56 protein-coding genes (2 of these 56 cut by a window edge) are annotated in these 57,671 nt (G+C 54.8%); 40 read left to right on the top strand and 16 right to left on the bottom strand.

Annotated features, from left to right (window positions below; translation table 11 throughout):
• Positions 1–799, bottom strand: partial view of an MFS transporter gene (locus EXY20_RS30080; RefSeq protein WP_135556120.1) — the 5' portion only. The gene continues 359 nt to the left of window position 1, outside the view; 799 of the gene's 1,158 nt are visible here — the first part of the coding sequence; it begins with the start codon at positions 797–799; the stop codon falls past the left edge of the window.
• A 170-nt stretch (positions 800–969) separates the two neighbouring features.
• Between EXY20_RS30080 and EXY20_RS30075 the strand changes: the two genes are divergently transcribed.
• From EXY20_RS30075 to EXY20_RS30060, 4 genes are all read left to right on the top strand, one after another.
• Positions 970–1,398, top strand: a complete 429-nt coding sequence (locus tag EXY20_RS30075) for a hypothetical protein (protein WP_135556119.1) — start codon at positions 970–972, stop codon at positions 1,396–1,398.
• 50 nt (positions 1,399–1,448) lie between these two features.
• On the top strand, positions 1,449–2,609 hold the full coding sequence (locus EXY20_RS30070) for a transglutaminase domain-containing protein (protein WP_235886267.1): 1,161 nt from the start codon (positions 1,449–1,451) through the stop codon (positions 2,607–2,609).
• 108 nt (positions 2,610–2,717) lie between these two features.
• Positions 2,718–3,428, top strand: coding sequence for an HAD-IA family hydrolase (locus EXY20_RS30065; RefSeq protein ID WP_135556118.1), 711 nt, complete (start codon positions 2,718–2,720; stop codon positions 3,426–3,428).
• A gap of 4 nt (positions 3,429–3,432) precedes the next feature.
• Complete coding sequence (locus EXY20_RS30060; protein ID WP_135556117.1) at positions 3,433–5,463, top strand: peptidoglycan D,D-transpeptidase FtsI family protein; 2,031 nt, start codon at positions 3,433–3,435, stop codon at positions 5,461–5,463.
• A 428-nt stretch (positions 5,464–5,891) separates the two neighbouring features.
• Here the strand turns inward: EXY20_RS30060 and EXY20_RS40130 are convergent, their stop codons facing one another.
• Positions 5,892–6,110 (bottom strand): hypothetical protein, encoded by a 219-nt coding sequence (locus EXY20_RS40130; protein ID WP_235886266.1) that lies wholly within the window; start codon positions 6,108–6,110, stop codon positions 5,892–5,894.
• 15 nt (positions 6,111–6,125) lie between these two features.
• Positions 6,126–6,443 carry a hypothetical protein gene (locus tag EXY20_RS40125; protein ID WP_235886265.1) on the bottom strand — a complete coding sequence of 106 codons (318 nt, stop codon included), beginning with the start codon at positions 6,441–6,443 and terminating at the stop codon, positions 6,126–6,128.
• Positions 6,444–6,584: 141 nt separating this feature from the next.
• Here EXY20_RS40125 and EXY20_RS30050 point away from each other — a divergent pair, with 141 nt between their 5' ends.
• From EXY20_RS30050 to EXY20_RS29960, 19 genes are all read left to right on the top strand, one after another.
• Complete coding sequence (locus tag EXY20_RS30050) at positions 6,585–7,301, top strand: metal-dependent hydrolase (protein ID WP_135556116.1); 717 nt, start codon at positions 6,585–6,587, stop codon at positions 7,299–7,301.
• A gap of 238 nt (positions 7,302–7,539) precedes the next feature.
• Complete coding sequence (locus EXY20_RS30045; protein WP_135556131.1) at positions 7,540–8,454, top strand: metal ABC transporter solute-binding protein, Zn/Mn family; 915 nt, start codon at positions 7,540–7,542, stop codon at positions 8,452–8,454.
• 20 nt (positions 8,455–8,474) lie between these two features.
• Positions 8,475–9,245, top strand: a complete 771-nt coding sequence (locus tag EXY20_RS30040; protein ID WP_135556115.1) for a metal ABC transporter ATP-binding protein — start codon at positions 8,475–8,477, stop codon at positions 9,243–9,245.
• Between the two features lie 5 nt (positions 9,246–9,250).
• Positions 9,251–10,198, top strand: coding sequence for a metal ABC transporter permease (locus tag EXY20_RS30035; protein WP_235886263.1), 948 nt, complete (start codon positions 9,251–9,253; stop codon positions 10,196–10,198).
• Complete coding sequence (locus EXY20_RS30030; protein WP_135556114.1) at positions 10,195–11,070, top strand: metal ABC transporter permease; 876 nt, start codon at positions 10,195–10,197, stop codon at positions 11,068–11,070. Before EXY20_RS30035 ends, EXY20_RS30030 begins: the two co-directional genes overlap by 4 nt.
• 485 nt (positions 11,071–11,555) lie before the next feature.
• On the top strand, positions 11,556–13,046 hold the full coding sequence (locus tag EXY20_RS30025; protein ID WP_135556113.1) for a hypothetical protein: 1,491 nt from the start codon (positions 11,556–11,558) through the stop codon (positions 13,044–13,046).
• Positions 13,047–13,215: 169 nt separating this feature from the next.
• Positions 13,216–15,090, top strand: coding sequence for an asparagine synthase (glutamine-hydrolyzing) (gene asnB / locus EXY20_RS30020; protein WP_135556112.1), 1,875 nt, complete (start codon positions 13,216–13,218; stop codon positions 15,088–15,090).
• A 31-nt stretch (positions 15,091–15,121) separates the two neighbouring features.
• Positions 15,122–15,889, top strand: a complete 768-nt coding sequence (locus tag EXY20_RS30015) for a Cof-type HAD-IIB family hydrolase (RefSeq protein WP_268966440.1) — start codon at positions 15,122–15,124, stop codon at positions 15,887–15,889.
• A gap of 12 nt (positions 15,890–15,901) precedes the next feature.
• Positions 15,902–16,381, top strand: a complete 480-nt coding sequence (locus EXY20_RS30010) for a DUF456 domain-containing protein (protein ID WP_135556111.1) — start codon at positions 15,902–15,904, stop codon at positions 16,379–16,381.
• 59 nt (positions 16,382–16,440) lie between these two features.
• On the top strand, positions 16,441–17,166 hold the full coding sequence (locus tag EXY20_RS30005; RefSeq protein WP_135556110.1) for a ThuA domain-containing protein: 726 nt from the start codon (positions 16,441–16,443) through the stop codon (positions 17,164–17,166).
• 28 nt (positions 17,167–17,194) lie between these two features.
• On the top strand, positions 17,195–18,826 hold the full coding sequence (locus EXY20_RS30000) for a putative polysaccharide biosynthesis protein (protein WP_135556109.1): 1,632 nt from the start codon (positions 17,195–17,197) through the stop codon (positions 18,824–18,826).
• Between the two features lie 975 nt (positions 18,827–19,801).
• Positions 19,802–21,238 (top strand): copper amine oxidase N-terminal domain-containing protein, encoded by a 1,437-nt coding sequence (locus EXY20_RS29995; RefSeq protein WP_167859633.1) that lies wholly within the window; start codon positions 19,802–19,804, stop codon positions 21,236–21,238.
• Between the two features lie 246 nt (positions 21,239–21,484).
• Positions 21,485–22,702 (top strand): formaldehyde dehydrogenase, glutathione-independent, encoded by a 1,218-nt coding sequence (gene fdhA, locus EXY20_RS29990; protein WP_135556107.1) that lies wholly within the window; start codon positions 21,485–21,487, stop codon positions 22,700–22,702.
• A 126-nt stretch (positions 22,703–22,828) separates the two neighbouring features.
• Entirely contained in the window at positions 22,829–23,173 is a 345-nt protein-coding gene (locus tag EXY20_RS29985; protein WP_135556106.1) for a thioredoxin family protein, read from the top strand.
• Between the two features lie 184 nt (positions 23,174–23,357).
• The gene (locus tag EXY20_RS29980; protein WP_167859632.1) at positions 23,358–24,296 is read left to right on the top strand and encodes a glycerophosphodiester phosphodiesterase; all 939 of its coding nucleotides are present in this window, start codon (positions 23,358–23,360) and stop codon (positions 24,294–24,296) included.
• Positions 24,297–24,481: 185 nt separating this feature from the next.
• Positions 24,482–25,387, top strand: a complete 906-nt coding sequence (locus EXY20_RS29975; protein WP_167859631.1) for a COX15/CtaA family protein — start codon at positions 24,482–24,484, stop codon at positions 25,385–25,387.
• Positions 25,384–27,159 carry a UbiD family decarboxylase gene (locus EXY20_RS29970; protein ID WP_135556104.1) on the top strand — a complete coding sequence of 592 codons (1,776 nt, stop codon included), beginning with the start codon at positions 25,384–25,386 and terminating at the stop codon, positions 27,157–27,159. Before EXY20_RS29975 ends, EXY20_RS29970 begins: the two co-directional genes overlap by 4 nt.
• A complete protein-coding gene (locus tag EXY20_RS29965) occupies positions 27,156–28,157 on the top strand; it encodes a DMT family transporter (RefSeq protein WP_135556103.1) in 1,002 nt (333 codons plus the stop codon). The genes EXY20_RS29970 and EXY20_RS29965 overlap by 4 nt, the downstream gene beginning before the upstream one ends.
• Entirely contained in the window at positions 28,120–28,809 is a 690-nt protein-coding gene (locus EXY20_RS29960; protein ID WP_135556102.1) for a Cthe_2314 family HEPN domain-containing protein, read from the top strand. Before EXY20_RS29965 ends, EXY20_RS29960 begins: the two co-directional genes overlap by 38 nt.
• Before the next feature lie 89 nt (positions 28,810–28,898).
• Here EXY20_RS29960 and EXY20_RS29955 read toward each other — a convergent pair whose 3' ends face one another.
• A complete protein-coding gene (locus EXY20_RS29955) occupies positions 28,899–29,144 on the bottom strand; it encodes a NifU family protein (protein ID WP_135556101.1) in 246 nt (81 codons plus the stop codon).
• 73 nt (positions 29,145–29,217) lie between these two features.
• Between EXY20_RS29955 and EXY20_RS29950 the strand changes: the two genes are divergently transcribed.
• Positions 29,218–29,472, top strand: a complete 255-nt coding sequence (locus tag EXY20_RS29950) for a YuzB family protein (protein WP_135556100.1) — start codon at positions 29,218–29,220, stop codon at positions 29,470–29,472.
• 23 nt (positions 29,473–29,495) lie between these two features.
• Here EXY20_RS29950 and EXY20_RS29945 read toward each other — a convergent pair whose 3' ends face one another.
• Entirely contained in the window at positions 29,496–30,593 is a 1,098-nt protein-coding gene (locus EXY20_RS29945; RefSeq protein WP_135556099.1) for an NAD(P)/FAD-dependent oxidoreductase, read from the bottom strand.
• Positions 30,590–31,663, bottom strand: coding sequence for an aminofutalosine synthase MqnE (mqnE, locus tag EXY20_RS29940; protein ID WP_235886270.1), 1,074 nt, complete (start codon positions 31,661–31,663; stop codon positions 30,590–30,592). Before mqnE ends, EXY20_RS29945 begins: the two co-directional genes overlap by 4 nt.
• Positions 31,664–31,902: 239 nt before the next feature.
• Between mqnE and EXY20_RS29935 the strand changes: the two genes are divergently transcribed.
• From EXY20_RS29935 to EXY20_RS29890, 10 genes are all read left to right on the top strand, one after another.
• Positions 31,903–32,109 (top strand): aspartyl-phosphate phosphatase Spo0E family protein, encoded by a 207-nt coding sequence (locus EXY20_RS29935; protein ID WP_235886262.1) that lies wholly within the window; start codon positions 31,903–31,905, stop codon positions 32,107–32,109.
• Positions 32,110–32,260: 151 nt separating this feature from the next.
• Entirely contained in the window at positions 32,261–32,632 is a 372-nt protein-coding gene (gene erpA, locus EXY20_RS29930) for an iron-sulfur cluster insertion protein ErpA (protein ID WP_135556127.1), read from the top strand.
• Between the two features lie 335 nt (positions 32,633–32,967).
• Positions 32,968–34,746 (top strand): sensor histidine kinase, encoded by a 1,779-nt coding sequence (locus tag EXY20_RS29925; protein WP_135556096.1) that lies wholly within the window; start codon positions 32,968–32,970, stop codon positions 34,744–34,746.
• Entirely contained in the window at positions 34,743–35,528 is a 786-nt protein-coding gene (locus tag EXY20_RS29920; RefSeq protein WP_167859629.1) for a response regulator transcription factor, read from the top strand. Before EXY20_RS29925 ends, EXY20_RS29920 begins: the two co-directional genes overlap by 4 nt.
• A gap of 72 nt (positions 35,529–35,600) precedes the next feature.
• Entirely contained in the window at positions 35,601–36,518 is a 918-nt protein-coding gene (locus tag EXY20_RS29915; RefSeq protein WP_135556094.1) for an ABC transporter permease, read from the top strand.
• Positions 36,519–36,608: 90 nt separating this feature from the next.
• Positions 36,609–37,478, top strand: coding sequence for a carbohydrate ABC transporter permease (locus tag EXY20_RS29910; protein WP_135556093.1), 870 nt, complete (start codon positions 36,609–36,611; stop codon positions 37,476–37,478).
• A 200-nt stretch (positions 37,479–37,678) separates the two neighbouring features.
• Complete coding sequence (locus EXY20_RS29905; RefSeq protein WP_167859628.1) at positions 37,679–39,226, top strand: extracellular solute-binding protein; 1,548 nt, start codon at positions 37,679–37,681, stop codon at positions 39,224–39,226.
• 240 nt (positions 39,227–39,466) lie between these two features.
• Complete coding sequence (locus EXY20_RS29900; protein WP_135556090.1) at positions 39,467–40,276, top strand: M55 family metallopeptidase; 810 nt, start codon at positions 39,467–39,469, stop codon at positions 40,274–40,276.
• Positions 40,277–40,338: 62 nt separating this feature from the next.
• Positions 40,339–41,166, top strand: coding sequence for a phytanoyl-CoA dioxygenase family protein (locus EXY20_RS29895; protein ID WP_135556089.1), 828 nt, complete (start codon positions 40,339–40,341; stop codon positions 41,164–41,166).
• 59 nt (positions 41,167–41,225) lie between these two features.
• On the top strand, positions 41,226–42,644 hold the full coding sequence (locus EXY20_RS29890; protein WP_135556087.1) for a serine hydrolase domain-containing protein: 1,419 nt from the start codon (positions 41,226–41,228) through the stop codon (positions 42,642–42,644).
• Between the two features lie 127 nt (positions 42,645–42,771).
• Here the strand turns inward: EXY20_RS29890 and EXY20_RS29885 are convergent, their stop codons facing one another.
• From EXY20_RS29885 to EXY20_RS29865, 5 genes are read right to left on the bottom strand one after another with little or no spacing between them, the layout of a single operon-like run.
• Positions 42,772–43,986, bottom strand: coding sequence for a M20 metallopeptidase family protein (locus EXY20_RS29885; protein ID WP_135556085.1), 1,215 nt, complete (start codon positions 43,984–43,986; stop codon positions 42,772–42,774).
• Positions 43,987–44,044: 58 nt separating this feature from the next.
• Positions 44,045–44,893 carry an SDR family oxidoreductase gene (locus tag EXY20_RS29880; RefSeq protein WP_135556083.1) on the bottom strand — a complete coding sequence of 283 codons (849 nt, stop codon included), beginning with the start codon at positions 44,891–44,893 and terminating at the stop codon, positions 44,045–44,047.
• Positions 44,890–45,966, bottom strand: a complete 1,077-nt coding sequence (gene uxuA, locus EXY20_RS29875; RefSeq protein ID WP_135556082.1) for a mannonate dehydratase — start codon at positions 45,964–45,966, stop codon at positions 44,890–44,892. Before uxuA ends, EXY20_RS29880 begins: the two co-directional genes overlap by 4 nt.
• Positions 45,967–45,993: 27 nt before the next feature.
• Complete coding sequence (locus tag EXY20_RS29870) at positions 45,994–47,067, bottom strand: Gfo/Idh/MocA family protein (RefSeq protein WP_135556080.1); 1,074 nt, start codon at positions 47,065–47,067, stop codon at positions 45,994–45,996.
• A gap of 45 nt (positions 47,068–47,112) precedes the next feature.
• Positions 47,113–48,267: a Gfo/Idh/MocA family protein gene (locus EXY20_RS29865; RefSeq protein WP_135556078.1), complete on the bottom strand. Its 1,155-nt coding sequence runs from the start codon at positions 48,265–48,267 to the stop codon at positions 47,113–47,115.
• A 324-nt stretch (positions 48,268–48,591) separates the two neighbouring features.
• On the opposite strand from EXY20_RS29865, the gene EXY20_RS29860 reads away from it, so the two are divergent.
• The 4 genes from EXY20_RS29860 (at position 48,592) to EXY20_RS29845 (ending at position 52,449) form a co-directional block, all read left to right on the top strand.
• Positions 48,592–49,425, top strand: a complete 834-nt coding sequence (locus tag EXY20_RS29860) for an AraC family transcriptional regulator (protein WP_235886261.1) — start codon at positions 48,592–48,594, stop codon at positions 49,423–49,425.
• Positions 49,426–49,556: 131 nt separating this feature from the next.
• Entirely contained in the window at positions 49,557–49,910 is a 354-nt protein-coding gene (locus EXY20_RS29855; protein ID WP_135556073.1) for a MurR/RpiR family transcriptional regulator, read from the top strand.
• A gap of 14 nt (positions 49,911–49,924) precedes the next feature.
• Positions 49,925–51,391 (top strand): M81 family metallopeptidase, encoded by a 1,467-nt coding sequence (locus EXY20_RS29850; protein ID WP_135556071.1) that lies wholly within the window; start codon positions 49,925–49,927, stop codon positions 51,389–51,391.
• Positions 51,392–51,528: 137 nt separating this feature from the next.
• A complete protein-coding gene (locus tag EXY20_RS29845) occupies positions 51,529–52,449 on the top strand; it encodes a D-alanine--D-alanine ligase (RefSeq protein WP_135556068.1) in 921 nt (306 codons plus the stop codon).
• Positions 52,450–52,680: 231 nt separating this feature from the next.
• On the opposite strand, the gene EXY20_RS29840 is transcribed toward EXY20_RS29845, so the two are convergent.
• The 4 genes from EXY20_RS29840 to EXY20_RS29825 form a co-directional block, all read right to left on the bottom strand.
• On the bottom strand, positions 52,681–53,469 hold the full coding sequence (locus EXY20_RS29840; protein WP_135556067.1) for a GGDEF domain-containing protein: 789 nt from the start codon (positions 53,467–53,469) through the stop codon (positions 52,681–52,683).
• The gene (locus tag EXY20_RS29835) at positions 53,469–53,816 is read right to left on the bottom strand and encodes a hypothetical protein (protein ID WP_135556065.1); all 348 of its coding nucleotides are present in this window, start codon (positions 53,814–53,816) and stop codon (positions 53,469–53,471) included. The genes EXY20_RS29840 and EXY20_RS29835 overlap by 1 nt, the downstream gene beginning before the upstream one ends.
• A 119-nt stretch (positions 53,817–53,935) precedes the next feature.
• Entirely contained in the window at positions 53,936–54,382 is a 447-nt protein-coding gene (locus tag EXY20_RS29830) for a PilZ domain-containing protein (protein ID WP_167859627.1), read from the bottom strand.
• 241 nt (positions 54,383–54,623) lie between these two features.
• A complete protein-coding gene (locus tag EXY20_RS29825) occupies positions 54,624–55,598 on the bottom strand; it encodes an NAD(P)/FAD-dependent oxidoreductase (protein WP_135556126.1) in 975 nt (324 codons plus the stop codon).
• 440 nt (positions 55,599–56,038) lie between these two features.
• On the opposite strand from EXY20_RS29825, the gene EXY20_RS29820 reads away from it, so the two are divergent.
• Complete coding sequence (locus EXY20_RS29820) at positions 56,039–57,235, top strand: NAD(P)/FAD-dependent oxidoreductase (RefSeq protein ID WP_135556061.1); 1,197 nt, start codon at positions 56,039–56,041, stop codon at positions 57,233–57,235.
• 77 nt (positions 57,236–57,312) lie between these two features.
• The gene (locus tag EXY20_RS29815) at positions 57,313–57,573 is read left to right on the top strand and encodes a hypothetical protein (protein ID WP_135556059.1); all 261 of its coding nucleotides are present in this window, start codon (positions 57,313–57,315) and stop codon (positions 57,571–57,573) included.
• Positions 57,574–57,632: 59 nt separating this feature from the next.
• Here EXY20_RS29815 and hemQ read toward each other — a convergent pair whose 3' ends face one another.
• Positions 57,633–57,671: the final stretch of a hydrogen peroxide-dependent heme synthase gene (hemQ, locus tag EXY20_RS29810; protein ID WP_135556057.1), read on the bottom strand. 708 nt of this gene lie beyond the right edge of the window; the window shows 39 of its 747 coding nt (coding positions 709–747); the start codon falls outside the window, past its right edge; the stop codon is at positions 57,633–57,635.

The raw sequence follows: 57,671 nt of genomic DNA, 5'->3' as shown, positions 1-57,671 counted from the left end.
TCAGGAACAGCATCGCCAGCGTAACGAGCGCACCCAGGCTGACCATGGAGAAGAGCAGGCCGGATGTGAGGACGGAATGGCGTGCGGCGTCGGACAGGGGCAGTTCGAAGAACAGAATGCCTTGCGAGCACGAAAGGGCGATCGGAATGCCGAAAAACAGCCACGGAATAGCGGGAGAACCATTCGAATCGGCGCTTCGCCCGTTAGTCGGTACCGGCAAGTCGTCTCCGGCGTTCCCCGCCATCGCCGGCGTGCGCGCTTCCCTGACGCCAAAGATGGCGATGACGCCGGTGGCGATCAGCCCCCAGCCGAGGGCGGTGAACGAAGCCTGGAAGCCGAGTTTGGCGACAAGGTACGCCCCGGCGGCAGGCGAAACGACGGACGCGAGCGTGTGCACGAGCCCGTTGCCGGACATCAGCTTGCCTTGATGGATGCGGTCTTTCGCCAGTTTGGCGAGCAGCGCCAGACAGGAAGGGGACAGGAAAGCGAGCACGAAGCCGCTGATCGAACGAATGGCCAGCAGCTGCCACGGATCGGTCACACGCGATTGGAAAATGAGCACCGTACCCGCGGCGATCAGCGACAGGACGATGAACGGTTTGCTGCCGTACCGGTCGACGCCGTAGCCGGCGAGCAGGTTGCCGGGCAGATGGGTGATCGAATAGACGCCCATGATGAGGCCGATGAACGACGGCGCCGCCCCCAGCGACAACGCGAACGGCGACAAAATCGGATACTGCGCGTGCAAATCGAAAAACGCCACGAAAATGAACAGGTACAACCAAATCGCCGTTTTCATGCCGCCACTCCCCGTCTGCGAAATGAGCCCGTGCGCGTTTACCGCAAGGCGCCGGGCATGTCTCTTCTACGAATACGTTCCGGCCCGTCCGCGTATTCCCTTTTTTTTCGGCGATATAGTATGATAGAGAAGGTATGGACCCATGATGATAGCGGGGGGAATCGGAACGAATGGATCAGTGGACAACGTTTTTGCAGGACAAATGGTATGTTTTGATCGTTGCGCTTGTGGTGATTGTGCTCGTCGTGAAGCTGGTGAAGACGGTCGTCAAGTGGGTCATCATTCTTGTGCTGCTGGCCGCGCTGGCGATTTACGGGTACAACTACAAGGACAAACTGGCCGACGTCGTGCAAGACGCGGTCAGCACGATCAGCGTGGCGGCGCAGGACCAACTGACGAAAGCGATCAAGGACGAAGTGAAAGAAGCGAAATATGTGAAAAACGCCGACGGCTCGTACACCGTCAAGTCGAAAACGGTGCAGATCGACGGCAAGCCGGGCTCGAACGACGTGAAGCTGACGATCGCCGGACAATCGTTCACGATAAAAGCGGACGAAGCGCTGCAGAAGTTTATCGACCAGGCGAAGCAAAATTCGTAAGCGGCGGCTGACGATCGCCGTTGCCGCCGTTCGCGAGAGGGGGGACAAGGGTGGCGCCATTTTGGCAGTTGCTGGCGGATGTGAACTGGATTTCGGTTCTGATCGTCATTATTGTATTCGCATCGATCGTGCAGGGGGCGGCCAAAGGAGCGCACGGCTCGGCAAGACAAATGACCGCGCTGCTCATCGACTGCATATTGACGATCGCCAGCGTCGTCATCGCCTGGCAGCTGATGGAATGGCTGTCGCCCTTGGTCGCCGACTGGCTGGAGTCGCGCAACATTCGGATTCCGACGACTCGCGATATCGGCTGGCTGGAGCGAATCTATTATACGTTTGCCACGGGGTTGCGAGATTTTTCGCTGATGCGCTCCGGCATTCTGTTCCTGCTCGGGTATATCGCCGTTAAGTCGGCGCTGCACTGGGCGGCATTCGTGCTGGTTCAGGGAGGGCTCAAGATTGCGGCAGGCTCTCCGCGCGCGGGGGCCAGCCGCAAGCCGGCGCTGCCGAGCAGTGCGGCGGGGGCCGCTTTCGGCGCTGTCACCGGCGCCGCGCGCGCCTTGATCGTCGTCTGCGTGCTGTTCGTTTATACGTCGCTGTTTCCGTCTGCGCCGTTTACGGGATACGTGCAGCATTCCGACGTATATCGGACGGGAGCGCAGGAAGTGATCCAGCCGTTCGCCGGCGATTTTATCACCCGGCAATTGCCGGTGTTCACACGTGCGGTAGAGGACGAGTTCAGCAACATTCTGCAGCGCAAGTATGAAGTCATCGACGCCCGCATACCGGACGATATCGCGCTCGCCGCGAAAGAAATTACCGCGAAGGCGACGACCGACGAAGAGAAGGCGAAGGCGTTGTACGAGTGGATCGGCACGCGCGTCAAGTACGATTGGGACAAGGTGAAAATGTACGAGGATCAGCGCATCTGGAAGGAGCAGACGCCGGAGGACACGTTCCGTACCAAACTCGGCGTATGCATCGATTATTCCCGCTTGTACGCTTCGATGGCCCGCGCCATCGACCTCGACGTCAAAGTAATCACCGGCCTCGGGTACGACGGCCGCGGCGGCTACGGGCCGCATGCGTGGAACGAAGTGTACTTGACGCAGCGCGGTGTTTGGGTGCCGCTCGATTCAACGTGGGTATCCAGCGGCGGCAACTGGTTCGATCCGCCGAATTTCAGTTCGACGCATATCAAGGACACCTGATCGGGCGGCGGTCGAAATCGGGACGCCGCTCCTCTTTTGCGCCGGCTTTACTTATGGTAAACTTACAGGCACATCCCGGAGCCGTACTGCGCGGAAGGAGCAAGAGGAATGAAAAAACCGCTTGAAGCCTACAAGGCGATTTTTTTCGATGTGGGCGATACGCTGCTGACGATACCGGCCGCGCGTCTCATTATGCAGCAAGTGCTGGCGGAACGGTCGCTGCACCGCGAAGCCGATCGGATCGGCACGTTGTTTACGGAAGCATTTCGCATGTTTTACTATGGCAAACAATTAAACCCGGAAGAAACATGTTCGCCGGAGTCGGACCGCACCTTCTGGATGAACATTTACAAGTATATACTGGGGCGTCTCGGCGCCGAAGACGATTGGGACGAAGAGCAGATCCACCAGTGCAGCCACGAGCTGTACGACGTGTTCACCGCGCCCGCGCATTACCAGCTGTTCGACGACGTGAAGGAAAGTTTGCAGCAGCTTGCGGAGCGGGGCTTCCGGCTCGGGGTTGTGTCCAATTTTGCTCCGACGCTGCGGGCGATTTTGGCGGACAAGGGGATTGGGCATTATTTTGACCCGATCGTCGTGTCGACCGAAGTGGGGCTCGAGAAGCCGAACCCGGCCATCTTCCGGCTTGCGCTGGAGCGAGCGGGACTCGAAGCGGGCGACGTGCTGTATGTCGGCGACCACGACCAGAACGATATTTGGGCGCCGAACGAAGCGGGCATCGACGCCGTCAAAATCATTCGATACGACTATCACGCCGGAGAAGGAATTCATTCTTTGAAGGAGTTAAGCGAGGGATAAACGCATGAAACAGCCGGTTGGCATGGACGACAGGGAGAAGCAGGAGCGGGCGGCGCGCCGGCATTTTTCGGTGCGGATCAATATGTTTTTCTTTTGTACGTTCGTACTGTTTTCGGTGCTGATCGTGCAGCTCGCCATTCTCCAGTTCGTGCAGGGCAAAGATTTGTCCGCCTCCAAAAACCGCACCTACAAAAAAGACGTCACCATCTCGCCGATTCGCGGCAACATTTATTCGCAGGACGGCTATCCGATCGCTTATACGATTTCGACGCAGTCGGCTTATTATTTGATCGAGCCGGACCAGAAGAAGGCGGATCAGATCGAGCTGGCCAAAAAGCTGGAGTCGATTTTCGCCACGTACGGCAATCCGGACGGAACCAAGCTTACTGCGGCGGACATTATCAAAAATATGGACGTCGGCATCGACATCAACGGCAACAAGGCGAAGGACCCGAGCTATACGTACTGGCCGCGGCGCATCAAGTCGGGTTTGACGAACAAGGAAATCGCCTATATTTCCGAACATATCGACGAGCTTCCCGGCATCGAGGTCACGGAAGAGAGCACGCGCCAGTACGACCCGTCGCTGATCGCGCCGCAGTTGGTCGGCTACCTGAAGCAATACAGCGCGGCGAAAAACATGAAAGACTCGTACATCAAAAAATATACCGACAATCCCGAAGACTACCTGAACGAAGAATACGTCGGCTTCGACGGGCTGGAGTTTCTGTACCAGGACGACCTGCGCGGCAAAAACGGCAGCAAAACGTATTCCGTCAACCCGAGCTCGGAAATTATCAGCCAAGTCAGCATCGTGCCGCCGGAGAAAGGCCGCAACTTGCATTTGACGCTCAATAAAGATGTACAGCTCGCGACGCAGAAAGCGATTGAGGATCATATCAAGTTCATGCGCACGAAAACGAATCCGAGCGATTATTATTCGATGGGCAATCAGGCGATTGCCGGGTATGCAGTTATGATGGAAGTGGATACGGGACGCGTGATCGCGATGGCCAACTATCCGAGCTACGACCCGAACGAATGGATCAGCGGTTTCAGCCAAGATCGGTACAATCAATTGCTCAACGCGATTTCGAACGGCACGATCCGCGACCGCCAGCCGAACATTCTCGACGACAAGGAACGCGTCAAGCATCCGAGCTCCGTCGTGCCGCTCGGCTCGACGATGAAGCCGCTGACAGTGCTGGTCGGCTTGAGTGAAGGGCTGCTTACGACGACTGAAACTTATTCGGATTACGGCTCTTTCAACTTCGGGAAAGACAACAAGTCGACAATCCGAAACTCGGATGGCCAGGGATGGGGGGGCATAAACGCCGCCGGCGCGTTGTGGCATTCCTCCAATACGTTCATGGCGGCGATGATCGGCAATCGGCTGTATTTGAACAAAACCGGCGGGCTTGACATCTGGAACTCCTACATGGAAAAATTCGGACTCGGCGTGGTGACCGGCAGCAACTTGCCCGGCGAGTATGCGGGGACGAAGGAATACTTGACGATGGCCAAGGACTCCAGTCCGCAGGCGGCGCTCGTGTATGCGTCGTTTGGACAAGCGGCGCGTTATACGACGCTGCAGCTTGCCCAGTATGCCACCATGCTGGCGAACCACGGCAAGCGGTACCGGCCAATCTTTGTCGACGAGATTACGACGTACGACAACCAAGTCGTCACAAAGGTGGAGCCGGAAATACTGAACGAGGTTACGTTCCCGGCATCGTATTGGAAGACGCTTGAAGAAGGCATGTCCAAAGTTAACGTCCAGCAGTTCGAGGATTTCCCGTACCCGTTCGAACGCAAAACGGGTACGTCGGAGCAAGACCTTCCCGGCAAACGGGTCAACAATGCCGTGTTCATTTCCTACGCGCCGGCCGACAAACCGCGTGTCGCGGTAGCTGTCGTCGTTCCGGAAGGCGGCTTCGGCTCATTCGGCGCCGCGCCGATCGCGCGCAAAATGTACGACGCCTACGATCAGGCGATCGGCATGTACGGCACGCCGAAAGGCGCGCCGCAGCAGTAGCGGGGCGGCGCCGCGGCAGCTCCAGGGCCGCAAGGCGACCCGGTTCCCGGCATAACAGGAAAACCTCCCGTTATTTTTGCGATTTTTAACGAAAAACGAAAAATAGATGGAAAACCTCCTGCTATTTTCCGCTTTTATCCGAAAGTCGGGTAAAAGGCGAGATTTAGCAGGAGGTTTTCCTGTTATTTTGGCAAAGTGGCAGTTTCGGCGCAAAATAACGGGAGGTTTTCCAGTTACACCGCCGTTCTGCGAGTTGCTCGCAATTACGCGGGTTACCCGAGGTAGCGCGAGTTGCCATCACCATTTCAGTCCAAGTAGTCGACCGCCCCCCTGACCAGCTTGTAGCCGGTGGCCCGTTGTCCGTTTGCGCCGTATACGGGCGCCATCCATCCTTTGCTGCACAATTTGTTCAACATGAGTACCGCCGTTTAATGATCGATGGCAAAGTGTCGCTCGACCTCCTTCGGCCGCAGCGGGGCGGATTGCCAAGCCGCCAGTCGGATCAGTTTCTTTTCGGCCAGCACCGCGCGTTCGACCGGCACTTGGGCAGGCTGGTAGCGGTTCATTACCATGCGAAGCAAACGAATGCACAGCTCGGGCCGCTGCTCGATATCGTCATAGGCGAAGGAGATGACGGTGAAGCCCATCGCATGCAGAAACGTTTAACGATTCAACTCGCGGCAAAATTTGTGCCGGTCCATATCCCGCACGTGGGAAGAAAAGCCTTTGATTTCGATCAGCAGCCGGATCCATCCCGGCGGCAGCCAGGCGAAATCGGCAAAATACGACCGCCCCATCCAGTCCTGCAGCTCATACTCCGGATGCAGATGCTCAAAATCGCCTTTAACCAGCCACCACACTTGCTGCAAAAACAGCTTCTCGCCATGGTCGTGGCCACGCTCCAGCCTACCTTTGCGTTCGCCGCTTCGCCGCTCCAGGTGAGCGCCGATAAAGGCCTCGTGCGCGGTTTGAAAATCCATTCTTTCTCCTCCTCGTCGCCAAATAAAAATAGCACGCCCTCTCCCGTTCGAACCCGGAAAAGGACGTGCTTCGCCTTTGCAACCATCTTATCATTTTTGCCGGCAACGCGCACGGGTTATAATGAATAGGCAAGCTCTACCATTCGCTCGAAGAAAGAAGGGTTTCGGACGAAAATCGAGTATCACGGCCATTCCTGCGTACAGCTGACAAGCGGCGGCCAATCGATTGTGATCGATCCGTTTCTGTCGGACAACCCGGCTGCAGCCGTCAAGCCGGACGGCGTCGAAGCGCAATACGTCCTGCTGACGCATGCGCACGCCGACCACATCCAGGATGCCGTCGCCATCGCCAAACGGAACGACGCCACGCTGGTCGCGATTCACGAACTAGCCACGTACATGAGCTGGCAAGGCGTCCGCACCCGCGATATGAACATCGGCGGCAAGCTTTCGCTCGGATTCGCCGAAGTGCACATGGTGCCGGCGTTTCACAGTTCGGGCATTATCCTGCACGACAAGCAGCAAATCGTTTATGCCGGCATGCCGGCCGGACTGATTATCAAGTGGGACGGCCTGACGATCCTGCACGCGGGCGATACGAACCTGTTCTCCGATATGCAGCTGATCGGCCGCAAGCACCGGATCGATCTGGCGTTTCTGCCAATCGGCGACTTGTTTACAATGGGACCGGAGGATGCGGCTCAAGCTGCGGAATGGCTCGGCGCGAAGCGGGTTATACCGGTTCACTACAACACGTTCGAGCTGATCCGCCAGGACGGCGCGAACTTCGCGCAACTGCTCGCTTCCCGCGGCATCGAAGGCGTGGCGCTGAAGCCGGGCGAATCGATCGAACTATAGGCCAAATAACGGGCATAAGAAGCTAAAAAACCTTTCCGGGTTTGCTGCCGGGAAGGTTTTTTTGTGCGCTTGAAAAAAGATTAGTGTTGCACTAGGGAAAAATTATTGTATATAATACAAAAAGGTGAGTTGACGAAAATAAATGTCACTTGTCCAATACTTAGGCGCTCGATCAAAATACAAATAAGGAGTTGGCGCTGTGCCTGACAAAAAATTGCCTCATCCGATCAAACGATTCATGACCGGCATGTGCTACGTGGCGTTGACCGTGCTGGTCGCGTGCGCGGGAACGAATCCGGCGTTTGACAACGCGGAAGGCAAGCTGAAGGTGACGACGACGACGGGGATGATCGCCGATGTGGCGAAGCAGGTAGGCGGCGAGCACGTGCAGGTGGAAGGGCTGATGAAAAGCGGCGTGGACCCGCACTTGTTCAAAGCGTCGCATGGCGATATCGCCAAATTGGAGCAAGCCGACATCATCTTTTACAACGGACTGCATCTGGAAGGCAAGATGGTCGACATGTTCGAAAAAATGGCGGGACAAAAGCCGACGGTGGCCGTCGCCCGCGACATTCCCGAAACGAAGCTGCGCGGCTGGGAAGGCGGAGAAGGGCAGCACGATCCGCACATCTGGTTCGATGTGCGCCACTGGATGAGCGCGACGGAAACGATAGCAGCCGAGCTTGGCAAGCTGGACCCGGCCCATGCCGACAGCTATCGAGCGAACAAAGAGGTTTATTTGAAGCAACTGGCGGAGCTGCACGATTACGCCGGTCGGCAAATCGCCTCGATTCCCGAACAAGGCAGGGTGCTTGTGACCGCACACGACGCTTTCGGCTATTTCGGCGACGCGTATGGCATCAAAGTAATGGGTTTGCAAGGGATCAGCACGGCGGCGGAAGCGGGCACGAAGGATGTCGGCGATTTGCGCGACTACCTGGTCGCGAACAAGGTCAAGGCGGTGTTCGTGGAATCGAGCGTGCCGAAAAAAACGATCCAGGCCGTAATCGAAGGCGCGAAGAAAAAAGGGCACGAAGTGCGCATCGGCGGCGAGCTGTTCTCCGATGCCATGGGCAAGGAAGGAACGGCGGAAGGCACGTATATCGGCATGGTGCGGCATAATGTCGATACGATCGTGGGTGCGCTGAAATGAGCGGAACAGGAGTGATTGCAATGGACGGAAACAAAACCCCTCTCGGTATCGAACGGATGACCGTTGCTTATCGCAAGCAGCCGGTGCTCCGCGACGTGTCGCTGGAGGTGCCGGAAGGCAAGCTGGTCGGCATCGTCGGACCGAACGGAGCGGGCAAGTCGACGCTGATTAAAGCGGCGCTCGGTCTGATCCCCCGGTTGACCGGCGAAGTAACGGTATACGGCAAGCCGTACAAGGAGCAGCGCAAGCTGGTCGGCTATGTGCCGCAGCGGGAATCGGTCGATTGGGACTTTCCGACGAACGCGCTTGACGTCGTGATGATGGGCCGATACGGCCAACTCGGCTGGTTTCGCCGGCCCGGGGCGAAGGAGCGGGCGCTTGCGATGGAAGCGCTGCGCAAGGTGGGCATGGACGGCTACGCGGGCAGGCAAATCAGCCAGCTGTCGGGCGGTCAGCAGCAGCGCATCTTCCTGGCGAGGGCGCTGGCGCAGGATGCGCGGCTATATTTGATGGATGAGCCGTTTGTCGGCGTCGACGCCGCCACGGAGAAGGCGATCGTCAGCTTGCTGAACGAATTGAAGGAGCAGGGCAAAACGGTTCTTGTCGTGCATCACGATCTGGCGACGGTTACGGAATATTTCGATTGGGTGCTGCTGCTGAATGCGGAAGTAGTGGCATTCGGTCCGACGGAAGAAGTGTTTACGACAGCCAATTTGCAGCGGACATACGGGGGCCGGTTGGCGATATTGGAGCGCGATCGCGACAGCCCGATCGTGGCCATGACGAGGTGAAGGTGATGGAGACGATGCTGGACACGTTTCGCGATCCGAATACGCAGTGGATTTTGCTGGGCTGCATGCTGCTTGGCTTGTGCAGCGGCGTCATCGGCTGCTTCGCTTATTTGCGGAAGCAAAGCTTGATGGGCGATGCACTGGCGCATGCCGCCCTGCCCGGCATTTGCCTGGCGTTTATGGCCACCGGCACCAAATCGATCGGCTTCTTCATGGTCGGCGCCGCTTGCGCCGGGCTGCTCGCTACGTTTGCGATCGGCTATGTGACGAGACATTCCCGCATCAAGCAGGATACGGCGCTCGGGATTGTGCTGTCGGTGTTTTTCGGCTTCGGCATCGTGCTGCTGACGCAAATCCAGCACAGCGACAGCGGCAATCAAAGCGGGCTCGACAAATTCCTGTTCGGCCAGGCCGTATCGATGATCGCTTCCGACGTGCTCGTCATGAGCATCGTTTGCCTCGTGCTGGTCGGCTTATGTATGCTGCTGTTCAAGGAATTCAAATTGCTCAGCTTCGATCCGGGTTTCGCCCGCGGACTCGGTCTGCCGGTTGCGCTGCTCGATCAACTGCTGATGCTGCTCATCGTGGTCGCCGTCGTCGTCGGCATCCAGGCGGTTGGCGTCGTCCTGATGGCGGCGCTGCTCATTACGCCCGCGGTATCGGCGCGTTACTGGACCGATCGCCTCGGCGTTATGACGGCGCTGGCCGGCTTGTTCGGCGCGCTCAGCGGCTTCGTCGGCACGCTGCTCAGCTCGCTCGGCAACAACTTGCCGACAGGCCCGCTCAGCGTGCTGGCCGCCACCGCCTGGTTCGGCGTTTCGGTCTTGTGCGCGCCGAAGCGCGGCGCCCTCGTCAAGCTGGTCCGCTTCGCGCTGGCCAGACGGCGCGCACGGCTTGAGCTGGCAATGGCAGCGCCTGCAACGCAGGCAACGCTTAAGGGGGAACGCGGATGAGCGGCATGTGGATCGTATTGACCGGCGTGCTGGTTGCTTGTTCCTGCAGCTTGCTTGGCTGCTTCCTGATTTTGCGCCGCATGGCCATGATCGGCGACGCCATCAGCCATGCCGTGCTGCCCGGCATCGTCATCGCCTTCCTGTTCAGCGGAACGCGCGATTCGTTGCCGATGCTGCTTGGCGCGGCATGCCTGGGGCTGCTGACGGTATGGCTCATTCAGCTGTTTCACCAAAGCGGCGTGCAGGCGGACGCTTCGATCGGCGTCGTATTTACCGCCTTGTTCTCCGTCGGCGTCGTGCTGGTCAGCTTGTATGCGGGCAAAGTCGACCTGGATCTCGATTGCGTCCTGTACGGAGAAATCGCTTATGTTGGCTGGGACTTGACGGCTTTGACCGCTGCCGTGTCGCTGCCGAAGGCCGTTGTAATGCTCGGGATGGCGCTGCTGGCCAGCGTCCTCGTCATCAGCCTTTTCTACAAGCAATTCAAGCTGATCGCCTTCGATCCGGCGCTGGCGGCAGCCGTCGGCATTCCCGTAGCGTTGTTCCATTACTTGCTGATGGGCCTCGTTTCGATGACGACGGTCGCTTCCTTCGAAAGCGTCGGCGCCATTCTCGTTGTCGGCATGCTTGTCGTGCCTGCCGCAACGGCCTATTTGCTGACCGAAAGACTTGGCGCGATGATTTTGTACAGCATGCTGATCGGCTCGGCGAGCGCCGTGATCGGTTATTACGCCGCGGTAGTATTCGACGCTTCCATTGCCGGCTGCATGGTGTCGGCCGCAGGAGTGCTGTTCGTGCTGGCGTTTCTGTTCTCGCCGAGCCACGGCGTGGTCGGCAGAATCGTGCGGCGCCGAACGGCCGCGGCCGGATAATCGCTTACGCAAGCAAACTCCAGCTGGAAAAAGACAAGGGGGAGCGGAATGCCCTTCAGCTTCCTGAAAAGGTATCGTTACGATTCACAGCCAGCCATAGTTCCGGGTCTCAAAGACACCTTGGAGCAATAGCGGAACCGACTTCCACTAAGGCGTGTTGGAAGGCCAACGTTGGAGGAATAATGGAACCTCTTTCCGCTATCCGGTGCTCAACAGCCAACTTTGGAGCAATAGCGGAATCTTTTTCCGCTATTTGTCGCTCAACTGGTAACGATGGCGTTATAACGGAGCCTCTTTCCGCTATTTCATGAAATCGTGTCTCAGGAGCAGGGTGACGGTGAATCATAACCATTCCAGTTATTCGGCTGTGAAAAAGAGACAAGACCGGACAATCCAAATAGCGAATGAAAAATGACTTCTTTTCAAAGTTGCCGATTCATTTGACCAGTCCCGACGATTTTCGCAGCAATTCGGGCCGATCAAACATGAGTCGGCATTTTTTGCATGCAGGAAAAAGGGGAAAAGGAGATGGTTCAGAATATGTAATTACAATCAAAAAAAGTATGAAAGGAAGTATCAGAGTGGATAATCAGGAGAAACGCGAGCGCATTCCGTCTGTCGTCGACTTGTTTACTCGTCTGCACAAGCATCATTACGCGTCGATTGCTTTCGCTTGTCTCGCGGCCGGATTTATTTACGTGCAAGGCTTGTTCAGCCCGTTTCTGAGCCGTACCTTTATTTTCGGTGAGCCGATGCAGATCATTGTTCCGGTCTCTTATCAAACGACGATCATCAATGGCGTATTCGTTACGGCGAAATTGGCCGGACTCTGTTTCCTTGCTTATTTGATCAGAATTGTTGTACGGGTAATCAAACGGGAGTTATCCAAAGGCAAGACGCCCCGTACGACGCGATTATCGGGCAATCGAACGATCAACCGAATCCGCAAAAATCTGAACGCTTTTTTGGAAAGCGGAAATAGTTATTTTTTTGTTCACATTTTCGGAACGCTTGCTTTTGCGGCTATCCCTTTTTCATTCCTTGTCAGTCACGCCGGCAAACTGTTCGCCATATATTTCTTCTGTTCCTTCTATTTGTTGCTGAGTTATTTTTCTGGACAAGACGGGGAATGGGAGCGGGACGGGTACCGGGACGATATGATGAAAGACCCGCACAAACAGGATCGAAAACATATGATTTTTTCCATGTACATTTTTGCAACGGTCATATTTTGTCTGTTTATGGGAGTTATGTTGTATATGTTTGGCGTACTCTTCCAGGCGCAAAAAGCGGAAGCGTATGTTCGCAATACGGACCAGCGCTCCTTCAAAATGGCATCGCTATACTCGGGGGAAAGCGCGAAGGAATATATTTATCTGGATCTGTCGAAAGATTATTTCATCGGATTCAATACGGCCAGCGGCCGATCGGAGATTGTCCCCTCCAAGTCGTACGATCGGATCGAATTGTGGGATGCTGCCAAACAGGTTCGTGCATGCAAGCTCATGCCTTCCATTTTGAAGCCTGACGAAGACTCAATGACGAAAGTAACCGAGGCATACTATACAAATCACTTTACTCAGCCGAATGCGGAAGCCTATTTGCAAACCGTCGGAGAGACGGTTTACCGCTCGATTCAATACATATCTCCGGTGATCCTGCAGAAAGCGTGGAACAACGACCCCGAATACGAGGGGAAGAAATTTGCGGATTTTTATGGCTACGAGATGTCGATGCCCCGACCGTATCCGGAGACAAGCCCAAATGCCAAGCCAAGCACAAACGCGGCCGCAGTCCCCGACCCGAAACAGCTCGTATACCGCGCATTGATCATGGAATACTGGAGAACGGAAAAAGCATACACGGAATTGCAATACAAGTATGAAAACAACTTCTGGAAAATCAGCAGCATCCAACAAACGGAACGCTTTTCGTTCGCCGTACTTCCCGATAAAGCTTGTTTTTCCAATCCGTGAAACAGACGCAGCTGAATCCAGTCAAAAAGACCGCAGCGGGAGACAGGGACGGGGCGGAATCCGTGTCTCCGCTTCCTTTCCCCTCCTATCGATGTATGGTATACTATAACATCAGACAACCCTGCCCGAATGCGGAGCGGGAACTTACGGAGCGAGAGAGGAACGTACTATGTGCGGCATTACGGGAGCAGTCTATTTTGACGGTCGCATACCGGCGGAGCAGACGCTGAAGGCGATGACCGACATTATCGAGCATCGCGGGCCGAACGATTCCGGATTTTTTGCGGAGGAGCATATCGGACTCGGCTTTCGCCGCCTGTCGATCATTGATTTGGCGGAAGGCCATCAGCCGCTCAGCAACGAGGACGACTCGGTTTGGATCATTTTCAACGGGGAAATCTACAACTATAAAGAGTTGCGCGAACAGCTGCTGGATCGCGGCCACCGGTTCAAAACGATGTCCGACACCGAAGTGATCGTACACCTGTACGAAGAGCACGGCGAAGATTGCGTCAAGCTGCTGCGCGGCATGTTCGGCTTCGTCATTTGGGATCGCCGGCGCAAGACGATGTTCGGCGCGCGCGACCATTTTGGCATCAAGCCGTTCTATTACCGCCGCGACGCCAATTCGCTGCTCTTCGGCTCGGAAATCAAAAGCATTCTGGCCGCCCCGAACGTGCATCGCGCGGTCAATACGGAAGCGTTGTTCCAATACTTGACCTTCCAATACGTGCCGGAGCCGCTGACGATGTTCGAAGGCATCCAGAAGCTGCCGCCGGCGCATACGATTACGGTCACGGCGAACGGCGACGTGTCGATCCGCAGCTACTGGGACCCGATGTTCGAGCCGGTTGAACGTCCGATGGGTGAATACGTCGAACAAATTCGCGCCGGGCTGATGGATTCGGTCAAACATCACCTCGTCAGCGACGTGCCGCGGGGCTGTTTCCTGTCCAGCGGGATCGACTCGACGGCGATCGCCGCCTGCATTCGCCGGATCGAGCCGCTGCGCACGTTTTCGGTCGGCTTCATGGGGCCGAACAACGAAACGACGATCGCCCGCCAGACGGCCGCCGCGCTCGGCACCGAGCATTACGGCAAGCTGATTACGACGGGCGAGTTTTTCGGCGCGCTGCCGAAGGCGATCTGGCATCAGGACGAGCCGGTCGCCGATCCGTCGGCCATCGCGTTGTACCATGTCGCCAAACTGGCCAGCGAGCATGTGACGGTTGTGCTGTCGGGCGAAGGCGCGGACGAGCTGTTCGGCGGCTATCGCATCTACCGCGAGCCGGGCGCGCTGCGGCCGCTCGCCTGGCTGCCGCCGGCGCTGCAGCGGTTTCTGCATGCGGTCGCCCAATGGCTGCCGGAACGGACGCCGGGGCGCAACTATTTGCTGCGGGCGTCGACGCCGCTGGAGCGCCGCTTCCTCGGCAACGCCAAAATTTTCAGCGAAGACATGAAAGCGGACATCGTTCGTTCGCACGACGGATTGCTTCAATCGTACAAGTCGCCGTTCGAGGTGGCGGCGGAATTTTATGCCCGCACGCAGCATCTCGATCCGGTCAGCCGCATGCAGTACATCGATATGAATTTGTGGCTGCCGGGCGACATTCTGATGAAAGCGGACAAAATGACGATGGCCCACTCGCTCGAGCTGCGCGTGCCGTTTCTCGACAAGGAGCTGTTTGAAATCGCCCGCCGCATTCCGGCTGCGTATCGGCTGGCGGACGGCACGACGAAAGCGATTTTCCGCCGGGCGATGAAAGGCATCGTGCCGGAGCCGATTCTGGATCGGCCCAAGCTCGGCTTCCCGGTGCCGCTGCGCGACTGGATGAAGGACAAGCACGGCGAGCTGCTGCTGGAGCAAATACGCGCCAGCGGCATCGACGGCTTCCTCAACATGGCCGCGATCGAAGAGATGATGGGCATGCACCGCAGCGGCCAAGGCGATTACGCCCGCCGGCTGTGGGTCATTTACGTGTTTGCGCTGTGGCACGTTACGTACATGAAGGAGCAGCCGACCGGCGCTGTGGCCGTCGGTTGACAATAGCGGGAGCTTACTACCGGCAAAGGGGTTGGACACTGTTTACAAGCTGGTCGCATTGGATATGGACGGCACGGTGCTGAACAAGGAAGGCGCCGTTTCGCCGGAAAATCGCAAATGGATCAACGCCGCGCTGGAAGCCGGCGTGACGGTCAGCTTCTCGACCGGCCGCGGGGTGCAAAGCGCGCTGCCGATCATCGAGGAGATGCAGCTGACGACGCCGATTGTGGCGGTGAACGGCAGCGAAGTGTGGGAACGCCCGGGCAAGCTGCTTCGGCGGCATTTGATGGACGCAGAGGTAATGGGGCGCATGCATGCGCTGGCCGTCGAGTACGACACCTGGTACTGGGCTTATGCGGTCGAAGGCGTATTTAACAAGGAAAAATGGTTGGACGATCCTTCGTCGGTGCAATGGCTCAAATTCGGCTACTTTACCGAAGATAGCGACAAGCTGCGGCTCATCCGGGCCACGCTTGAAACCTGGGGCGGGCTGGAAATTACCAACTCGCACCCGAACAATCTCGAGATCAATCCGGGCGGCATCAGCAAAGCCAGCGGCGTGGGCGAAGTGTGCCGGCTGCTCGGCATCGGCATGCACGAGGTAATTGCGGTCGGCGACAGCCTCAACGATATCGCGATGATTCGCGCCGCCGGGCTCGGCGTGGCGATGGACAATGCGCAGGATGCGGTGAAGCGGGCTGCGGACGCCGTGACGGCAACGAATGACGAGGACGGCGTGGCGCACGTCATTCGGCGTTACATCTTCGGCGAGCAGCCCGCGGAACGCAGCGGCGAATAGGGGAGACGCGCGATGGATGTCGTCGGCTGGATTCTCGTCATCGTGTTGTTCGCCGTCGGCATGGCCGGCGCGATTTATCCGGTGCTGCCGGGCGTGTTTGCGATTTACGCCGCTTTTTTCGTTTATGGGCTGTGCATCAGTTTCTCGCCGTTCGGACTCTGGTTCTGGCTGATCCAGACGACGATCGTGCTGGCGATCGTGGTCGCCGATTATGTGATCGGCGCCTGGGGGGTCAAACGGTTCGGCGGTACGCGGGCGTCGGTGATCGGCAGTACGATCGGCATCCTGATCGGACCGTTCGTCATTCCGGCGTTCGGCCTCATCCTCGGACCGTTCCTCGGCGCCGTCGCGGGCGAATTGACGACCGGCGCGGACATGCGCCAGTCGATGCGGGCCGGGCTCGGGGCGCTGGTCGGTTTTTTTTCCGGCCTGGCGATGAAGATTGTGCTGCAGTCGATCATGATCGTGCTGTTTATAATATGGCTGCTGTAAGCCGGTTCTCGAACGGTGAAGGCGCCTATTAATAAAACGAAACAGGAGAGTGGATCGGGATGGTTCGCGTAACGGTATGGAATGAAAATTTGCACGAAAAGAAGCATGAGAAAGTGGCGGAAGTATATCCGAACGGCATTCACAACGCGATCGCCGACGGCATTCGCCCTTACGGCTTCGACGTGCGCACCGCCACGCTCGAGCAGCCGGAGCACGGCTTGACCGAAGAGGTGCTGGACGCGACCGACGTGCTGATCTGGTGGGGCCATATGGGCCACAATCAAGTCGAAGACGACATCGTCGAGCGCGTGCAGAAGCGGGTATGGCAGGGCATGGGGCTGATCGTGCTGCACTCCGGCCATTTTTCGAAAATTTTCAAGCGGCTGATGGGCACTTCCTGCGACCTGAAATGGCGCGAAATCGGCGAAAAGGAGCGCATCTGGGTCGTCGATCCGGCGCATCCGATTGCGGAAGGGCTGGGCCAATATTTCGAGCTGGAGCATGAGGAAATGTATGGCGAGCATTTCGATATCCCGGCGCCGGACGAGCTCGTGTTGGTGAGTTGGTTCGAAGGCGGCGAAGTGTTCCGCAGCGGCTGCACGTATCATCGCGGCCAGGGGAAAGTGTTTTATTTCCGCCCGGGCCATGAAACGTTCCCGACGTATTACAACCAGGACGTGCTCAAAGTTATCGCGAACGGCGTCAAATGGGCGGCGGCCGGCCGCGGCGCCAAGCCGGTGTACGGCAACGCGAAGCCGCTCGAGGCAGTTACGCCGCACCAATAATTAGCGTCCGACGGGAGAAGGAATTACGTTGTCCAAAGATTCGCTGCTCAAAGGAACGCTCATCCTGACGCTCGCTGCGTTCATCGCCCGGTTCCTCGGCATGGCGCAGCGGGTGCCGCTCCAGCATATTCTCGGCGACGCCGGCCAAGCGGTGTACGGCGTGGCCAATACGTGGTACCTCGTGTTGCTGCCGATTGCGACAGCCGGTATTCCGAGCGCGCTCAGCAAGCTCATTTCGGAGAAAACGGCGCTCGGCCGCCACGCGGAAGCGGATCGGATCCTGCGCGCGGCGCTCTGGTTCGCCCTGGTTGCCGGACTTTTTATTACCCTTGTCCTGTATGCGGCGGCGCCTTTGATCGCGAACGCGAGCGGAATTCCCCAATCGGCCGCGTCGATTCGCGCCATGGCTCCCGCGCTTCTGCTGTTCCCGATCATCGCCATGCTGCGCGGCTACTTTCAGGGCCGACAGCGCATGACGCCGGGCGGCATCTCGCAAATCGTCGAGCAGATCGTCCGCGTCGTTACTTCGATCGGCTTGGCCGGCATTTTGCTCTGGGTCGGCTACGGGATCGAAGGCATGGCGGCCGGCGCATCGTTCGGCGCCGTATTCGGCGGCATCGGCGCGCTGGGCATTATGCTGCTCTATTTCAGCAAGCTGAAGCGGATCGATCGCAACAAGCGCTCCGCGGCGGCTGCCGGCGGCGCATCGGCGGCGCGCGGCGTCGCGATGACGGTGAAGCAAATTTACACCGTGCTGCTCAAACTGGCGATCCCGATGAGCCTGTTTTCCGCGTCGGTGCAGCTTGTTTATCTGGTCGATTCGATGCTCGGCGTGCCGCTGCTGAAGGGCCAGATCGGCGCCCAGCAGGCGCAGGAACTGCTTGGCGCGCTGCTTGGCCGGGCGCAATCGCTCGCCGGCATTCCGGTTATCTTCGCCGTGGCGATCAGCCAGTCGCTGGTGCCGGTCATTTCGTCCGCTTATGCGAAGCGCGATATGGACGAGGTAGGCAACAAAGCGTCGCAAGCGATCCGACTCGGCCTCTTCACCGGCATTCCGGTCATCGCGGCGATAACGGTCGCCGCCGATCCGATCAACCGGCTGATCTTCGCCGATTCGCACGGCACCTCGATGATTGCGCTGCTGACGGCCGGCACCATCTTTCAAATTATTATGATGACGACCGGCGCCATCCTGATGGGGATCGGCCGTATGCGGGCGCTGATCGTCAATGTGGTGCTTATGTTCGTCATCAAGCTGGCGGGCAGCATCGCGCTGGCTTACGGCTTCGGCATGGACGGCATGGTCGTCGCGACGATGCTGGCGTTCCTGGCCGCCGCTGCGATGAACGTGGCGCTGCTTAGGCGCTTGACGCCGATGAAGCTGTTCAACCGGCGCAAGTGGGCCGGCCTGGCCGTCACCGTCGCCGTCATGAGCGGCGTCGGCGTCGGCGTGTTCGAACTGTGCCGCCTGTACATCACGCCGTTCGGCAACAGGCTCGATGATCTGCTGCATACGCTGCTCGTATGCGGCGTCGTAGTGGCGCTGTACCCGGCGCTGCTGGCGCTGACGCGCGTCGTGACGCCGGCGGATGCGGCGTCTTTCCCGGCGCCGGTGCGCAAGCTGCTGGCGCGCGGCGCGCGCTTGCTCGGCCGCGGGTAGCCGCGGAACAGCAAGAGATTGCGAATAGGCCATCTTTTACGGCCTATTTCGTCAATACTGAGTCATGCTCACCAAATAGCCAGTGATTTCGCTGGCTATTCGCGTCAATCTGCCTGGATTGCGGCTGTTTCGCCCAAATAACCAGTGTTTTCGCTGGCTATTTGGAATGAGGAGGCCGAAATGAGACGAATAAGCCATTTTTTGTGGCCTATTTTCTCCCCAGTCGCTCGACCAGGTACGGTGAACGCTCTTGCAACACAACCGGAAGCTCGCCAAGGCGTGAACGTTGCCGCTTAAGCCTGGTCCGTTTCGATAGCCGTTTTTCTTACCAGAAGAGGGGCCATGCATCTGCATGGCCTCTTTGAATTGCGGCGGCTGTCCCCCCCCCCCCCCCGGGAGCTGGCTTGATGCGAATCCGCTGCGATGATTTTCCTGCATGGCGCCGCCCGTTCGCCATCGGCCTTCGGGAGGGATCAAGAAGCTTCTTCCTTCCTGCTTCGGCGTACTAACGGTTCGTAATGAGCTTATTCGGTCATTTCGGACGATTTTCCGGCGCTAACGGAACGTAGCGAGCTTATTGGCTGATTTTACTCCGACTTTGACCGGCTTTCATCAAATAACGACTGTGAGGTCCGTTAGATTTGCAAACGGGCCGATTTCGACCGAATAAGGCCTTTACGAACCGTTAGCCGCAGAAACCATTCGTCCGAGCGCCATTGTAGCATCATTTTAGCGCTGTGGTAACGGTCCATCATCACTCGCCATCCTCAAAAAATGGCTTGTCTTATTACGGCTGCGGCCGCGCACCCGGTTAATGCCACTTTTTACCTCTTGATATTGGACTTTCTGCTTTCCCGCTCCGCGTGCTATGATGGAATAGGCATTAATGGGCTTGGTTTCCGGTCGACCATTGATGGGGAAATGAAATGCAATGCCGACCGGTCCGCGCTTAATTCATGGGATGGAGGAGAAGGAATGAGCAAGAGACAAAGAATAGGAGCAAGTGCGCTGCTCGCGCTGCTGCTGCTCGTGTTGGCGGCTTGTCAGGCGGTGACGGGCTCGAACGTCGACTTGACGCAATCGGGCGTCAACGCGCTGACGAGCAAGTCTTACCAGGCGAGCGCACAGATTACGCTGGAACGGGTAGGGAAAGCTCCGGCGGACGCACAAGCGGCCGGGCTGGCGGCACTCGCGCCGGTTACGCTGAATTTGACGACAATCGACCAGCAAGACAGCAAACACGTCTATGTCGAAGGGGAACTGAAGGACGCCAAAGCTGCCATTCCGCTGCGTTTTTCGCAAAGCGACATGAAGCTGCTTTTCGAAGCGGATGGCGCCAAGCAAGTGGAGTTTGACTTGTCCGCCCTTCTGTCCGATAAAGTGAAACTGAATTTGCCGATCGACATCGGTCAGCTTTCCGGCAGCCTGGACAGCATGATCGATGCGGTGCTGCCTTTCCTGATCGAGAAGCTGCCGAACGCGCAAACCGTGACGGTCGCTCCGGCAACCGAAACGATTCACGGCGAAAGCGTGTCGCTGCAGCGCATTCATATCGCGCTCAAAGGCGCCGAGTTTGCCGACCTTTACAAACAGCTGCTGAGCGGCGTGAAGGGCGACGAAGCCGGCGTGCAGCAAGCGATTGCGGCGATGCTGGACGCGGCCGGACTGCCTTCGGCGCCGATCGTCGTGCAGCTCGTGAACAATCAGCTGCAGGAGATGCTGGCCAAGCTGCCGGAAACGCCTAAGGCGGACTTGTTTAGCGATAAACTGGCGCTGAACGTCGATCTGTACGTCGACAGCGACCTGCAAACGCGCAAGCTGGCGCTTGACCTGTTCCTTCCGGACGGAGGCACGGCAGACGGCGCGGCGGGCACGAAAATGTCGGTAACGTCGGACCTGTGGAACGTCAATCAGGCGGTCACGGCGAAGCAGTTGACGCCTGCAGCCGACCGGCTTATCTGGAGCCCGAACCTGCGGATGGCGCACTATCTCAAATCCGCCGACGCGAAGTCGCCGCTGTACGATTTGCTGATGAACGATTTGCACATTACCCGCAAAACGATCGCTATGCAAATGAGTGCCACGAACGAAATTACCGGCAGCGCGCCTTATATTCGCGGCGCCTCTACCATGGTGCCGGTGCGTTTCGTATCCGAGCAACTGGCGGCCGACGTCGAATGGGACGGGGATAAGCGCCAGGTGCACATCACCGACATTTTGACCGGCAAAACGATTGTGTTGACGATCGACAGCACAAAGGCGCTCGTGAACGGCGTGGAGGATGAGCTTGAAGTGGCCGCCGAAATCACCGACGACAGCACCTTCGTACCGGTCCGGTTCATTGCCGAGAAGCTCGGCGCAACCGTCGGCTGGGACGAAGCAACACGCACCGTTTCGATCATCAAGCCATAATCGCCCATCACACACGTCCTTCTGTCTGCATAAGCGGCGGGGGACGTGTTTTTCGCCAGGATCGTTTTTTCTGGATATTGACGGATTGGGCAATAACGCATACAGTTAAAGGGTGTATGGCGGTCAAGCAAGAACAATCGCGAACCGGATAAAGCGCTTACAAAATTTGGGTCGTGTTTACCGGCCATGCGCGTACGGCTAACGAGGAAGTCACGCATCATTCCAATCGAAAAGGAGTGCGAACAAGTGGCAGGTAACAGAGCGGTAGTATATCAAGGACCGGGCGAGGTAACGGTAGAAAATACGGCGTTTCCGGATCTTGAGCTGCATGACGGACCCGGCGTCAATCCGAAAAACGTCGGACGCAAGTGCGATCACGGCGTCATTCTGAAGGTTGTGACGACGAACATTTGCGGTAGCGACCAACACATGGTGCGCGGCAGAACGACAGCTCCTGCCGGTCTCGTGCTCGGGCACGAAATTACCGGCGAAATTATCGAAATCGGCCGCGACGTCGAATTCATGAAGAAAGGCGATCTTGTTTCGGTGCCTTTCAATATCGCTTGCGGACGCTGCCGCGCTTGTAAGGAACGCAATACGAACGTCTGTCTGAACGTCAACCCGGACCGTCCGGGATCGGCGTACGGTTATGTCGATATGGGCGGATGGGTTGGCGGCCAATCGGAATATGTAATGGTGCCGTATGCCGACTTCCAGCTGCTGAAATTCCCGGACAAAGAACAGGCGATGGAGAAAATTACCGACCTGACGATGCTGTCGGACATTTTCCCGACCGGCTTCCACGGCGCAGTCAGCGCCGGAGTTAAACCCGGTTCCACCGTATATATTGCCGGCGCCGGCCCTGTAGGTTTGGCGGCTGCGCATTCGGCGCAATTGCTCGGCGCCGCCGTCGTTATCGTCGGCGACCTGAATGAAGGCCGCTTGGCGCAAGCGCGCAGCTTCGGCTGCGAAACGGTGAACCTGAGCCTGCACGACGACCTCGGCGAACAAATCGAACAAATTCTCGGCGTGCCGGAAGTCGATTGCGCCGTTGACTGCGTCGGTTTCGAAGCCCACGGTCACGGCAAAGGGCATTCGGAAGCGCCGGCAACGGTGCTCAACTCGATCATGACCGTCACGCGTGCCGGCGGCGCGCTCGGGATTCCGGGCCTGTACGTCACGGGCGACCCGGGTGCTGTCGACGAGGACGCCAAAATCGGCACCCTCAAAATCCGCTTCGGCCTCGGCTGGGCGAAGTCGCACACGTTTGTTACCGGACAAACGCCGGTTATGAAATACCACCGCGAATTGATGATGTCGATTTTGAGCGGCCGCGCCCAAATCGCCAAAGCCGTCAACGCGACGGTCATTTCGCTCGACGAAGCTCCGGCTGCCTACAAAGACTTCGACCGCGGGGCGTCGAAGAAGTACGTCATCGACCCGCACGGACAAGTTCGCAAATAAGATGTTGCACGAATGAAGAGCTGCCTGCCGATTTATGACAGGCGGCTCTTTTTGCATCGCGTTCATTTGACTTGCCGCCGCCGCGCATGATATAAGGAGAAAAACAGCAGCGAGGAGCGGGATCGAATGGAAGCGATCGGCACGGAACAAAGCTTTTACGAACGAATTGGCGGGGATCAAGTGACGGTAGCCGTGTTCAAGACGACGTGGTGCAAAGATTGCCACTACATCGAGCCGTTCATGCCCGATTTGGAAACGAAATACGCCGGCCGCCTGTCCTTTGTCAAAATCGATCGAGACGAGCTGCCCGACTTGTGCATGAAATACGACATTCTCGGCATCCCGAGCTTCATCGTTTTCCGCAAAGGGCAGGAATTGACGCGATTTGTCAGCAAACTGAGGAAGACCAGAGAAGAAATCGAGGAGTTCTTCGATCGTTCGCTGGAAGTGGCGGGCGCCATGACGTCATAACCGGCACCCCTTGCCGGCAAAGCGCAGCTTCTCCTCCGCAGGAGGCAAGGAGCTGCGCTATTTGCATAACGCGCTTTTTTGCATAAAAATTCGATTATTGTCAACTCTACGGTTATCGGTTACGATGAGTATATCCGGAGGCCTTTCCATCCAGACACCCCGAACAAAAGAGGAGCAGCGCCGCATGAGAAAAACGGTCACCATGATCATTACTGTTGTATGCGCTTACACGTTGCTCGCCTCCACGTTGCCGATCCGGCCGCTTGCAGCCGAATCCGCCCCGCGGAAACACGCTTCCGCGAAAATGTCCTACCGCCTGCTGAAGCAGGAGCGGCTCGCCGCCGCCGCGCTGAGGGCGCAGCTGAAGCCCGAGCAGGAGCCGGCCGGGCCGGCGCGAACGCCTCGCTTCATGGCTCACCGCGGCTACTCCGCCGCCGCTCCGGAGAATACGCTGCCGGCTTTCCGCGCGGCCATGGCTTCCGGTGCCGACGGCATAGAGCTCGACATGCAGATGTCCAAGGACGGTCAAGTCGTCATCATGCACGACCAGACGATCGACCGGACGACGAACGGACGCGGCGCGCTCAAAGATTATACGCTGGAGCAGCTTCGCGAATTTGATGCGGGCAACAAGTTTAACGCTTCATTCGCCGGCACGCGCATCCCGACGCTGCAGGAAGTGTTTGCAGCGGTTCATCCCGGCGACGGGCAAACCGTCTATACCGAAATCAAACATTATCGCCAGCCCGCCGACGTGCAAACGATGATTCGTACGATCGTAGACGGCGGCTGGGCGGATCATACAGTAGTATCGTCATTCCATTACGACGACTTCGTCCAGGTGCGCCAAGTATCGTCGGCGATTCCCATCGCATACTTGTGCGACACGGCGGAATCGTGCCGCAGCTCGATCCGCGCGGCCAGAGACGACAAGCACGCGATGATTCACGCCAGCTACCGGGTGCTGCTGGCCGATCCGTCCATCGCCGAAGCGGCGCGGAAGAGCGGCATCGACGTGGCGGCATGGACGGTCAACGACACGACGGTCGAACAAGCGCTCATCAAGCAGCGGGTGCGCACCTTCATTACGGACGAACCGGTCAAGCTGAGCCAAGCCGGTTGACCGTTGCCCATGAAACCGGCGGGAGCTATCGCCTCAGGCGAATCTCCCGCCGGTTGTCGCATGCGGGGCGGTTTCGCCGCTTTGTCACATTTGCCCGCGGTTAACGCATGGATTATGCCTTTGAATATCGTTATAATGGGACTGGGTGCGAACCGCCCAAACAGCTAGAAGAAGGTGTATGGACCATGCGACAATGGGTAAACCCGCTGGCGAAGGCAAGCTGTTTCGGCATGCTGCTGGTGCTGATGATGGGCGCGACGGTCACGCAAACCGATTCCGGCCGCGGCTGCGGCAGCGATTGGCCGCTGTGCCACGGCAAGTTTATTCCGAGTTATACGATTGAATCGATGATTGAATACAGCCATCGTTTTGTTACGGGCGTTGTCGGGATCATCGTGTTGGCCGCATTTATTGCCGTATGGCGCCATGTCAAACGGCGCGATGCACGATTCTTCGTCACATCGACCGGCTTCTTCACCGTGCTTCAGGCGGTGCTCGGGGCGCTGGCGGTCGTGTGGCCGCAGTCGTCGGCCGTGCTGGCGCTGCATTTCGGCTTTTCCCTGCTGGCATTCGCCAGCACGCTGCTGCTCGTGTTCGTCCTGCGCGAAGGCAATTGGGAGCGGGCCGACTTTCATTCCGGCGCACGCGCCCTTGTTACTTCCGCCTATCGAACCGGCGTGTGGCTGACGTTGATTTACTGCTACGGTGTGGTGTATTTAGGCGCCTTCGTGCGTCACACCAAATCGGCCGGAGGCTGCACCGGCTGGCCGCTTTGCAACGGAGAAGTGGTTCCCGAGCTTAGCGGCGCAACAGGCATCGTCTTCGTGCATCGCCTCGGCGCGATTCTGCTGTTCGTCCTGATCGCCTGGCTGGCGATCGCGTCCCGCGGATTGAAGGAAGCGCCGCACATTCGCAAGGCGGCCCGGTGGTCGCTGCTGTTCGTTGTGGTGCAAGTATTCAGCGGCGCTTATTTGACCGCAACGCTCGCATCCGACTGGTACCTGCTTTCCAGTCTGCTGCATACGCTCATCGTTTCCTGTTTGTTCGGTGCATTATGCTACATGTCCGTGGAGGTGCTGCGCCGCCGATGATTCACGATAACTTGCGGCAATTTCTCGACGTCCTGCGATCCGAAAAGCAACTGGTCGAAATCGCAGCGCCGGTCGATCCGAATTTGGAATTGGCGGAAATTCACCGCCGCGTCATTGATGAAGAAGGGCCGGCGCTGCTGTTCACGAACGTGATCGGCAGCTCGTTCCCGGTCGTAACCAATCTGTTCGGCACGAGCCGCCGCGTCGACCTGGCGTTCGGCCCGAAGCCGGAGCAATTCATGAAGCGCGCCATCGGCGCGATCGATACGCTGCTGCCGCCGACGCCCAAAGCTCTATGGGGCGAACGCGGCTTGTTGTTCGATTTGATGAAGGTCGGCATGCGCCAGGTGCCGCCTGCCGACGCGCCGGTCATGCAGGTGCGCGAGCGCCGCGAGCCGCTGGCCGGCTTGCCGGTGCTGACCTGCTGGCAAGAGGACGGCGGGCCGTTCGTTACGCTTCCGCTTGTCTACACCGAACATCCCGAAACCGGCCACCACAACCTCGGCATGTACCGGATGCAAGTGTACGACGGCCACACGACGGGCATGCACTGGCAAATTCACAAAGGCGGCGGCTTTCATTATCATGAAGCCGAACGGCTTGGCAAACCGCTGCCGGTAACCGTTTTCCTTGGCGGCCCGCCCGCGCTGATCGCTTCGGCGATAGCTCCTGTACCGGAGCACTTGCCGGAGCTGCTGCTCACTTCGCTTATTCTCGGCCGCAAGCTGCGCATGGCGGTGCCGATGGACGGCGGCCACCGGCTCGTCGCCGAGGCGGAGTTTGCGATATGCGGCGAAGTGCCGCCGTTCGAACGCCGTCCGGAAGGGCCTTTCGGCGACCATTACGGCTACTATTCGTTGACGCACGATTTTCCCGTATTCAACGTGAAGCACGTCTGGCGGCGCAAGGACGCGATTTACCCGGCGACGATCGTCGGCAAGCCGCGCCAGGAAGACTATTACCTCGGCGAGTTTTTGCAGCGGCTGCTGTCGCCGGCGTTCCCGCTGGCCATGCCGGGCGTGAAGCAGCTGTGGACATACGCGGAAACGGGGTTCCATCCGCTGGCGGCGGCGATCGTGCGCGAAAGCTACCGGCGCGAAGCGGTAGGGTCGGCGTTCCGCATTCTTGGCGAAGGCCAGTTGACGCTGACCAAATTTCTGCTCATCACCGATCGGCAGCTTGATTTGGCCAACTTCCCGCTGCTGCTGGAAACCGTGCTGGAACGATTCGATCCGCACCAGGACTTATTCCTGTTTCATTATACGTCTCACGATACGCTCGATTATACCGGCCACCGGCTTAACCACGGCAGCAAAGCGGTGCTGCTCGGCGTCGGCGACCCGGTGCGGCAATTGCCGCGCGCCTATACCGGCGGCTTGATCGGCGGCATCACCGCGGCGCAAGTGTATTGCGCCGGCTGCCTCGTCGTCTCCGGCGCTTCGTACGAAGCCGAACCGGCGCTGGCCGACCGAATTGTTGCCGGGCACGCCGGCGCCCTGGCCGAGTGGCCGCTTGTTGTACTGGTCGACGATGCGCAGGCGGCTACCCGGGACCAGACGGCGTTTCTGTGGACCGTGTTCACCCGGTTCAATCCGGCGTCGGACATTTACGCGCAAACAACGGCACATCGCCACCATTTGGCATATGAACTGCCGATCGTGATTGACGCGCGGATGAAGCCGGGGTATCCGGACGAGCTGTTCCCGCGCGAAGACATTGTGAAGAAAGTGGACAGCCGCTGGAGCGAATACGGCTTGGGCAAGCAACGATGAGCGCTCCGTCCGCCGTCCGTTCGTCGCAACAGGCGATAGCGCATGCCGCCTTTTTGCTCGTTTTCCTGATTTGGGGCGCCAATATGGCTTCGATGAAAGTCGGCGGCAGGGAGTGGGACCCGTTTCTGTTCAACGGGCTCCGCTTTCTTTGCATTGTCCCGATCGTTTGGGTGTATACTTATGCATACTACCGCCGTCGTTCCCTGCGAATTTCCATCGCCTGGCGCGATTTGCTGCTTATTCTCGGATTGGGCGCTTTATCGGCGATCGGCGTCGAATCTTTATTGTCCTATGCGCTGCAATTTACGAGCACGGCCAATGCGGCGGTGCTGGGAAGAGGACTGTCGCCGCTCTTTACCGTTTTGTTTTTGCTGGCGGTGCGTGCGGCTACGTTCAACTGGCGGCTCGCCGTCGGGCTGCCGCTCGCTTGCGCCGGCGCCTTTATCATCGTTGCCGGCGGGCACGGCCTTCATTTCGGCCCGGAGACGATGCGCGGCGATCTGCTGCTCGTGCTGCGCAGCGTGTTTGGCGCCGTTTATTTGCTCGGCATGAGCCGGCTGCTCGGCAAATATCCGCTGCCGCTGCTGTTCGCGCTGGAAATGACGGCAAGCGCCGCCGTGCTGCTGCCGGCAGTGTTCGTCAAAGCCGGCGGCGGCGCGCTGGTCGCCATGACGACGGACGGCTGGCTCAGCTTCGGGTATACGACGCTGGTCGGTACGTTGATCGGCTTTTCGCTGCACAATTGGAGTCTGGGCCGGCTGGGAGCGCTCAAATCGTCCTTTTACGGCTATACGCAGCCTTTTTTCGCCGCCATTGCCGGTTATCTCGTCCTGACGGAGTCGATTTCCTCCTGGCAATGGATCGGCGGTCTTGCGGTTATGGCGGCCATGCTGCTCGTGCAATGGGATAAACTTCGCGGCGGCTCCGCCGGCCGGCTGCAGAAGAAGGGAGGCAGAGATCATGCTGCGCATGATGTTCGGCGAACCAAAACGAATTGACGACGGCAGGCTCAAAGAGGCGTTCGATACGATCCGCGCCTATGCGGTCCGCTTGAAGCGCAGAGAGAAACGGGGAGAGCTGGATGCCGGTTCGGCCGGCCAGCTTTCCATCTATGCCGACAGTTTCATCGACTCGCTGGATGAGCTGGAGCAGAGCGTCTATTGCTGTCGGCGCTTTGGCGGTATGGTGCGCAGCCGGTTCGAGCATCAGATGAACGAAGGCGAACGGGACGCCTACCACCGTTACGTCTATTTTTACAAAAACGCGTTCCTGCGCGTCTTTTCCATTCTCGACAAACTGGGCTTCTTCCTGAACGAGGCGCTGGAGCTGCGAACGGAGCAGATGAAGTCGCGGTTTTCGTTCTTTACCGTGCTGCGCCGCATGCAGGGGCACAAGTTTCACTCCCGGCTGGCCGCCTCCTTGTACGAACTGAAGGAGCAGTACGGCGACGCGCTCGACAAGCTCCGCAGCGAACGCAATCTGGAGACGCACGCGATGAACGCGGAAGTGTGGGACAACCTGAAGCATGCGATGAAGACGGGGAGCCGGCACACGCCAATCGAGAACATTCCGGGCAATGTGCGCAATGCGGAGTTGGGATTTGAAATGGTTAGCCGAGCGTTGATCGCTACATTCTCTTATTTGCGTTAATGCCGATGGCGGGCTTGCCTGCCGTATGCAAAAAAAGAGCTTCACCGGGCCATAAGGCACCGGCGAGGCTCTCTAACGCAGTACGCGAATTAAAATACTTGCATGACTTCCTGCACGCCCTCAACTTCCTCAAGAAGGGCGCGTTCGATGCCGGCTTTCAGCGTGATGGTCGAGCTTGGGCAGCTGCCGCATGCACCCATCAGCTTCAGCTTGACGATGCCGTCCTCCACGTCGACGAGTTCCACGTCGCCGCCGTCACGCTGCAGGAACGGGCGAAGCTTGTCAAGCACTTCCAGTACTTCGTCGTACATCGTGCTTTGCGCTTGTTCGTTCATTTGCGTCATCTCCTTTCTTTCTTTATTATATTACAAGATGCTGCGAAAATAAAATCATTTGCAAGGTGAGCGCATGAGACCGATCGTCGAATTTTGTGTGAACAACATGCATCACGGGACGGAGCAAGTAAAAAACGAACTGGAAACGAACCCCGATTACGACGTCATCGAATACGGATGCCTCGGCAACTGCGGCGAATGTTTCCTGTTTCCGTTTGCGTTCGTGAACGGCGAAATTGTGGCGGCCGAAACCCAAGGCGAGCTGCTGCGCCTGATCCGGCAGAAAATCGCCGAAATCGAAGCGATGGACGATTTATTCGACCTGTAAGTTCGCCAGCGACGCCCTTATCCTTATCCGAAATGGCGCTTCGATTTCCACAACACGCCGCTTTTCAGCGCGCGCGGCACCTTGCCCATCAGCACCGTCTTTTTGCCCATGACGCCGAAGCCCGACTTCTTCCCGAGCGACCCGAGAACGCCGCGCAGCTTGATCGATTCGAGCCGCGGTTTTTCGCCGCGCCATTCCGCCTTCAGCACATCCGCGACTTGTTTGCCTTGCGCCTGCGCTGCCTGCGCGCTCGGCGAAAACTTCAGGCTGGCGCAATCGCCGACGACAAACACTTCCGTATAGCCCGGAATTTGATAATAATCGTTCAACAGTACGCGTCCTTGCGGATCTTTCGGCACGTTCAGCCGCTGCACGACAGGACTTGGCTGGATGCCGGCCGTCCAAATCGTGGCGTCGGAATGGATCGGCACCTCCTGGTTGTAGACGATGCCGGGCTCGAGCCGCGAAACCGATACATGGGACAACATCTTGATATGGTGTTCGCCGAACCATTCCCGTACGAACCGCTGCAGCTTCTCGGGGAACGCCGACAGGATGCTCGGCCCGCGGTCGAGGATGCAGATGTTCAGATCGCCTCTGCTTTCGCGCAGCTCCGACGCCATTTCCACCCCGCTCAGACCGCCGCCCACGATCGTCACATGGCCGTACGGACGGACATCGCTGACCTTGTAGTACGTCTGCCGCGTGGAGGAAAACGATTGAATGCTGCACGAATATTGCTCCGCGCCCGGGATATTGTGATACTTGTCGGTGCAGCCGAGCGCGATAATCAGCTTGTCGTATTCGAGCTGCTCTCCGTCCGCGAAGTGAATGAGCTTGCGCTCCAGTTCCACATCCGCGACATCGCCGTATTTGACCCGCAGCCGCTCGTCGTCCGGATAGCCGACCCGGATATCGATATCGGAAATCGTGCCGGAAGCCAGCGCGTAATATTCGGTCTTCAGTCCCTGAAACGGCATCCGATCGATCAGCATCAGCTCCGTGCCCCGCGGCAGCTCTTTCTCCAACAGTTCGTGCGCAACGGTAAGCCCGCCGTACCCTCCGCCCAATATGACAATTTTGTTTGACACGGCAAGCCATTCCTTTCGCAATCGAATCATTCGTAAACGCGGATTTCGTTGTAGAACGTATCGCGCTCGACAGGAATCCGGCCCGCTCCTTTAATCAGCCAGATCAGCTCGTCCCGCGTAAGACCGGCCGGGGTTACGGCTCCGGCGGAGTGGCTGATGCGCTCGCGCAGAATCGTGCCGTGCGCGTCGGAAGCGCCGAACGTAAGCGCCAGTTGGGTCAACTGCGTGCCGATGTTGATGAAGTATGCCTTGATGTGTTGAAAATTGTCGAGCATTAGCCGGCTGATCGCAATCGTGCGCAGATCGTCGAACGCCGAATTGCGGCGCTTGATGCCGGCCGTTGCGCTGATCGGCTGCAGCGCCAGCGGGATGAACACCTGGAAGCCGCCGGTTTCGTCCTGCAGCTCGCGCAACTGCACCATATGGTGGATCCGTTCCTCGAGCGTTTCGACCGGCGATCCGTACAGCATGGTCGTATGCGTGCGCAGCCCGAGCTTGTGGGCGGTGCGGTGCACCTCCAAATATTGTGCTACCGACGCCTTGTCCACATGCATCTTGTCGCGGTAGCGATCGGACAAAATTTCCGCGCCGCCGCCGGTAAGCGTGTCGAGACCCGCCGCGATCAACTGCTCCAGCACTTCCTTGAAGCTCAGCCCGGACAAGCGCGAGAAAAACTCGATCTCCGCACCGGTGTAAGCTTTGACGATGACGTCGGGAAACCGCGTCTTGAGCGCCCGGATCGATTCGACATAATACGAGAACGGCACGTTCGGATTGTGGCCGCCGACAATATGAAACTCGCGAACGCCCGGATGATAGTGCTGCTCCACATACGCGATCATCTCGTCGCCGCTCAGCGTGTACGCCCCTTCGTCGCCGGGGTTTTTGCGGAAATTGCAGAAGGCGCAATGCGCTTCGCACACATTGGTGAAATACAGGCTCATGTTTTCGATAAAATAAACCTTTTTCCCGTTCTTCCGCAGATTGACCAGGTTGGCGAGTTGGCCGATTGTCAGCAAATCGTCCGATTCATACAAATAAAGTCCGTCTTCCGGCGAAAGCCTGATGCCTGCCTGCACTTTGTCGCTAATTTCCGCCATACGTTTGTCTGAAGCCAATACTCCAATGCTCAAGTTTCGCACCCCTTCCAGATTCGGCCGTTTGCACATCTTTTTATTATAATCTTCCTGTCGGGATGGGGCAATACGAGAACTTGTTTTGCCATAAACGTGTCAGAATTTGCTGATTTTTTATCCAAATGCGCATAATCTCTCATTCCTATTTTCTAGAAAATCAGGTATACTAAGTTCTTGTGAGAATATAGGCAAAGGTGATGGCTGTGCATACTGCTTTACATGCGGTTGTCGACTTGAACGAGCAAATAGAAGCCGTCAGGCGCAGAATGGTAGCTCTGGGGGAACGGCACGGTTTTTTGCATCCGGATGTGATGGCATGCAGCCAGTGGCTTGACCGGTTGCTGCTGGAATATTATTCCCGTGCGCGCAATGTCGAGCTGGAAGACGCGAACATGCTGGGGATCGGCTGAGATGACCGGCTCTTGTTCCTAATCGAACGATACGACCGTTTGCTGCCGCCCATTGCGCTTGAGCAATGGCGGCTTTCTTAGTATACTGGAGGTACGAATCAACTTGAGTTGCCAATTGCGGCTTCTATAGAGGGAGGAAACAGGCATGAACGTGATTACGATTTCCGAAACGGCGGTCGACAAGATCAAGGCGATGCTGGCGGAAGAGGAAGCGCCGAACTTGTTCCTGCGGGTTGGGGTCAAGGCGGGCGGCTGCAGCGGCTTTTCGTACGGCATGGGCTTCGACGACGACCAGAACGATACCGACGAAGTGATGGAGCTTCACGGCCTTAAAGTAGTCGTCGACGCGGAGAGCAAGAAGTATTTGTACGGCGTCGAAATCGACTACCAAGACAGCGGCATGGGGGGCGGGTTTACCATACACAATCCCAATGCCGTCGCTTCCTGCGGCTGCGGCCAGTCGTTTAAGCACAAGGAAGAAGAAGGCCACGCCGAGAAGTGCGACGATAAGGTGGAAGTGTAAGGTTGAGTTGAAATGTGGTGTGGGTTACGGATTGAAGCCAAAAATGGATCAATCCGCAATCATTTGATTGTATTTACACAACCCTAGAAAAGACGATTCAGGGTTGCGGATTCCATACCTCCCAAGCTTGCGTATGATGCAAATACGTGGCTATGGGAGGTTTTTGTTTTGTTGAGGGCAATTGCCCGGACCGCTTGGAGGCCTAATTCGTGGCTTTCAACAGTTCATCGTATGTAACAATAGGTTCCATCGAGACCATAGAAATCAACACGGTGCCATGGTAAAATGTGGCCATGAAGTATAGCTAAAAACTCTTAGCGTTAGGTGGGGTCAACGTGGGCTATGCATTCAAGTGGTTTCGCCATAAACGGATTAGCTTTACCGCCAAGTTGGTGATTACGTTTGCGCTCGTCCTTTCATTGGCGTCTCTGCTCGTGGGAGCGTTCGTATACCAGTTGAATCTTCATCTGTACGAACAGGAAGTGTACAAGCAATACTCGGCAGCTAATGAACAAATGCTTGAGCGGTTCGTGATGAAGGTGGAGGAGGTTTCCCGAATATCGCAAACGATCGTGTTTCACCCAGATGTGATCACTTCGATCCAAAATTCCAATCGTTCCACCAAAGATCGTATGACGATCGAGGAATTCAAGGAATTGATGAATTTTCACGACCGAATAAACCAGGCCAGAGTAGACGCGCCTTATATCCGCTCGGTGTTTGTCTATAACATGAACGGCGAAAATCGCTATTTCGATAATAATGGATCCGTTTTCCAACTGGACGCAAGTTCGTACACGTTTATCAGAAAGCAGTTGGAAGGGACGAGTGGCATGCTGGTATGGCTCCGCATGCCCCTGCCTAGCTCGGTAGACCCCGGGGCGATGCGGGATTCGATCGTCGCGGCGCGTTGGATGAAAACCTTGAATCAAGAAACGTACGGCATCCTCATCTTTACTTTAGGCATTGATTTTATTAAGAAATTTATGGGTGAAATGGAATTAAATTCCGGAATGACATTTTTGATTACACCGGGGAATCATCTGTTGTACTCAAATCATGCTGGCGTTCATCAAGAAGACATCCCGCTGCTGACAGATCAGAAAAATATGGATGTAGCGAAATTTGACGGCGGGATCTATTTATTCGTGAAGCATCAATCGGAATCAGGGCGATTTACGCTGATCAGCGGCACCTCTCTGGAGCAAGTGCGCAGCAAGACCAAGCAGTTGTTCACCATTGTCGTCGTTTCCGGTTTGACCAGCATCACATTAACCATTCTCGTCATCATTATGGTCAGCATGAAGCTTACAAGGCCGCTGCAGACGATGGTGCAGGCGATGCGCAGCATTCGGGCCGGTCACCTCGAGACGAAGGTGAGGGTCGCTACCGGGGACGAGTTGGCGTTTCTGGGGGAAGGCTTTAACGCGATGGTCGACCACATCAACGAGCTCATCCGCGAAGATTATGTCAAACAGGTGCGAGAAAGAGAAGCGGAATTAAAGATGCTGCAAGCACAGCTAAACCCTCATTTTCTATACAATATATTTAATGAAATTTATTGGAAGCTGCGAAATCAGAATGCGAAGGATACAGCCGACATCATCAAATCGTTATCTGACATATTGCGTTATTCGCTGCAAACGGTGCGCCAGCCGACGACGCTTCAGGAAGAGTTGGCGCAAGTCAGGAACTATTTACACATTCAAATGGAGCTATTCCATCAAGACCTACAATACACAATCGATGTCCCGGAAGAGTTGTTCCAGTGCCAGATCATTCGTCTGCTTGTGCAGCCGATCGTCGAGAACGTATTCGTGCATGCGTTCCGTCATCGTCGTGGGCACAAGCAATTGACGATCAGCGGCATGCGCGAGAACGATAAATTGATCCTCAGCATTAGCGATAACGGCTGCGGGATCGTGGAAGACAATATGCACGCTTTGCTCGGCAAGGCGAAATCAGTAGACCAGGAGCATCTGGGCATTCGTATGGTGCGGCGCCGAATTGAACTGACATACGGCGAAATGTACGGTCTGGATATCATAAGTAAATGGGGCGATGGAACGAGCGTAACGCTCACACTACCGTACCTCGAGGAGGAAGCAATATGACGGGGACGATCGTCATTGCAGAAGATCAGCCGAATTTCCGCACAGGCCTGTGTTCGATTATTGAACGGCACATGCCGGGATGGACCGTTGCCGGCGAAGCCGACAATGGAGAGGACGCTTGGGCGCATATTCAAACGTTCAACCCGGAAATCGTCTTGCTCGACATCCATATGCCGGGGATGAGCGGAATCGAAGTGGCAGAGCGCATCCATGTAAACAAGCTTGATACCATAATCATTATCATTACGGGTTATCAGGACTTTCATTACGCGCAAGCCGCACTTCGCTTCGGCGCGTTCGATTTTCTGCTGAAGCCGTGCTCGGAGGAAGAGATTATGACCGCCTTGCGCAAAGCTCTGGACAAAATTTGCGAGAAGCCTGTGGCGCAACCTTCCCCCGTGAGCCGAGAGCGGCTGCCGATGGACGGCTATGGTCAAGTCGTCGACAAAATCATCCGCTATATCGATGAACATTACATGGACGATTGCAGCGTTTCGGCGATTGCCGCCCATGTGTTCCTGAATCCATCCTATGTCAGCACCTTGTTCAAGAAGAAATGCGGTGAATCGTTGACATCTTACATGACGAAGGTCAGGATGGAGAAGGCTATGTTTCTGCTCACGCACACGGATATGAAAATTGCGGAAATATCGCGGGCTACCGGCTTCGACGAACCGACGTATTTTACGAATGTATTCAAAAAATTTGCGGCCATGGCTCCTTCGGAATATCGATTTCACCAAACCTCGAAGAATATTATAGATGATGCCAAGAAAATCTAATGCCCGCACAACGGCTTGTTTGTATAATGAATCTATTGCGATCAAGATCTTCATACGAAGGGAGGGTGAGATATGACGTTCCTGCAATCGAAATCGTTCCAACGAGCACTTAAGAAAAATGCTCCGCTCTACCTGTTGTTTCTCCCGACCATCGCCTTCTATCTTATATTCAAGTATGCACCGATGGGGGGCGTGTTGATTGCGTTTAAAGCGTACAACTTTCGCGACGGCATATGGAACAGCCCTTGGGTAGGATGGGAACATTTCGAGTTGCTGTTTCAATCGACTCGTACGGTACTGGTAATATGGAACACGTTCAAGCTGAGCATGCTGAGCTTGATTATCAGCTTCCCATTCCCGATCTTACTGGCCATTCTGCTCAATGAAGTGAGGAAAATGTGGTTTCGTCGCGCCGTGCAAACGATCGTTTACTTGCCGCACTTCTTCTCCTGGGTCATCATCGGAGGGATGGTCGCTACGATCTTCTCTATGCAATCCAGCTTGCTCAATCATGTGATAACCAGGGTGTACGGCGAACCGATTCCATTCATGTACCAACCGGGTTCCTGGACAGCGATTTTTATCGGCTCCGGTATTTGGAAGGAAATGGGCTTTAGCGCTATCATTTATTTGGCAGCGCTTTCAACGATCGATCCTGCGCTTTATGAGGCTGCTAGCATTGATGGGGCCGGCAAGCTGAGGAAAATATGGAGCATTACGCTGCCCGGTATCAGCAGTACGGTCGTGCTCGTGTTTATCCTGTCGCTCGGGCGCGTCATGGAAGTCGGCTTCGATCACGTATACAACCTCCAGAACAACGCAGTGGCATCGGTATCGGAAGTTATCAGCACGTATATATACGCCGTAGGCATTCAGGGCGGGCAATTCAGCCTAACGACGGCAATGGGGCTGTTCGAGTCGGTGATCGGTTTCATTCTCGTGCTGTCGGCCAACTGGGGTGCGCGGAAATTGGGTCACGGGCTGTTCTAGTTTTTCGGGGTCCCCGCAAAGTACCTGAATTCGCTTCGGAGCAAAGGCACCACTTTGTGGGGCAATTTTACAAGGAGAGCGGGGAAAACGATGAAAGAATCGCTTGGTGAAAAAATATATATGCAGTTGATATACGTATTGCTCATCGTTCTGGCCATCCTCTGCCTGGCGCCGTTGCTCCACATCATTTCCCTCTCGTTAAGCTCCAAGACGGCAATCGAAACCGGGCAAGTCGTGTTATGGCCAGTTGATCTCGATACAGCCAGTTACCGTCTCTTGTTTCAAGGGACGAGAATCGGCAGTGCATTTGTAAACAGTGTGCAACTGACGGTCGTTGGCGTGCTGTTGTGTATGGTAATGACCATCGGGACGGCGTACCCGTTGTCGCGAGGTTATTTTGCAGGCAGGCGTTTCTATACGCTGGCGATGATTTTCACCATGCTGTTTAGCGGAGGGCTAGTCCCGACATACTTGGTAGTGAAATCGCTTGGATTGATAAACACCTACTATGCCCTTTGGTTGCCGAACCTTGTCAGTACGTTTAACGTGCTCATCATGAAGACGTATTTCGAGAACTTGTCCAAGGAAGTCGAAGAAGCTGCATTGATCGACGGCTGTGGCGAGTATCGCTTGATCGGCAGAATCGTATTGCCTTTGTCAATGCCGGTAATCGCTACGCTCGCACTCTTCTACGGCGTCGGATTCTGGAACGCGTTCATGAGCGTCCTCATCTATATCAATTCGAGCGCAAAATATACGCTTACCGTTCTCGTGCAACAAATGATTCAAAGCCAGTCGCTGCTTGTCGAGCAGATGCGGATGGACGGGGTGGAGCAAAGCTTGCCTGACAGTATTAAATCGGCCGCAGTTATTGTAATGGTCTTACCAATGCTCGTTGTTTATCCATTCCTTCAGAAGTATTTCGTTAAGGGCGTTATGCTCGGTTCGGTGAAAGGTTGAAGGGTGGATTCACATAATTCATACAAGGAGGCGAACGTGGAATGAACATGGGGGGATTGAAGTCTGGGTCATCACGAGGGGCAGTAATCGCGGTGCTTGCGGTTGCCGTTCTGGCTGCCTGCAGTGGCAGGGACAAGGCTCCCGATGGCGCTGCACAATCAACTAAGCCGGCGAACGCGACGAAGAGCGAGAAGAGGGGGGTGATCAGCGCAACGATTTACGATCGTGGCAATATTCCCGCTTCAGAAGGAACGATTGAGAACAATCGCTGGACCAAATGGATCAATGCGAACTCTCCGGTCGACGTCAAGTTCGTGCCAATTGCCCGAGCGGAAGCAGCGCAGAAGGTGAACGTCCTGTTCGCTTCCGGCGACGCACCCGATCTTATTTTCGAGTACGATCCGAACATCAAGAATCCGCTCTACGATCAGAAGCAATTGATGCCGTTGGACGACTTGATTGAGAAGCATTCTGTCGAGTACAAGAAGTTTCTGCAGAAGTTCCCCGCTGTCAAGGATGCTGGACTAAAGAGCGACGGGAAGCTGTACGAGTTCGGCAAGTTGAATGAGGTCATGCTGCAGAATGTCATCATCATCCGAAACGATTGGCTCAAGAAGCTCAATCTGCCGGTACCGAAAACGACGGACGAGCTGCTGCAAACCGCGATCGCCTTCGCGAATAACGACCCGGACGGGAACAACAAGAAAGATACGTTCGGGATTTCCCTCAGCTCGAACGTAGGCGGCGCGTTGACCCAATTGTTCGGTGTGGCGATGGATATTGACGACAGCGGTCAAGCGTTCTATCCGTTCGAACGGCAGAAGTCGTTTGTCGATTTCCAAAAAAGCTTGTACGACGGCGGCATTGTCGATAAAGATTTCTTGACTGACAAGAATGGCGCCAAAGCGAAACAAGACTTTCTGAATGGCAAGCTCGGCATTTACCCGGCGCAAGGGAATACGTTCAGTATTTGGTACGAGTTGTTCGTGACGAATTATGCCACGATTAAGGCGAATGCTCCCGGCGCTGAACTGACGATCATTCCGTTCCCGAAATCGCCAAACGGCCAGTTTATGTCCGGTTTGGTCAATCCGCTGCAAATGACAGCGGTCGTGAACGCCGCCGCGAAAGACCCCGTTTCGGTCATCAAATATATCGACTTTCTGCTTACGCCGATGGCCGGCGTCACGTTATCGAACGGGATCGAAGGCGAGCATTACAAGAAAGGCGTCAACGGTTGCCCGGTCGTATTAGACGTACAGAAGCAAAAGACGGAAGTCAGCTATCATGCCGGCGTCGATTACGACATGGTGTATAACAAAACCGAAGACGGCGTATGCGGATTTCTCGCCAGCAATTTCGATCCGGGCAAGCCGGAGGAGAAAGTCGCGCTCGATTTGTTCAAGCTGTCCATGAACAACTTGTACAGCACGAACCCGTCCATGTACCCGGCTATTACGCATAGCGAGCATTTGCCGACGTTGCCGAACGATTTGAAAGTCGCGCTGGAGAATATCAACAAGCAGACATCGGAAATATGGACGAAAGCGATTCTGGGAGGAAGCAAGTATACGACCGATCAAGCGCTCGGCGAAGCGAAGGCGATTTGGGAGCGTGAAGGCGGCAAGAGAATCCAGGAGTTCTATACGAAGTGGTACAAGGAAAACAAGGATAAGGCGTTCCTGCCGAAGAAGATGTATGACATTATCGATAGCCAGAAAGCGAAGCAACAACAATTACTAAAATAGGTGGCTCCAGAACGGGAGCAAGTGCCGCCATGATGGAAGATTACCTTTTGCGCGGTGGCCGCAGCGTCATGTCTGCTCGTTGCGGCCGCGTGCAGCAAGGATGAGGAATCTGACGGTTGCGCTTTGTCAAGACGAGAGATTTGGAAGGATTGCCGCTTTGAATTACTTGACTAAATGTATGTGAATGCATGTGCTCTCCCATTAAGTAGACAGCTACTTGTTGCACGAGGAGGATATCCAATGAAGTTATACGTCTCTGCGGACATGGAAGGCATCACGGGAATTGTCGATGCCAGCTTTGTCACCTATGACCAGCAGCACTACGTAAGAGGCCAGCATTTGATGACGGGCGATGTCAATCAGGTGCTGCAGGCGGCATATGCGCATGGCGGCCGCGAAATACTTGTCAATGACAGTCACGGCAGAATGAACAACATTGTGATCGAGGAGTTGGACCCCCGCGCGCAGCTCATTTCCGGCATCGTCAAGCCTTATTGCATGATGCAGGGACTGGACGACAGTTGCGACGGCGCGCTATTCGTCGGTTATCACGCCCGCGCTTCGCAGAAGGGAGTGCTCTCCCATACAATGACCGGATTGCTGAAGAACGTGTACATTAATGAAACATTGATCGGCGAATTCGGGTTCAATGCTTATATCGCCGGTTATTACAACGTGCCGGTTCTGATGGTGACGGGAGACGACCAAATTGCCGCCGAAGCTGAAGCGCTCATTCCCGGCATTACGACGGCGATAGTGAAGCAATTCGTCTCGCGCGTTTCCGCCCGTTGCCTTTCACCGCTCGATAGCGCGGAGTTGCTGCGGAAAAAGACGCAAATTGCGCTCGAACACAAAGATCGCGTTCAGCCGCTAACCCCTCCTGATGAACCGCTGCTGCGCGTAGAATTCAACGGCTATGCGCAGGCGGAATGGGCGGCATTCATGCCCGGCGCCGAGCTGGAAACGGGCACGACGATCGTGCGTTACCAAGCGAAACATATACTGGATGCTTACCGGGCGTTATTGACGATGATTAAATTGTCTTCATAAGCCGACAAGCGTTCTCATGTTGCACAATCAATTGACTTCATATACAGAGGAGGAAGCGTGCCATGAAAGCAAACCGCAAAGCGACTCCCGAACTTGAGCTGACGCTATATCGTCCGGTCGGTCTCGCCAGAAGTGTCAAAACGATGGCGGATATCGGAGAAGAACAACTCAAGCAATATCGCGAGGAAGGCTACATTCTGGTTGAGCAGTTCTTGAACGAAGCGGAAGTTCAAACGTGCAAAGAGGCGCTGACAGATATCGTCTTCGGAAGAGCGATCGGCCGCGTTCAGTATGGCATATCGATCGATCAAATTGCGCCCGGCGTCGACCGGGAGCTTGAAGTGCGCAAGATACATGATTTTGCCGGTGTCGAGTCAAGATTGCAGCAAGTGATTGATCACCCGCACATTCATGCTGTGTTGGAGAAAATTTTCAGCGAAAAAGCGAAACTTGCGCAGGAGATGGCCTTGATGAAGCCTGCTCACGGCGGCGGGGAGAAACCGTGGCACCAGGATATGGCGTATGGCGCACTCGCTTGGTCCAAAGCGGTTTGCGGCGTATGGATTGCGCTGGACGATGCGGAAGTGGACAACGGCTGCATGCGCATCATTCCCCGCTCTCACATGGAAGGCGCTATTCCTCACTATGCCGTGCGAGACTGGCAAATTTGCGACACGAACATTACCGCAAACCGCGTTCTTGCCGCTCCGGTACGGGCGGGAGGCGTGCTCATTTTCCACGGGTTGCTGCATCATGGCACGCCGACCAACAATTCGGCGAACCGGCGGCGTTCACTGCAGCATCATTATGCGCCGGTTTCGGCGGAGAAGCTGTCGCCCCAGGAATACAAACGTTTATTTACGAATGAGATGACCGGAGCGGAATGTTAACAGGATTGCAGACACTGCCGAGTTAGCCGTCGGCTTGTCTGCACAAGGAGAATGAGATTATGGATGAGCAAAGAAGATCTGCTTTGGAAAGCTGCATAAACGAATGGATGGCACGGTATCAGGTTCCCGGCACGGCAGTTGCTGTCGCTGAACACGGCAAACCGGTCTTTATGAGAGGTTTCGGCTATCGTGACGTCGAGAATCAGCTTGAAGTTACGATGGATACTGTATTCGGCCTTGCCTCTTTGACGAAGTCGTTCACTTGCGCGGCGATAATGGTCTTGCAAGAACAGGGCAAATTGTCCGTTGACGACCCGGTCATTCGCTATTTGCCGGAATTCAGAACGCCTGATGCGCAGATGACGAAGCAGATCCGTATTCGCCATTTTATGTCGCATTCCAGCGGCATTCCGCCGTTGCCTACGCTCATCTTTGCTATGAAGCGATCGACCTCGGCAGATCCGTCCACGCAAGACTATTCCGGTATGGAGCTGCTGCGGCAAGATCACGGACCGATCGACACATTCGAAGAACTGATGCAATATATCGGCGAATTGGACTATAAATTATTGGGGGCTCCCGGTACGGAATACAGTTACTCCAACGATTGTTACGGCATGCTCAGCGCCATCGTCGAACGGGTCAGCGGCATGAAGTATGAAAGCTATGTCGAGCGTGTTGTGCTGCAGCCGGCCAATATGGAGAAGACCTCGTTTGACGTAGACAAACTGAAGCGCCATTGCGAGATGACGACACTGTATGTTGCGAAATCTACAGACGGCGGGGGGAAAACGGTGTATGCCGCTCCGTTATGGTGGGAAGCGCCAGCGATGGTGGGAACCGGCTTTCTACGCTCGACCGCCCGGGACATATTGAAATATTTGGAGATTTACCGGACTGGCGGCCTCGCAGGAGACCGGCGCATTCTTACAGAAGCAAGCGTGAAACAAATGGTACATCCCCACATGGAAACAGCGCCCGGCAAGTTTTACGGGTTCGGATTATCGACGTATAAGGACGAGAACGGCCATACGCGCTTCGAGCACTCCGGGGGACTCAAGGCGATTTCATCTCGTATGTGCATCCTCCCGGAGCAAGGCATCACCGGCGTCGTTTTGGCGAACCTGGCCCATGTTCCGGTAAGCGCTCCGCTGTCGGCCGCAGTCAATAGCGTACAAAGGATTGACATTCGTACGACCCCGATCAAGCGCAAAAGCTTCGAATTGTCGTCGGTTGAGCTCGCCGCGTATACAGGTCGTTACGTTTCGGGAGAAAGCGACGCCATAGAGGTCAAGTTGGAAGAAGGCACGCTGTATTACGTCGGCAAGACGGTACGAATGCCAATGAAGCCGATCGCCGAACGAGACTTGTTCATCCTCGAGAAAGAGGACGAAGAGCCGATGATCCGCTTTATTCGCGATACTGCAGGCAATGTGAACCGGCTGTCCAATGGATCCAGGCAAATATGGAAAGAGTAGGGGCTGGGATCAAGGCAGGCTCCATTGCAACAGAAACAAGCCGCTACGATAAGCAGCCTGTTTGTGCCGCAATACTTGACCTTCCCGGGCTATCCGCCTCTATCAAGCTGAATCCAAGGGAATCTCCTTAACGAGCTGAATTGTTGGTCTCCGGATCTTTGGCGCGGCTAAAGTCTAAAGCTGTTGTAACGAATAATTCCACACCGGATTCCAACGCTTGTTCATTGATCATAAATTTCGGGTGATGGTGAGGGTAATTTTCCTCGTTGTTGATGCTTCCGGCGCCCAAAAATACAAAACAGCCTGGCACAACGTTTGAAAAAGCCGAAAAATCCTCGCTTCCCATGATCGGCTTCAGCAGGTAGCGCCGCTCATCGCCAAATGTTCGGTTAATGTTTTTTTTCACGAAAGATGTGAATTGATGATCGTTAATAACGGCGCTATGTCCCCTTAAGTAGTCCATTTCATAGGAACATTCGTTCGCTTCAGTAAGTCCTTTTGCATATTGTTCTATCCATTGTGGAATTTGTTCGCGAATATCGGGATCAAATGTGCGGACCGTCCCCCCGATTGATGCTTTATCGGGAATGATATTGGGGGCGTCGCTTCCTTGCATTTGCGTGACAGATATGACTGCCCGCGCAGCAGAGTCGATTTTACGCGAAACGATGTGATTGATCCCGGTAATAAGCTGAGCAGCTACAGCAACGGGATCCTTACATTGGTGCGGAGTTGAAGCGTGACCGCCTTGGCCCTGAATGACGATTTTAAACGCATCCATTGACGCAAGAATGGGGCCGTCGTTTATGCCGATAAGTCCCGTTGGCACTTGCGACGAAACATGCAGACCCAAAACCGCATCAACGCCACCAAGCACCCCCGCACTGACCATTTCTTGCGCCCCGCCAGGAATTAGCTCTTCGGCATGTTGGAACAGAAAGCGAATTTCACCATGAATTTGCTTCTTCAAATTTGTTAATACTTTGGCCGCACCTAATAATATGGCCGTATGAGCGTCATGTCCGCATGCGTGCATGACACCAAAGTTTTTGGATGCAAATGGCAGGTTCGTTTCTTCCAGGATCGGAAGCGCGTCCATATCTGCCCGTAGCGCAAGCACTCTACCTGGTTTAGCGCCGATTAATCGAGCCATGACGCTCGTTTGTGTAGGGCGGGATAGCTCCAGATTGCCAAAGGATTGGAGGATATCATAAACATATTGTGAAGTTTTTGTTTCCTGAAAGGAAAGCTCAGGATTTTCATGAAGATGGCGTCTCCATGTGATCACATCCATATTTACACCTTTAACCGACTCTCGTATTCCGGTCTCTTCTTCAATCATATTAATGTCCCCCTGACTACGCCCAATATCATTTCTTTGAAATAAATTGGGAGTGAAGTTACACACCGGAATAAGCCATAAACCCGCCATCGATCGGAACCGTAATCCCGGTTACAAACCCTGACGTTGCTTCATCCGCAAGCCAGACCAGCGTTCCGAGCAAATCCGCCGGCTCGCCGAACCGGCGCATCGGAGTATGGGTGATAATTTTATGAGAGCGATCCGTGAAGGAACCATCCTCATGAATTAACAACTTCCGATTCTGCGTAGTCAGGAAAAAGCCAGGGGCAATGGCATTCACCCGAATTCCCGAGTCGGCCATATGGACGGCAAGCCACTGGGTAAAGTTATCAATAGCCGCTTTCGCTGCGCTATACGCAGGCACCTTCGTCATTGGCGACGGCGCGCTCATGGAAGACACGTTGATGATGACGCCTCCCGGCTTCTCCAGCATCTGCTTGGCGAATATCTGAGTGGGAATGAGCGTGCCCAGGAAGTTTAAGTTAAAGACATACCCGAAGCCCGCTTCCGTAAGGTCAAAGAATGTTCGGATTTCGCTGTTCATAAGATCTTCAGGCTTGAACGTTTCAAGCGTTGTGCTCCCGTCTGGATGATTGCCGCCTGCTCCATTGATCAATATATTGCAGGGGCCCAGCTCCTCCAAGACAACTGCAGCAGCGTGTCTCATGCTGTCCGCATCCAGCACATTGCAGCTTACAGCAATCGCTTCTCCGCCAGCTTCCCGGATGGACCGGGCAATTAGTTCCCCTGTATTCTGCGTACGATTCAGGACTGCCACCTTAACGCCTTGACGACCCAGTTCCTTCGTCATAGCGGCGCACAGCACGCCGCTGCCGCCTGTTATCACGGCGGTACGACCTTTTAGATTGTCGTGTAAAGGAATCATTTCCGTCCACCTCGCTTCATGCGCTCTATAGTATCCCAAACACCCCATAAATACATAATCCCTAACGCACGATCATAGAGGCCGTAGCCTGGTCGACAGCGTTCATCCCAGATGTGCCGGCCATGATCGGGTCGAGTGTACCCGGTAAATCCAATATTATGAAACGCACGAACGACTTCGCAAATATCGACTGTCCCGTCGGCAGTCCGGTGCGACGTCTCAATAAAATCGCCGTTCCCGTAAACGCGTACATTGCGAATGTGGGCGAATGGAATGCGATCCGCAAACTCGTGCACCATCGCAAGAATATCATTGCTCGGGTTTGCTCCGAGCGATCCTGAGCATAAGGTGATCCCATTATACGGACTGTCGACGAAGGATAGTATCCGGCGGATGCTGTCCTGCCCCGTTACAATTCTAGGCAGTCCGAATATGGTCCATGGCGGATCATCTGGATGAATTGCCATCTTGATATCGTTCCGTTCGGCAGTGGGGATGATTCCCTCCAGGAAGTAGCGAAGATTGTCGAGAAGATCATGCTCCTTTACGTTACGATAAGCCTCAAATAGTGGGGCAAGGCGCTTCAACCGCTCCGGCTCCCAGCCGGGCATCGTAAAGTCGGGATTGGCCGTAATTTGGCGAACCAACTCATCGGGGTCCATGCTGCTTACTTTGCTCTTCTCGTAGAAGAGGGCGGTGGATCCGTCTTCTAGCTCTTTAAATAGATCTGTCCGAATCCAGTCAAAGACCGGCATAAAGTTGTAGCAAATCGTCTTTACGCCGACCAGGGCGAGTTTCTCAATGGTTTTTTTATAATTCTCAATATAGCGATCGCGGTTGGGCAACCCAAGTTTGATGTCTTCATGTACATTGACGCTCTCGACGACTTCCAGATGGAGGCCGAATGGCTCCACCTGTCGTTTATAGGCCAGAATCTTATCCATCGGCCATTCTTCGCCGACAGGGACATCGTGGAGAGCCCACACGATTCCTTCCACACCGGGGATTTGCTTGATATGCTTAAGCTGAACCGGATCGTTTCCATCGCCGAACCAGCGAAATACCATTCTCATTCGATCACATTCCTCACCTATTCATCGTCAATTCACTTTTATAGCCATATCCTGAGCTCTCAGACACAATTCAGCCGCCATGAACGCATGCTCTTGCGTCATCGCGTTCTCTGTCCGATTCAAGCAGTCCAGGATCAATTCGCCAAAGAACGGATAACCGACTTGACCGTCAACATGAAAATGATATTCGCCTTCTTTATTGACCAGATATACATGATTGCCGGTCTGATCGCGAGCTATATCGATATATTTTCGAAGTTCGATGTAGCCCTCGGTGCCCCAAATAATCGTGCGTCCGTCCCCCCATGTAGCGAGGCCATCAGGTGTTAGCCAATCTACCCGAAAGTAATGTGTCGCTCCATTGTCTCCGAGCAGCGTTGCGTCACCGAAGTCTTCGAGCTCCGGATAGTCGGGGCAAGTATAGTTCGCCACTTTACTGTGCAGCACCTCTGCCTTTTTACAACCGGCATAGAAGAGGAACTGCTCGATTTGATGGCTGCCAATGTCGCACAGGATACCGCCATAGCGATCTTTCTGAAAGAACCAGTCCGGCCTCGATGAGGCATTCAAGCGATGAGGACCGAAGCCGGTTACTTGCACAATTCGGCCTACAGCGCCTTGCCGGATCAACTGGCTGGCATAAACAGCGGATTCTACATGCAATCTCTCGCTATAATAGACCATGTATTTTTTACCCGTTTCAAGAACTTTGGCGCGAGCCATTCGCAGCTGCTCCAGGGTAGTAAAGGGCGCCTTATCCGTGAAATAATCTTTGCCAGCGTCCATGACCCTTAAGCCAAGAGCACACCGTTCAGAAGTAATGGCTGCACCAGCGATCAAGTGGACCTCCGGATCAGAGAGAACCTGCTCCTCTGAAGAAGCGATTTGTACTTGCGGGTATCTTCTTGTGAATGCTTCCGACTTGGCAGGGTTACGGTCATAAACCCATTTAACGGTCGCTCCGGCTTCGAGCAAACCGTTTACCATCCCGTAGATGTGTCCGTGATCAAGCGCAATGGCGGCAATTACAAATTGTCCGGGCGTAACGACCGGAGCAGGCTTTCCTTTGGGCGCATAATTCATTCCGTCCATGTTTGACATATTCCCATTCCTCTTCAAAAGGTTAGATTTGATATGTTGTCGGAGCTATTTGGCGTCAAATCGACCTGTCGTTATGTGCTGTGCTGCAAAGTTCTCGATATGGCTGCTCTTCTCGTAAAAATGAGGGACATTCTTTCTGACGCCTTCGACGGTGTAGAACGGATCATCCTTTGACATCGGTAGTTGGACCGTTTCACCGGTACTGGCGGACTTATAGATGCTCGTAATGAGCTCCAGTGTTTTCCGGCCGCTGATGCCATCGATGAGAACCGGCTCGCCTGTTTCAATGGCGCCCAGTACATTATCGATCTGCGCGGTATGGCCTTCATACGGCAAATCTGGAAATTGGTCGTAATACTGCTGAATCTGCTGCTCTATCTCTCGATTGCTCAAGGGAAAGCCGTTTGGCGCCGAAGCAGAAGCTTTTATTTTCCATGGAGCCGAAATGCGCGCCTGTTGACCTTGAAAAATGATTTGCTGCTCTTCTCCGTGGTGAACGACAGAGCTTGTAATTTGCCCAAGCACTCCGTTCGAATAGCGCAGCAGGGCAATGGACAAATCTTCAACCTCCGCATTATCATGAGCGACATTGTTCATGATAGCCTGAACTTGACTGGGACTGCCCAGCATCCAGAGCAAGGCGTCAATGTGATGAACCGCGTGATTCAACGTGCAGCCGCCGCCTTCCTTTTCCCAGGTGCCTCGCCACCAAAGATCGTAATAACTGTGCCCGCGCCACCAGAAAGAATCGACTTGGGCATGAAGGATTTTTCCTGCCAAACCGCTATCCAGGACGTGCTTCAGCTTCATCATGGGCTCTCGGAAACGATTCTGGGCAACGACGGACAAGATTTTACCGCTTTGTTGAGCGGCTTCGATCATGTCATCGCATTCCTGCAGGGAAGCGGCCATCGGTTTCTCCACGATGACGTGACTTCCTGCATGCAAAAAATCAATCGTAACTGGCGCATGAAAGGATGGAGGCATACAAACGGAAACAAGATCGATCCCTGCGTGAAGCAGCTCTTGATAATCATTTACAACATTAGCGTCCAATCCGTACTTCTCCCTCATCGCTTCCGCCTTCTCGGGATAGAGATCGCAAAGCGCGACAATTTTGCAGCGTTTCTGAAACTGCAAATAACCTTCCACATGTCTTGGAGCAATCGCTCCCGCGCCGATAATAGCTACATTCAGCATGAATATGCCCTCCTTGGAGCTTTTAGGGTCCCCGCTAAAGTGCTCGTAATTTGCTTCGGAGGTTCTCGTCATTCCGGCGGGATAATTCGCGATACATCCGGAACAAGAACCTGCGAGCTAGAAATCTTGCTTCGGAAGCGCATGCCTGTTTCCTACAACGATCATAGCCGAAGCATTGTTCTTATTGTGATTCCATATGAGGGTGAAAATGATACTGGATTGCGGGTTTGTGCAATGGTATATTCGGTTTAGGAAAAGATTGAAACGAAGAGGGTGGAGGATTTGCCCATTTCAACGAGCAATTATTCGGAGGAACCGTTATATTTGGCTTATAGACGCAGAAGTATAAATCATACGCATAAAGAAACGTTTCATTCCCATCTTGGTTTGGAGTTGCTGTACATTCATCAGGGGGAAGGGGTGATGATTGTTAATAATACAAGGTATGACATCCGATCGGGCATGTTTTGTATTTTTCAACCTTGCCAGCTTCATCATCTGCAGCTTGAATATGAGGGCGGGAAAAGCTTCGAACGGTCGTTGGCCATTTTCGAACCCACCATGTTTGAATCATATTTTACGAAATGGCCGGCACTTCATAGCTTTTTCAGGTTTATTTACTTGGGGAAACTTGCCTCTCCCTGTGTGTACGATATCGATGATTGTTATGCGCTGGACAGTGTTTATCGAAGTATGCACGCGAAAATGCCCAAGCTGTCGGAATCCGAGAAAATGGAGGAAATTTCATTGTTTCTTCTTGTCCTTATTCGGACGCTGAAAGATATATGGGAGCGGCATATCGAACTCGCACCGGCTCATCCAATCCGTCGAAAAACCCACCAAGTGGAAAATATATTAAATTGGATTGAGGCTAACTATATGATGCCGTATCGACTTGATGAAATGGCCCGATCGCTGCATCTTTCCCCGCACCATCTATCGCATGTATTTAAAGATGCAACAGGGATCAGTATCTCCGAGTACATGGCGACCCGCAGAATTCATCAATCCATTACACTCCTTACGACAAGCGATAAACCCGTTTCACTGATCGCAGAAGAGATTGGTCTCGTAAATACTTCTTATTATTGTCGAATCTTTAAATCTCAGATGGGCATAACGCCACATCAGTATCGCAAAAAATGGGCGGTTCATTAAAATGAACCAAGGGGTTAGTCACCCCTGCTGTTTGATTGCAGAAACGGACGCTGTCACTTCATGATGCGACACCGTTTCTTTCTCTTGCACAAAATACTTGCTCAAGCGCAAGGGGGGCGGATATACTTGTTTTGAAGTCTGAAATTCATTTTGTAGATATTTGTGAAGAATTTGCTTCATATCACGAACCGCTACAAACCGCGAAAGAAATCGGTGCGCTAACAGGGGCGAGCGAAACGACGGTCATTCGTTTCTGCTTCGCACTTGGCTGCTCGGGGTACGGCATGTTGCGGGAACAAATTCACAAGTTGCTTCTGATGCCGAAGCAGCAGCACAATCCGCTGCATACGTTCATTGAATCGGCTGGCGTTTGGAGCGACGGATCGGCTTCTGCGCAACATGTCGTCGAACGAGTTATCGCAAGCTTGTCAGAAATGCTCGCCGCTCTCGACAGCAATACCTTGCGAAGGGCCAAAAACTTTTAAGGGAGGCAGAGGATATGAAGGTGCTCATTGGTCAAATCGCTCACGAAACCAATACGTTTGCTGGCGGCCCGACAACAGAGGACATGTTCAAGCTTTATGAATGGGACATCGGCGAGCAATTGCTGGAGCGGCATCGAGGCAACCGCACCGGTACGGGGGGATTGATTGACGGGGCACTTCAGGCGGGCTTTACAATCGTGCCCACGTTCGGTGGTTTTGCATGCCCGTCCGGCATTATCGCCCGCGATGCATATGACAGCATGAAGCAATTGCTGCTTGCCGGCATCCGACAAGCCGATCTGTTTGATGCCGTCTGCTTGTCTCTGCACGGCGCCGGAGTTGCCGAAGGGATTGAAGATGTTGAAGGCGATATTATCCGATCCGTTCGTGAACTGGTTGGGGATGCCGTTCCGATCGTCGTCATATTGGATCTCCACGCCAATATGACCGAGCAGATGGTCGGCGCGGCTGATATTATCCTCGGCGATAATTATTACCCGCACATCGATTCGTATGAAAGAGGGCTGGAAGCGATCGATTTGCTGAAACGATCGCTGTCCGGAAGCATTAAACCGGTCATGCATCTCGTCACGCTGCCGTTGATGATTCCGACGTCCGCTACGCATCTGCATCCTGTTAACGAAATCAACGAACGATGCTGGAGCTGCGAGCAGCGGAAGAACGTGCTTGATTGCACGTTTTACCACGGATTCCCTTATGCCGATATCGAAGCGGCCGGCGCTTCCGTGCTCGTCATTACGAATGATGACGCTCGGCTGGCCGCAACGATTGCTCGCGAGGTTGCGGACGAAGTCATGGAGCGCAAGGAACAGTTTTTCAAGCCGTACCCGGATCCGGCCGAAGGGGTGCGTTTGGCGCTGCAATCGCCGGCGCGACCGGTTGTGATCAATGAGACGGCGGACAATCCGGGAGGTGGTGCCCCCGGAGACGGGACGCACCTGCTGCGCGCGCTCGTAGAAGCGAGAACGGAAGAAGCAGTGTGCTTCGGGTTCATTTACGACCCCGAAGTAGCACTAGCGGCCCATCGTTCCGGCGTCGGGAATATGATCGAGATTGATTTGGGGGCAAAAACCGATACGCTTCACGGTACTCCGCTGCACGCAAGCGCCTATGTAAAGACTTTATCCGACGGCAAATTCGTCACATCTTCCCCGATGGGGAAAGGGACCCAAAACACTTTGGGTTTGTCGGTCAGACTGCAGATTGAAGGGGTTGACGTCATCGTCTGCTCCGTACGAAGTCAGGTGTTCGATGAACAAATTTTTCTGCTTCACGGCATCGACATCACGCAATATAAGCTGGTCGCGCTTAAATCCAGCCATCATTTCCGCGCGTCGTTCGAGCCAGTTTGCGAGGAGATCATTACAGTCGATTCGCCAGGCCTGAATAGCATGAACTTTCAAGCTTTTGTCTACGAGCGCATACAAAGGCCGAAGTATCCGTTCGATGCGCTTGGATGATCAATCGATTTGCGTAAAAGGGGGGATTATGAGCGATCATGGCGATACGCGCTCGATCGCAACAAAGGAATGGTTTCTGGAAAATACCGGGACCAATTTTCTTGAAAACTTAACAACATCTAGGTGGTGGTTTTTGAATGAAAGTTGGAGTAATTATGGGAGGTAATTCGTCAGAACGTGAGGTCTCGTTGAAAACTGGAAATGAGATCATTAAATATCTAAATAAAGATAAATACGAAACAATTCCTATAGAAATTACCAGTGGAGAGGAACTTTTCGGGTATACTGACAAGATAGATTTTGCACTATTAGCTTTACATGGTCAATTTGGTGAGGACGGAACTATTCAAGGTTATTTTGAAACTATGGGTATACCCTATTCTGGTTGTGGCCTTCAGTCGAGCAGCATTTGTATGGATAAGGCAGTATCAAAGATGTTACTTCGCTTCAACGGAGTGTGTACTCCTGATTGGATTGTTATACATAAAGATGAACCAATAGAAAAATATAAATTGGAAAAATTAGGGTTACCATTGTTTGTCAAACCTAATTTTGGCGGTTCAAGCATTGGGGTTAAAAAAGCCGTAAGTTATCAAGAATTTACAGATGCCATTTGTGAAATTATGAAGACGGATAAGGAAGTAATCGTTGAACAATTTATTGAAGGTACGGAAATTACGTGTTCAATTTTAGGTGAAGAAATGCTGCCCATAATTGAAATAAATTCGAAAACTGATTTTTTTGATTATCAATCCAAATATGGCCCTAATGGGGCAGATGAACGTTTGGTGCAATTACCAACAGAAGTATATGAGCGGGTAAAATCAGCTGCATTAACTGCATATAAAAGTTTAAAATGCAGTGTTTATGCAAGGGTCGATATGATTTTGCAAAAGGGAAATCCCTTTGTATTAGAAGTGAATACCCTTCCAGGATTAACGCAGTCCAGTCTTTTTCCACAAAGTGCACGTGCCGCAGGGATCTCAATGACGGAACTGCTAGATCAAATCATCCTTTTGTCGTTGGAACGAAGAATGGAATTCCCTAAATACTCTTAGGAGCAAAATAGTTCTCGGATATCTATTTAATCGCATTATCCCTATTATTTGGACGTTATAAAGCATGTTTGGGGAAGCGGATTTGACGAAGGCGCCGGGTTCGACCAGTTTCCGAAGGTTTACGACTGCGCAATATCGTATCCGAAGGAGTGGGCGGCAGGGGAAGCGGGTAGGAATGAAGAATGGGAAATACATGATGACGGCCACCCGCCGATAATCAACCGAATTCGTTTATACGTTTTTCAGGTAGCTGGACTCGAGGCTGGCGCGGCGCACCAACTCGCGGTAAGGCAGCAAAAAGAAGTTCGGCGTCTCCTCGGCTAACAATACGCCGACCGAAGGGGCCGTGCTAAGCTCGCGCAAATGAAGCGTCTGCGACATGGCGGACGCCAAATTGCGCGCGTCGTCTTTGCCGCGAAGCGTCAGCACGATAAACTCGTCGCCGGCATAACGGGCAATGTAATCGTTTGCCGAACCGGCCGCGAGCAAATTGTCGGCGAAGGCGACGAGCAGATCGTCGCCGGCGGGATGCCCCCACTTCTTGTTGATTTCGCCGAAGTCGTTCAAATCGAGGAACAACAGCTGAAACGGAATGCGCCGCCGCAGCAAATCGTCGGCTACGTACTCGACATAAGGCGCCTTGTACAACCCGGTAAGCGGGTCCCTGAACCCGGCCAGCGTATACTTCAGCACTTCCCTCGTTACGATCCCGGTCACCTGTTCGTCGCCAGTCGTGACGACCAGCCTCTCGATGCCGTGCCTCTCCATCGTCTCAAGCGCATCCCATACGAAGCAATCGGTTTCAACTGTAACCGGATTGGCGGTCATGGCGTCGGCGACAAGCCGGTTCGGGTGCGACGAGCGGATATCCCGCGAGGTGACGATGCCGATCAAGTGGCCTTCATCCTCGACCAGCAGCGAGCCGACGCGCAGCTCCTCCATTCGCGAGGAAGCGAAACGAATGCTGCGTCCCGATGCGATCCGATGTACCGAAGTCGACATGACGTCCTTGATCTTCATCAAAAAATCACCTCGCGTTCAACCGAAAACGAAACCTTCAACTCGGAACGAAGCACCATCGTGTCGTGGAACATGCCATCCGCCTCTTGCAGCACAAGATCGAGCAGAACGTTCCGGTCAAGCATGTCGAATAGAGAGGTACGGATCAGAACGGCTTCCACTTTCGGATGTTCAGTCGGAATGATCGTATACTGATCGGGTGACAAGGCGTCAGCCATTCTCCTGGCGGCTTCCGGACCAATCTGGGCCTTTCGACCTACTATCAGGATGTCTTGCATCGGCGGCAGCTCGAAATCGGATATTTTCAAGGAGATGACCGCTTTTTTAGACAATTGGTTCGTTCCCATCCGCTACCTCGCTCAACATAATCTATGACTTTATACCCATCATATCGTGTTGAGGTTGCAAAAACAACCGCAACTTGTTGCAAAATGACAATAATGTGACAATATTTCGACAACTTGCATTACGAGGAGAATCCGACAGAGCTTCCTGTAATTTCCTCCATCTGTGCCGGTGTGCAGAAACTGCAGCTTGACAGTACCTTCGTTTTGCGAAGCTTGGCCGCCACTATATTAATCAATCCCGACAGGGCGTCCATCTCATGGTCGTAAGCGGAGAATACGATTGCATATTCGAACAAGCCATCTCTAAGCGGCTTGCGCCGGACGATAGTGCCGAGTATCTTGATTTCCTTGTCGAGCAGGACGAATCGGAACTCAAGCAGGATCGAGCTGTCCGCCGGCAGCATGAGCCGCGACAGGCAGCGCAGCCCGTTGGCGCTAAGATCGAGCACACAGATCGGCGATTTGCGCGATTCGACGGATGCGCCGCTGACGCCGATGATTTTGCATTCGGCATATAGCGGTTGTTCGAAAGTAAGCCGGAAGTACGAACGGGAATTGGTCGACAACGACATCACCCAATAAGCAGGATGGGATATAGTGGCAATAAAAGATCGGACGCGAGTATTATATCACGATTGTCGCCGCGCGTGAACGAGTGCATGAAAGCGGTGCCTTAAGACGGGCATACGTACAGGCGGCAGATCCGGTCGCGCCGGCGGGGCATAATGAAACAGCCAACGGCAGCGCCTCCTGTTCGTGCCTGTGGAGAGCGTGCCATTGGCTGTCATACGCCGATCAGGGCGGCAATCAAAACTTCATGTTGCTGCTGTGTCCCGGTGAAAGCTTGGCGTCGGGATCGATGTACACTTTCGCGTTGTTGACGGCGGTTGGCGCTTCGCCGAAACCGACGGCGATCAGCTTCAGTTTGCCCGGGTAAGTCGTAATGTCGCCGGCTGCGAACAAGCCGGGAATGCTCGTCTCCATGCGGGGATCGACGATGATCGAACCGCCCTCGATTTCGAGACCCCATTCGGAAATCGGCCCGAGCGAGGAAATAAAACCGAAGTTGACGATCACCGCATCGATGTCGAACGTTTCCGATTCGCCCGATTTGCAGTCCTGAATCGTCACTTGCGAAATATCGCCCGTGCCGTGCAAAGAAGTGATTTCTTTCGGTGTCCGGACTTTGACCGCCGATTTCATCAGGTTGTCGACGCTGTGCTCGTGGGCGCGGAATTTGTCGCGACGGTGGATGAGCGTCACTTCCTTGGCGATCGGCTCCAGCATAAGCGCCCAGTCGACCGCGGAATCGCCGCCGCCGCTGATGAGCACGCGTTTGCCGGCGAACATGTTCAAATCGCTGACGAAGTAGTGCAGGTTGCGCTTCTCGAATTGCGCCGCTTCCGGCAGCTCGAGACGGCGCGGCTCGAAAGCGCCGACGCCGGCGGTAATGATGACAGCACGGCCTTCGTGCACGCCTTTGTCGGTGGTGACGACGAAGTGGCGCTCGGCTCGTTTCTCCACTTGCATGACCTTCTCTTCCAGGCGGATGTCCGTCGGGAATAGCGACATTTGCTGTCGCAGATTGTCGACGAGCTCCTGCGCGCGAACTTTCGGGAAGCCAGCCACGTCGTATATGTATTTCTCCGGATACAGCGCGGCAAGCTGGCCGCCCAGCTGCGGCATGCTTTCGATCAGTTTGACGCTCGCCTGGCGCATGCCGCCGTAGAATGCGGCGAACATGCCCGCAGGGCCGCCGCCGATTACGATAATATCGACCATCCCGTCTTGCCTTTCCTGTACGGACACGGAACAAACACTCCTCTAATTGAGAATCCATTTCATTGGTTTCCATTATAAACGTAACGGAGCGGGAATGAAACCTTAAATAGCTCACATATTATGAAAAGAAAGCGACAATTGCATCATTCCCGCTTATTCCATGATTTAAGCTGAAAAACGGCTCGTTTCCCCGAATTCGGCAGCATTTATGCGCCCTCAGCCGGCAAATTGACGCTTGCTATTTGCCTGGAAACGGTATATCATTTCATAAGATTGATTAACTTTGTCGAAACGTTGCCCAATGGATGTCGACGGGTCCGGATATATTTTCGCTCTTCCCCGTGCAAACTAGGCTTGCTTGTATTTTTTCGCCGGCCATTGTGTAATTTTTCACAAATGTTTAATCGTATAAAAACATAAGCCACGGGATGGGATACGAGATGAGCCGAATACCTAGAATCGTCATTTTGGGAGCCGGATACGGCGGAATTGTCACGGCCATAAGGCTGCAGAAAGAGCTTAATTACAATGAAGCGGACGTTACGCTTGTCAATAAGCACGACTATCACTATATCACCACTCACCTGCACATGCCTGCCGCGGGCACGGACAACCCGGAGAAGGCGCGGGTCGACATCTCGAAGCTGATCGACGAGTTCAAAGTCGATTTCGTGAAAGCGACGGTACTGCAAATCAAGCCGCAGGAGAAAAAAATTATTCTCGCCGACAGCACGCTGTCCTACGATTATTTGGTCATCGGCCTCGGCGGCGAGCCGGAAACGTTCGGCATTCCGGGCTTGCTCGATTATGCGATGAACATTCGCAGCATCAACAGCGTGCGCTTCATCCGCGAGCATATCGAATATCAATTCGCCAAATACAAGCGCGAGCCGTTCCGCAAGGACTACTTGACCTTTGTCGTCGGCGGTGCCGGCTTCACCGGGATCGAGTTCGTCGGCGAGCTGGCCGATCGCGTTCCCGAATTATGCAAGGAATTTGACGTCGACCCGTCGCTCGTCAAAATTTACAACGTCGAGGCGGCGCCAACCGCGCTTCCGCCGGGTTTCCCGACCGATCTCGTCGAATACGCGATCAACGCGCTTACGAACAAGGGCGTCATTTTCAAATTTTCCACGGCGATCAAGGAATGCACGCAGGATGGCGTCGTGCTGGCGAACGGCGAAGTGATCAAATCGTCGACCGTCATCTGGACAGGCGGCGTGCGCGGCAACCGGATTCTGGAGGAAGCCGGGTTCGAAACGGCGAGAGGCCGCGTGAAGGTCGATCAATATTTGCGCACGAACGAGTACGATAACGTGTATGTGGTCGGCGATTGTTCGATCGTCATGAACGACGAGGGACGTCCTTATCCGCCAACGGCGCAAATTGCGACGCAGCAGGGCGACGTTGTCGCGCACAACCTTGTCGCTTCGATCCGCAATACCGCACCCAAGTCGTTCAAGTTCAGCAATAAAGGCACCGTTGCTTCGCTCGGCAAGAACGAAGCCGTCGGCGTCGTCGGCAGCTCGAAGATCAAAGGCTTCTCGGCGTCCCTGATGAAGAAAGCGATTGACCTGCGTTACCTGTATATCATTGGCGGCATCCCGCTCGTGATCAAGAAAGGCAAGTTTTTCTAAAAAATTTGCAGATGAATACGGCCCCGTCGTGGTTTGCGGCGGGCCGTTTTTCCGTAAGAGCGAAGGGGGCGGAGCGGTTGCGTCATTGCAGCGTACAGGTGCGCGGCCTGTTGACCCGCGAAGAGCTGGACCGGTATAACGCGTTGATCGAAGTTGGCCATTTCCTCGAAGCGAACAGCCGCTACGATCTCGTTTATACGGTACAGAAGGAAATCGACATCCTGATTTTGCCGGCAATCGAACGGTTGAAGGAAAAGGGACGACAGCGGGACCGCGATACGGAGCGCTATTTGAACGAAAAGGCGGCTCTGGCAGCGGACGCGGAAGACGATGAGTAGGAATAAAATAACGGCTGCCTGCGGCACTTTGGTGCGCCGGGCAGCCGTATTTATTAGCGTTACACATGCAGCAGCGATTCGAATTTGGCCGGCGTCAG

The organism is Paenibacillus cymbidii (assembly GCF_004764705.1).
Lineage (GTDB): Bacteria > Bacillota > Bacilli > Paenibacillales > NBRC-103111 > Paenibacillus_AN > Paenibacillus_AN cymbidii.
This window is presented reverse-complemented; position numbering and strand designations above follow the sequence as displayed.

Excerpts from the sequence above, each read along its gene's own strand:
- EXY20_RS29870 (WP_135556080.1), bottom strand. The coding sequence starts at position 47,067 with ATGTCAAACATGGACGGAATGAATTATGCGCCCAAAGGAAAGCCTGCT.
- EXY20_RS40130 (WP_235886266.1), bottom strand. The coding sequence starts at position 6,110 with ATGGGCTTCACCGTCATCTCCTTCGCCTATGACGATATCGAGCAGCGG.
- EXY20_RS30040 (WP_135556115.1), top strand. The coding sequence starts at position 8,475 with ATGGACGGAAACAAAACCCCTCTCGGTATCGAACGGATGACCGTTGCT.
- EXY20_RS29850 (WP_135556071.1), top strand. The coding sequence starts at position 49,925 with ATGAAGGTGCTCATTGGTCAAATCGCTCACGAAACCAATACGTTTGCT.
- EXY20_RS29825 (WP_135556126.1), bottom strand. The coding sequence starts at position 55,598 with ATGGTCGATATTATCGTAATCGGCGGCGGCCCTGCGGGCATGTTCGCC.
- EXY20_RS30025 (WP_135556113.1), top strand. The coding sequence starts at position 11,556 with ATGAGTCGGCATTTTTTGCATGCAGGAAAAAGGGGAAAAGGAGATGGT.
- EXY20_RS29820 (WP_135556061.1), top strand. The coding sequence starts at position 56,039 with ATGAGCCGAATACCTAGAATCGTCATTTTGGGAGCCGGATACGGCGGA.
- EXY20_RS29955 (WP_135556101.1), bottom strand. The coding sequence starts at position 29,144 with ATGAACGAACAAGCGCAAAGCACGATGTACGACGAAGTACTGGAAGTG.
- EXY20_RS30045 (WP_135556131.1), top strand. The coding sequence starts at position 7,540 with ATGACCGGCATGTGCTACGTGGCGTTGACCGTGCTGGTCGCGTGCGCG.
- EXY20_RS29950 (WP_135556100.1), top strand. The coding sequence starts at position 29,218 with ATGAGACCGATCGTCGAATTTTGTGTGAACAACATGCATCACGGGACG.
- EXY20_RS29840 (WP_135556067.1), bottom strand. The coding sequence starts at position 53,469 with ATGAAGATCAAGGACGTCATGTCGACTTCGGTACATCGGATCGCATCG.
- EXY20_RS29975 (WP_167859631.1), top strand. The coding sequence starts at position 24,482 with ATGCGACAATGGGTAAACCCGCTGGCGAAGGCAAGCTGTTTCGGCATG.
- EXY20_RS29980 (WP_167859632.1), top strand. The coding sequence starts at position 23,358 with ATGAGAAAAACGGTCACCATGATCATTACTGTTGTATGCGCTTACACG.
- EXY20_RS29945 (WP_135556099.1), bottom strand. The coding sequence starts at position 30,593 with ATGATTCGATTGCGAAAGGAATGGCTTGCCGTGTCAAACAAAATTGTC.
- EXY20_RS29865 (WP_135556078.1), bottom strand. The coding sequence starts at position 48,267 with ATGCTGAATGTAGCTATTATCGGCGCGGGAGCGATTGCTCCAAGACAT.
- EXY20_RS29995 (WP_167859633.1), top strand. The coding sequence starts at position 19,802 with ATGAGCAAGAGACAAAGAATAGGAGCAAGTGCGCTGCTCGCGCTGCTG.
- EXY20_RS30010 (WP_135556111.1), top strand. The coding sequence starts at position 15,902 with ATGGATGTCGTCGGCTGGATTCTCGTCATCGTGTTGTTCGCCGTCGGC.
- EXY20_RS29910 (WP_135556093.1), top strand. The coding sequence starts at position 36,609 with ATGAAAGAATCGCTTGGTGAAAAAATATATATGCAGTTGATATACGTA.
- asnB (WP_135556112.1), top strand. The coding sequence starts at position 13,216 with ATGTGCGGCATTACGGGAGCAGTCTATTTTGACGGTCGCATACCGGCG.
- EXY20_RS30005 (WP_135556110.1), top strand. The coding sequence starts at position 16,441 with ATGGTTCGCGTAACGGTATGGAATGAAAATTTGCACGAAAAGAAGCAT.
- EXY20_RS29960 (WP_135556102.1), top strand. The coding sequence starts at position 28,120 with ATGCTGCGCATGATGTTCGGCGAACCAAAACGAATTGACGACGGCAGG.
- EXY20_RS29900 (WP_135556090.1), top strand. The coding sequence starts at position 39,467 with ATGAAGTTATACGTCTCTGCGGACATGGAAGGCATCACGGGAATTGTC.
- EXY20_RS29835 (WP_135556065.1), bottom strand. The coding sequence starts at position 53,816 with ATGGGAACGAACCAATTGTCTAAAAAAGCGGTCATCTCCTTGAAAATA.
- EXY20_RS30075 (WP_135556119.1), top strand. The coding sequence starts at position 970 with ATGGATCAGTGGACAACGTTTTTGCAGGACAAATGGTATGTTTTGATC.
- EXY20_RS30060 (WP_135556117.1), top strand. The coding sequence starts at position 3,433 with ATGAAACAGCCGGTTGGCATGGACGACAGGGAGAAGCAGGAGCGGGCG.
- EXY20_RS29880 (WP_135556083.1), bottom strand. The coding sequence starts at position 44,893 with ATGATTCCTTTACACGACAATCTAAAAGGTCGTACCGCCGTGATAACA.
- EXY20_RS29920 (WP_167859629.1), top strand. The coding sequence starts at position 34,743 with ATGACGGGGACGATCGTCATTGCAGAAGATCAGCCGAATTTCCGCACA.
- EXY20_RS29895 (WP_135556089.1), top strand. The coding sequence starts at position 40,339 with ATGAAAGCAAACCGCAAAGCGACTCCCGAACTTGAGCTGACGCTATAT.
- uxuA (WP_135556082.1), bottom strand. The coding sequence starts at position 45,966 with ATGAGAATGGTATTTCGCTGGTTCGGCGATGGAAACGATCCGGTTCAG.
- EXY20_RS30030 (WP_135556114.1), top strand. The coding sequence starts at position 10,195 with ATGAGCGGCATGTGGATCGTATTGACCGGCGTGCTGGTTGCTTGTTCC.
- EXY20_RS29885 (WP_135556085.1), bottom strand. The coding sequence starts at position 43,986 with ATGATTGAAGAAGAGACCGGAATACGAGAGTCGGTTAAAGGTGTAAAT.
- EXY20_RS29915 (WP_135556094.1), top strand. The coding sequence starts at position 35,601 with ATGACGTTCCTGCAATCGAAATCGTTCCAACGAGCACTTAAGAAAAAT.
- EXY20_RS29845 (WP_135556068.1), top strand. The coding sequence starts at position 51,529 with ATGAAAGTTGGAGTAATTATGGGAGGTAATTCGTCAGAACGTGAGGTC.
- EXY20_RS29970 (WP_135556104.1), top strand. The coding sequence starts at position 25,384 with ATGATTCACGATAACTTGCGGCAATTTCTCGACGTCCTGCGATCCGAA.
- EXY20_RS30035 (WP_235886263.1), top strand. The coding sequence starts at position 9,251 with ATGGAGACGATGCTGGACACGTTTCGCGATCCGAATACGCAGTGGATT.
- EXY20_RS40125 (WP_235886265.1), bottom strand. The coding sequence starts at position 6,443 with ATGGATTTTCAAACCGCGCACGAGGCCTTTATCGGCGCTCACCTGGAG.
- EXY20_RS29890 (WP_135556087.1), top strand. The coding sequence starts at position 41,226 with ATGGATGAGCAAAGAAGATCTGCTTTGGAAAGCTGCATAAACGAATGG.
- mqnE (WP_235886270.1), bottom strand. The coding sequence starts at position 31,663 with ATGGCGGAAATTAGCGACAAAGTGCAGGCAGGCATCAGGCTTTCGCCG.
- EXY20_RS30065 (WP_135556118.1), top strand. The coding sequence starts at position 2,718 with ATGAAAAAACCGCTTGAAGCCTACAAGGCGATTTTTTTCGATGTGGGC.
- EXY20_RS29965 (WP_135556103.1), top strand. The coding sequence starts at position 27,156 with ATGAGCGCTCCGTCCGCCGTCCGTTCGTCGCAACAGGCGATAGCGCAT.
- EXY20_RS29985 (WP_135556106.1), top strand. The coding sequence starts at position 22,829 with ATGGAAGCGATCGGCACGGAACAAAGCTTTTACGAACGAATTGGCGGG.